Genomic DNA, 45078 nt, shown 5'->3' with positions numbered 1-45078 from the left:
CCCGGTGTTGCATCGACCGGTTGAACTCACCCAGGAAACGACGACGCCGGCTTACATGGAGGCATGGACTCCTCGCCCCGCATCGCCGTCATCGTCGGAAGTACTCGCCCCGGTCGCATCAGCCTCGACGCGGCGACGTGGGTGCAAGCGACTCTCAACCGGCAGAGCGAACTGAGCTACGAGATCGTGGATCTCGCCGCGATCGACCTGCCGTTCCTGGACGAGCCCACGCCAGCTGCATACGGGCAGTATCGGCACGAGCACACGATACGCTGGAGCGAGCTCGTATCAAGCTACGAGGGGTTCGTCTTTGTCTTTCCGCAGTACAACTGGGGTTACCCCGGCGTTCTGAAGAACGCCCTGGACTTCCTCTACCGCGAGTGGCACGGGAAGCCCGCCACCCTGTTCACGTGGGGCATCCGCGGTGGAGCCCGCGGGGCAGCCCAGTTCCACCAGATCATGCTCGGGCTGCACATGGACCCACTGAGCGCGCACGTGGAAGCGGTCTTTACTGACAGCGACACTGATCACGCGGGGCGTCTAGCCAGTGCGGAGCGCACATTCGCGACCACCAGGCCGACTCTGCACGCGATCGACCGCGAGTTCCGCGCCCAACTCGTTCGCTAACCGCATTCACTACTGCCTAAAGGCGTCGGGAGTAGACACAGTCTGCAACTCACCGTCTGGCGCTTTTCTCCGCGTATAGACCGCAACCAAGCGCTGCGGTCCGCTCGACTCTGGCGATGCATGCCTTCCCTACGGGCCGGGCAGCGCCCTCAGGGTGCTTCTCTCCGACGGCGCTGTCTCGACGGAGAGCGCATTCGTCGACGCCGCAGGCCTCGCCGCGACATCGCTAGAAGCCCCTACCCGCCTTCTCGGACGATAGCCGAGGAGAAACAACGCGCTCGTTTTGTGGTCTCGCTCGAACGCGTCGAGATGCCGGCGAACGGTTTGACGAAGGCGGTCAAGACTGTTGCGCCGGTCAACAACTTACTTGCCGATCGCGTCCGCGCTCGGCGAGTGAGCGACCGTCGCCGCCACGTCCGCTCAGCTGGCGCGCTCCCTCCCGGCGCGCCAGTAGGCACGGATCTCATGCTGCTCCGGTGCGAGTCCCCAGTCGTGGAGCGCGTGGCGTTTGACCGACTGGCAGGCCGCAGCCTCGGCGGCCAGCCAGAGGTAGCCGGGCTTCGGATGCTGAGTCGTGCGCTCGGCGAGTGCGGACGGCGACCGCTGGATCGGGCCGATGCGCACCTCGTAGTGCACGTTCGGCACAGCGGGGAGGTCGGCGGCGTCGTCGGCGTGCGGCAGATCCAGCAGCACGTCCACCCGCTCCAGCGACGGCGGGGGAGCGGCCACGATCCGCTGGACGGCGGGCAGTCCGGTGATGTCGGAGACGATCAGCGCGGTCCGGGCGGTCTCCGGCGGCGCATACCAGCCCGTCGCTTCAGTGACGCCGACCCAGTCGCCTGGCTGTGCCCGGCGCAGCCAGGCGATCGCAGGGCCGGAGTCGTGCACGGCGAAGTCCACGTCGATCAGCCCGGAGGCGGCATCCCAGTTGCGGATCGTGTAGCTCCGGCGGGTGAGCGGAAGCTCCCGCTCCGGGCGCGCCAGGTCCGCAGCGGTGGCGGCGTGCACAACGGCCGCCGAGTCGCTTCCCGGCTCCGGGAAGTACATGCGCAGGCGCTCGTCGGGGTGCCCGGACGCCCGGTACCCGGCCAGGCCCGGACCGCCGAGCACGACGCGGAGGAGGGTAGGGGAGACGGTCCGGACGCGAACGACCCGCGCGGCGAAGACGGTCACGACGCATCCTCGGCCACGCCGTAGGCCCTGGCGATGTCATCGAGGATCGAAGTCGCGGCGCGGTAACCCTGTCCGCGCATCCAGGACTCGTAGTCCACGGAGAAGACCCTGCCGGCCTGCACGGCGGGGATCTCCTGCCAGATCGGCAGGCTCTGCACCTCTTCGAGCACACCCGCTCCGTCGGTGCTGTAGACGAAGACGACGTCCCCGGCGGCCTCCGGCAGGAGCTCGAGGCTCAGCTCGTAGTAGAACTTCCCGGATGCGGCGTTGCCGCCGGTGAGCTCGGCGCCCTCGATCGGCGGCTCGAACGTCAGGCCGACGTCGGTCATCACCCGCCCGGCGTTCGTCTTCTCCATCATCATCCGGGCCTGGCCGGGGTACAGCCGCAACTGGGAGACCGGCAGCTTCGCGTCCGGGATCGCCGCCAGTGCAGTCCCCAGGCGCTTGGCGCGGGCATCGTACTCGGCAGCGACGGCGGACATCTGCTCTTCGCGGTTCAGGGCGATCCCGATCTGCTCGGCGACACGGCGGAAGTTCTGCTCGGCGGTGACGATCGGCACTGCCGGGGCGATGGCGGACAGCGCCTCGTACTGCGCGGGGTCCGGCGCGCTTCCGGCCGGCGAGGCGAACAGGATCAGATCGGGGTCGAAGTTGCTGATCGCCTCCAGATCGAGGCGCTCGTCGTAGGCGCCCAGGTCGGCGATCTCGCTCTTGCTCACATCGAAGTACTCCGGGAACGTGCCGAACGACGACACCGGGGCGGCGACGGGGACGACCCCGACGGCGACGGCTGAGTCGATGAACGCCGGGAAGGTGACGACGACACGTTGATAGTCCACCGGGACATCGGTGCTCCCCATGACGTGCTCGACGCGGTAGGTCTCGCTGGACGAACCGGCGGTGGGCACGGCGTCGCGGGCACACCCGGACAGTAGGCCGGCGGCGAGGACGAGCGCGAGGACGGCGGTCGGAATGCGGCGGATCGATGTGCGGGTCAACGGGGCTCCCTCGGTGCGGGCGGTCGCAACGGTACTCGCAACACTATAGGGTAGCCATACCTAAGTTTGTCGGCGGGGAGTCGGCATCGTCCGTTCCGAGGGGGTCCGCCGTGCTCGACGTCGCCCCGTCCCCGCTGGCCGAGCCACGGCATCCGGTTCGCCGGACCGGGTGGCGACGCCCGGCGATCCTCGCCGCGCTGGTCGCAGGCATCCTCTTCGTGGCGATGCTCAGCCTGATGATCGGCGCGCGCACGGTCTCACCCGGAACGATCACGGATGCGGTCCTGGGCGGCATGACCGGCACGGATGCCGTCGTTGTACGGACCCTGCGCCTGCCTCGCACCCTGCTCGCGATCTCCGTCGGCGTCGCTCTCGGCGTCGGCGGGGCACTCATCCAGGCGATCACCCGCAACCCGCTCGCCGATCCCGGCCTGATCGGCGTGAACGCCGGAGCCTCCTTGATGGTCGTGCTCTCGATCACTGCGCTGGGGTGGAGCGGAGTGCTCGCGACGACGGGCGCCGCCGTCCTCGGCGCAGCGCTCGCCCTCGTCGTGGTGCTGCTGATGACGATGCGCCGGGCGTTCTCGCCGCTGGTGGTGGTGCTCGTCGGCACCGCCTTCTCGGCGACGGTCGGCGGAGTGACCTCCGGATTGCTCATCCTGGACTCGGGGGCGCTGGACCAGGTCCGGTTCTGGTCGATCGGATCGCTGACCGGTCGCGATCCGGAGCTGGTGTGGCCGTCGGCCGCGATCGTCGCGGTCGCCGTCGTCATCGCGCTGTCCACCGCCGTGCCGCTGGCGACGCTCGCAATGGGGGAGCAGATGGCGGCCACCCTCGGCACCTCTGTGGTGCGCACTCGGGTGGTGGTGCTGTGCGCGGTCGCGCTGCTGTGCGGCGCGGCGACCGCGGCGGCGGGGCCCATCGGGTTCGTGGGGCTTGCCGTCCCGTACCTGGCGCGACGCCTGTCTCGCGGAGATGTGAGGTGGACGCTGGCGTATGCGGCTGCGATCGGTGCGCTCGTGCTGCTCGTCGCAGACATCGCCGGCCGTGTCGTGATCCGGCCCGCTGAACTCGAGGTCGGTGTGGTCGCCGCGCTCGTCGGCGCCCCGCTGCTCATCGTGATCGCGCGCACCAGCCGGGGAGCGCGCCTGTGACCACCACACACCTGCTCCGCTCCCGGAGGGAGACGCTCGCGATCCAGTGGACCACCCGCGGCGCCGCGACGCTCGCGATCGCTTCTTTCGTGGCGCTGGCTGCCGCCGCGGCGGCTGTCTACACCGGCAGCCGCGACATCGCGCCCTGGCTGGTGACTCAGATTCTCGTCGGCGACTACGGACAGGTGACCGGCTTCGACGTCTACACCGTGCTCGACAACCGGCTCCCGCGGGCGCTGTCGGCGTTGATGGCCGGTGCGGCGTTCGGCGTCAGCGGGGCGATCTTCCAACGACTCACCGAGAACCCGCTCGGCAGTCCGGACCTGATCGGCTTCTCGCAGGGCGCGTCAGCCGGTGCGATGGTGGCCATCGCGTTCGGCGGCGGCATCGGGGTCGGCGTCGTCGCCGGTGCGCTCACCGGTGGCCTCGTCGCCGTCGTCGCCGTCGCCGCGCTGGCATGGCGCCGCGGTCTCGAGGGGTATCGGCTGCTGGTGGTGGGCATCGCGGTGGGCGCCGTGCTCTCAGCGGTGTCCTCCTTTCTGCTCAGCCGCATCGAGATCGAGGATGCCGCCGCCGGTTATCGCTGGCTCGTCGGAGGGCTGGCAGGACGCTCCTGGGATGCCGCAGCGCTCGGCGCGGCGGGCCTGGCCGTGCTGATGCCGATGATCGTCGCGGTGCATCGGGGCCTGGATCGCCTCTCCGTCGGGGAGGCGCTGGCCAGGAGCCAGGGGCTGAACGTGCAGCGGGTCCGCATCATGTCGGCGCTCACCGGCACCGGCGCCGTCGCGGTGGCCGTGTGCGTGGCAGGGCCCGTCGGGTTCATCGCGCTCGCCGCGCCGCATCTCGCCCGGCTGGTCGGCCGCAGGCCGGGGCCGGTGCTGGCGACCTCGGCGGCCTTCGGTGCGGCGCTGCTGGCGTCCGCCGACGTCATCGCCGGCCGGCTGTTCGCGCCGAACCAGTTGCCGACCGGAGTGGTCACCGCCGTGCTGGGCGGTGGCTACGTCGTCTGGCTTCTGCAACGCCGAGCCCGAGGAGGCCGCACCGCATGACGTCCATCTTGACTTCCGAGGTCGCCTCGCAAGTCGCCGCGCTGGAGGTGCGGGGCGCAAGCTTCGGCTATGGCGCGCACCCGGTGGTCCGCGACGTGGATGTCGACATCCGGCCCGGGGCGTTCACCGTGTTCATCGGTCCGAACGCCTCGGGGAAGTCCACGACCCTGAAGGGGCTGGCGCGATTGCTGCCGCCGTTGAGCGGTTCCGTGCGGCTCGAGGGCCGGGATGCCGCGGACTATCGCCCTCGGCAGTATGCGCGCCGACTCGCGATGCTGCCGCAGGCCCCGATCACGCCGCCGGACGTGCGCGTGTGTGACCTCGTGCTCCGCGGACGGGCGCCGTATCAGAGCCTGCTGCGCCAGTTCTCTCGCCGCGACGAGCAGGTCGTGGCCGAGGCGATGCGGCTGACCGGCGTCGAGGAGCTCGCCGATCGACGCGTCGACGAGCTCTCCGGGGGTCAGCGACAGCGGGTCTGGATCGCCGTCTCGCTCGCCCAGGAGACACCGATCCTGCTGCTGGACGAGCCCACCACCTACCTCGATCTTGCGCATCAGATCGAGGTGCTGGATCTGTGCGCCCGCCTGCACGCGGAGGGTCGCACATTGGTTGTCGTGCTGCACGATCTCAACCTCGCAGCCCGATACGCCACCGACATGGTCCTGTTCCGCGACGGCATGGTCGCTGCGCACGGCAGCCCGGGCGAGGTGCTGACCGCGCCTCGCGTGAGCGAGGTCTTCGGGCTGGGCTGCGATGTCGTACCGGATCCCCGCACAGGAACCCCGATGATCGTTCCTGAGATCCCGCCCCACCTGCGCTGAGGGCGCGCGACAGGCGGGTCAAGTCCCGTGGAGTGGTGTAACCGTATTGCGGTCCGCACGACACTAGCAGGCCAGCCACCTCTGAAGTGCGCACATACTGAACTTCCCGCCGCAGGCAGGCACTCTTGCGGTATCAGAGCTGGTCACCGAGAGCGATGAGCCAGTTCATCCACGCGACGCCGCCGCCGGCGAGGGCTGCGGTGCCGAGAGCGACGAGGAGGCCGGTGCGGGCTTTGGGATGCGGTGGCGTGGTTGCCGTGCGCTGAGGCGATGGCCCGGATGATCGCGGAGACGATGAGCATGAGGACGGCGATGATGAGCACGAACGTCAACAGCGCACCGATAACGGTCTTGAGTTCGCCGATGCCGCCGAGCCCGTCGAAGTCAGGAAACACCTTCATGACAGGCCTGTGGGCTGCGAGCGGTGATGGTCTCCGAGGGTCATGTCGCTCAGGTGCACGACAGCGACCACCGGGGCGCTCGCTCAGTGAGGCGGCGGTGCCGGCGGCCTGTTTCTCGACTTGGTGAACCAGTGCCAGAGCGTTGAGGCGGTGATGATGAGGAGCGCAGCGAACAGGGTCTGGTTGATGACGCCGAACAGGGGATTGCCGCCGATCGTTGCGTAGACCGTCCAGTTCACGGTGATGTCCGTGACGATCACGACGAGGGCAAGTACGATCCCGGAACGTCGGCGCAGCGCGAGAAGGATCGCGGTGATCGGGTCAAGGATCGTGAGAGAGATTCAGAACACTCGCAACGCGATCGGGAACTGCGCGTACGTCTGCGTGCCGCCCGCTGCGAGGTCGAGAATGTGCGTGGTCGTACCGACGAGGAACCCCGCAATCCAGACAACCAAAATCGCCACACGCAGGCGAGAGAGACGAGTCTGGGACGCCCTCTCATGCTAAACCTCGATCCACCGATGAGGGGCGGTTGTCGAGCACGTCGTGAAGTGAGAATGCCCTTTCGCGGCGGGAGAATCTGAGCTCTTCGGGCAAAGATTCGGCCGACGCGGAAGGGCATCTCGTAGGTGCGGCTCTCTGTCCGCGATGACCTTGTCGATCCAGCCACAGCATCGATGCTCGAGAAGCGATTCGGGGGATGACGGCTCCGCAAGCCACACGGTGGCCGTCCAGCACCAGTCTCCGCAGGACCCAAGTTCCCGTCGCGCTCGAAGGCGGAGCCATGCCTCTAACAGCTGCTCTGAAGGACCCCAGTTGTCAGGGATTACGACCATCCCATGCCCTGCGGTATAGTTGTGTCATGAAGGTCACGGAAGCTGCCGACCAGCTGGGCGTCTCGCCGCGCAGGGTGCGTGCGATGGCTGCCGACGGCCGTATCCCCGCGCACAGAGAAGGCTCGGCATGGGTGATCGAAGGTCTCGCCCCTCCGAAGGGGCGCAGATCGCTTTCTGCGCGTTCTTGGCAGCATCTTGCGAAGGCACTGAAACAGCGCAGTCTCGAAGGACTTTCTGGTCAGGAGAGAGCGCGTACAGCAGCCCGCATCCGACAACTGCGCAATGCCGAGCACCCTTCGCGGCTGCTGATTGATTGGCGGCCTCCAGACGCGCCTCGTGACGTGTTTTTGGACAGTCTCGTGGCACATGCAGAGCGCAACGATGATTCGTACCTGAAACGCGCATTGGGAAGACCCGCCGAGTATTTGCGCAGCAGTCAGGAGTTGGCGTATGTTGTGTCGTCCGAACGCGCCATCCGCGGTGGGAGCCGCCACTGGCTAGCAGTAGCAGCAGGGGTATCTGAGGATCTGGTGCGTGACATCGAGTTGGGTCGGCCACTCGCTTCGCCTGGGCAAGTGCGGCGCGTCCTGCGCACCCTTGAGGTCGAACCGACAGCGCTTCCCAGTATGGCACTGAAATGAGCGAGCGCATCGAAGCCTGGCTAGAAGGGTGCCACGTCGGGCAGTTTGTATTCGATGAGGGAGATGTGGTCTTCATATATGACGAGGACGCACCTCCTGCTCCGATATCTCTCTCCTTGCCGCGGGACCGGCCGGCAGTTCGGAATGTGGCGAGGAACTTTCTCGAGAACCTGCTGCCCGAACACGAGCAGACCAGGGTTCGAATGGCGAGCATATATGGAGCGAAGAGCGCCGGAGCGTTCGACCTCTTGAACGCCGCCGGTGGTGATCTTGCCGGAGGGCTGGTACTTCTCCCGGAAGGGCAAACGCTGCCGGATCGATTAGCCGAGTTGAGCCCAGTGCTCAAACGTGACATTGCGGACCGGATCTCGGCCATCAAACGCGACTCCTCGGACACGACGCCGAGGGACGTAGCGGCTCGCTTTTCGCTTGCCGGCGCCCAAGGCAAGTTCGCGCTCGCGTGGGTGGACAGTGATTGGTACTGGTCGAACGAGACCGTGCCATCCACTCATATCGTGAAGCCAGGCAACCCGAAGTACCGCGGTATCGAGGCAGCTGAAGTAGCTGCGATCGATCTCGCCTACAATGCCGGCATACTGGCGCCAGAATCCGAGGTGATGAGCTTTGGCGACCAGACGGCCTATGTCGTGACACGATTCGACCGCGCAGAGGAGCAAGGCCAACTCGCGCAGCGGCTTCACGCGGAAGATCTAGCGCAGAGTCTCGGGCTGCCGCCAGAGAAGAAGTATGACGTGTCGGCAGGCAAGATCATCTCCCTCCTGAAGTTGATAGATCCTTTGGGAAAGCTCCGACGCGTGTTTCTGAGTCAATTGATCCTCAACGTGCTCGTCGGCAATGCCGACGCGCATGCCAAGAACTACTCATTGCTCCTGCGACCCGACGGCATCTCGTTTGCGCCGATCTACGACGTCGTGCCGTTGTTCCTCTACCCGGAAGTCGAGCAAGAACTCGCGATGAAGATCGGAGGTGCACGGCACTCTCAGGAGGTGACTCCAGATCACTGGAGAAGATTTGCTCAGAGAATCGGCTTTGATGTCGACGAACTACTTACGCGGGTTCGCGAAATCGCTGAGTACGTCGGTAAGAAGAATGACCGCGTCTGGGACGCACTAGACGCGGACCAACAGGTTCAAGCCAGAGAGTTCGTTGCTAGAAATGTAGAGCGAGCGGCCCGGATCAACTGACGAACCACACAGAGGCCAGTGAGGGGCAGGGCCGCGAGAGGCCCTGGCTAGTATCTAAAGGGGTTACTTGTGAATCAACTTGCTATGACTCGAAATCACCTGTTCCGCAGTGAGGCGATAGCGGGAGAGCCCCGAGGTCACGGCATCCTCGTCTCTCCACNCCTGTTCCGCAGTGAGGCGATAGCGGGAGAGCCCCGAGGTCACGGCATCCTCGTCTCTCCACGAAGCAGTATCGCTGAGCTCCCGTATGAAAGCCTTCACGTTGTTGCATAGAGAGGCGAGATGAGGTGGAAGCCCGCGCTGAACGCGTTCGCGATCGCCCACGCCAGACGGCTCGAACGAACCACCCACCAGCGCAAACCACCGGACCCCACGCACCGCTTACCGGACAGATCCCCGAGACGGAGGCTAAGGCCTGTAGGGCTGCAGCATCTGGGTGAATCGTGTTCTGAGCGCATCCGTGAGCCGGCCGGTGCGGTGGATGGCCCAGCTGATCATCGTACCGTGATAGACGATCTCGATCAGCTCTGCGAGGGCTTCGATCTCGGTAGCCGGTAGGAGCTCGCCGTTCGCGGTGGCTTCCGTGAGCCGTTCGACGATCTTGGCCTGAAGGCGGCGAGCGCCGTCGCGAGTCGAGGCGTGGAAGTCGCCATCGGCCAATGCGATCTGCAGCAGAGAGACGGAGTTCGCCAGCTCTTCGGGGGTGGTGTCGACGTCTACCGCGTGCACGAGCCCGGCGATCAGCCTGTCGAGCGCCGAATCACCCGGAGGGACCTCGTCCATTCCGCCGACCCAGCGCTCCACCGCCCACCGATCCGCGGCGAGGAGAAGCGCACGCTTCGATCCGAATCGTTGCACCAGCGTCGAGGCCGAAAGCCCCACCTCGGCCCCAGCCGCGGCAAGCGTGAACTGTGCGGGCCCGATGCGCTGCACGAGTCGGAGCACCCCGGCGAGAACCGCCTCGTCGTCGATGCTCTTCGCCCGCGGCATCAGAACGCCCGATCCGGAAGGCGGTCCCCGCCGGGCGGGGACGACTCCTGTGCGACTCCGCGAGCGGGAGCCCGCCGGTGGCGGGTCATCGGACCCCCGTGGGGAAGCGATAGAGGCTTTGGACGGCGCCCTGATCTGTCGCGTGCGACGTGACCAGGCGCGCGGTAACCGGTTCGGGTACCGGCCCGAACAGCGGGATTCCCCCGCCCAGCACCACCGGCACGCGTGTCACGGTGAGGTCGGAGAGCAGGCCGCCCGCCAGGAACGCTTGGACGGTTCGGCCGCCATCGACGTACACGCGTTCCACGCCGTCCGCGGAAAGCGCCGCGTGCAGCGAGGGGATGTCGCGGTGAACCGTCACGGGCGAGGCCCCCATGGTCGGCTGCGCACCGACGGGCCGCGTGGCGGACAGCACATGAATCGGCATGCCCCGGTAGTAGTCCGGAGAGGACTCCCGCATGACGTCGCACGTCGCGCGCCCCATGGCCATCGCTCCGACGGACTCGAAGAAGGCGTCGTATCCCGTGTTGTCGAAGACCGTCAGCCAGTCCAACTCGCCGTTCGGTCCGGCGATGTACCCGTCGAGACTGCAGCCGAGGAAGGCGTGGAATGTCGTCATGCCCCCAATGATAAGTGAACATGTATTTATAATCAATAAGCGGGGATCGGCGCCGCCGTGCATGGAGGCGGTTGTTCGGCGGGATTCCTGGAGCGAGAATCCGCCCGCCCGGTGGAGTCGCTGGCTCACGATCCTCTGAGGAGTGACGGACTACGTCTCACCGTTCTCGGTGCAGCGGCGGTGCTCATCGCGCAGTTCGCGGTATCGCGGGTGCGCCGCAGCGCGATCCCGAGCGATCTTGAAGATGCGCGCGCTCTCGGCTTTCACCGGATCCTCCCGGCGTTCGTGCTCGGCCCTCCCGTGCGCGCCGCTCTGCCCCTTGCGATCCTCGGGCACCGGCCCTCGGTATTTCTTGCCACCGGGGTAGTTCGCATAGCGTCGCGAACGGGTGTAGCCCATCTGCAGAAACTTGCGCGCCATGTCCGCGCCGACGAAGTCGTCGTCGGCGAGATAGCGCTCGAACATCTCGGTGATCTTCTCGCTCGACGCGAGAGCTTGCTCGGGAGTCGCGAATCTCCAGTGAGGCAGGATCTCGGATTTGTAGGGCTCCACTTTGAGCACGCCCTGCTCGCCTCTGCCGACGCGGTAGAGCTCGGGATGCTCTCGGAAATCGAGCGAGGCGTAATCGAGCGAGTAGTCGAACTCCTGCACGCTGGTCTCCTCACGATCGGACGCTGTGCATTCGGAGGGCCTCCACTGCGGTCGGAGCACGGGTGAGCATGTCCTCGCGATGATGTGCAACCCCTTCGGCGCGCCGCCCCTTGGAGCAAGATACCAGTAGTCTGGCGGGGTGGCCGCAGCAGTTTCTGGTGTCGGCATCAGCCTGGTGCCGTTCACATTGGTCGCAGAGAGGCGCTGTATGAGCACCACTGTTCCACCGGCAGACGGGGTCACCTGGGCGATGGTCGAGGACGGCTTCTACGTCGGAAGCCGAGACGGCGAGTTCCTCGGTTACATCGATCGTGAAGCTGAGAGCCGCTATGTGGCCTGCAACATGTATTCCCGCCCGGCGGGGGCGTTCAGGGACCTCGGAGAAGCGATGGAAGCACTTCGCCGTTCGTCTGCACTCCAGGACGGAACCGGGGAGGATGAGTAGATGAACTTCATGCCAGGCGCGGCGAAGCGGATCGATGGCGCCCTGAGATCCCTCGTGTATTCCAGCCTCGCTGTCACACGCTTCTACGAAGAGGACCTGCAGCAGCTTCTGGCGCGCGCCCGCGCCCACAACGGGTCGGTCGGAATCACCGGAATCCTTCTGTATCGCAGAGACCAGTTCATTCAGTTTCTCGAGGGGCCGCCCGAGGAAGTCGACGCGCTGATGCGCAGCATCGAGCACGACCCCCGCCATACGAACGTGCGAATCCTCATCGACGAGCTGGTCGTGGAACGGCAATTCGACGATTGGACCATGGGGTATCGGCCTCTCACGCAGGAGACGGCGGTTCCGTTGCCGGGGTTGCGCGATTCGTTCGCGGATATTGCAGCCGCTCCCGATGCGTTCGTCACCGGCCGCGCCGCGAAAGAACTCGCCCTGTGGTTCAAGGTACGCGCCCGCCCGCGCACAGATGTGAATGCCCCGACAGCGTGAGCGCAGAGCCATGATCCTTCGAGAGACGTGTAGCGGAGCGACTCGCCGCATCTTCGAGATGACGGGCCGCACCTCGGCGGCGAACCGCCGCGCGGGCACCGGTTCGGAGGGCGACTGAAACCATGCAACTCGGCTTCGACAACTTCCAGTACCTGCTGCTCATGGGGGCGTGCCTCGCCATCACGCTGCCGCTCGAGTGGCTTTTCAAGGCTCGGGTGTACCGCAGGCCGCTGCGGCTGCTGCAGGCGGTGCTCATCACCGCACTCGTCTTCTCGATCTGGGACATCGTCGCGATCCAGTTCGACCTCTGGACCTACAGCGAACGCTTCACGACCGGAGCGATACTCCCGTTCGGCTATCCGCTCGAGGAGCTCGTATTCTTCATCGCGATCCCGATCTGCGCGCTGCTCACCTATGAGGCCGTGGGTACGGTGCTCGGGTGGGCCCGCGCTGCCCGACGGAAGAGGCGAGGCGATGCCTGAGTACACCCTTGCGACGCTCATCACGATGCTCGTCGTCGTGCTGGTCGAGCTCCTCTGGCTGCGCACGGGCGTTTTCCGCACGCTGCAGTACTGGGTCATGCTCGCGATCGTGCTCGGCTTCCAGGTGCTCATCGACGGGTGGCTCACGAAGCTCTCGGATCCGATCGTGATCTACAACCCCGACCGCATGCTGGGGGTGCGCTGGCCGTTCGACATTCCCGTCGAGGACTTCGGCTTCGGGTTCGCCATGGTGACCCTCGTCGTCGTGATCTGGAAGCGCAGCGGGAAGAGACGACGAAAGGCCGACGAGCCCCCGCACGGAGCGCGGGTTTCGGGCGGGCCGGCGCATCGAGAGAGTCGGAACGGTGCCGACTGAGCTGCCGGGACGCGATCGGAGAGCGCGCCGCATCCCGGCGCCCGCGGGCGAGACGCGGTCGTCGGTTGCGCGATCCGCTACCGTGATCGGCGGGGGCATCGCGGGCCTCGCCGCCGCTTTCGGTCTCGCCGAGCGGGGTGTACGCGTGCAACTCGTCGAACCGTCTGCCGAGCTCGGGGGGCGGGTGCGTTCCTGGCGCGTCGATTCTCCCGCCGGCGAGGTGACGATGAGCCGGGGTTTCCACGCTTTCTTCCGCCAGTACTACAACCTCCGCGCACTGCTGTCGCGCGCGGGCGACCTGAGCGGGATGCTCGCTCCGGTCGAGGATTACCCGGTGCTGAGCGCGAGCGGGGACCGGGACTCGTTCGCGAAGATTCCCCGCACTCCGCCGTGGAACTTCATCTCGTTCGTCGCGCGCAGCGAGACCTTCTCGCTGGCGGATCTCAGGCGCGTGGACATCGGATCGGCGCTCGGCCTGCTCGACGTCGATTTCCCCCGGACCTATCGGGACTACGACGGCGTCAGCGCCGCGACGTTCCTCGACCGGCTGCGGTTCCCCGATCGCGCGCGGCACCTCGCGCTCGAGGTCTTCGCGCGGAGCTTCTTCGCGGATCCGCGGGAGTTCTCGGCCGGGGAGCTCGTGGCGATGTTCCACAGCTACTTCCTGGGCTCCGCCGAGGGCCTGCTCTTCGACGTGCCGGCCGACGACTTCGATCAGACGCTGTGGGCCCCGCTCGGCGATGCGCTCCAGAGGCTCGGGGCGCGGCGGATCGTGGGGGAGGCCGTGCGCGTCGAACGTGTTGCGGAGGCGCCCGACGGGCAGGGGCGGGGGTGGAGGACGTCGCTCGCCGACGGCTCGCGCTTCGAAGCCGATGCGATCGTGCTCGCGGCGGGGCCGGGTGCGACTCGCGATCTCGTCGCGGCCTCGTCGGCCCTCGGCGATGCCGCGTGGCGCGAGCGGATCGCGCGGGGGCGAACCGCGCCGCCGTTCGCCGTCTGGCGCGTCTGGACCGATGCGCCCGTCGCCCCCGAGCGCCCGGCGTTTCTCGGCACCTCCGGGTTCGGCCCGCTCGATAACGTCACCGTGCTCGAACGCTACGAGGACGGCGCCCGCCGCTGGGCCGATGGGCACGGCGGCAGCGTGATCGAGCTGCACGCCTACGCGCTCGAGGATGCCGACGCGGCCTCGTGCGACACCGACGCCCTGCGTCGCACCCTGCGCGACGAGCTCGCGCGCGTCTACCCCGAGACTCGCGACCTCTCCATCCTTCACGAGGAACTGCTCGTGGAGGAGGACTGCGCCCTCGTCGGCACGGATCCCTGGGATGAACGGCCGGGCGTCGCCACTCCTGAGCGCGAGGTCAAACTCGCCGGCGACTGGGTGCGCAGCGAGCTGCCGATCGCGCTCATGGAGCGCGCCGCCACCACCGGGTGGATCGCGGCCAATGAGCTGCTGGAGCAGTGGGGGCTCGCCGGGCATGAGCTGTGGACAGTGCCCACCGAGCGACGGCACTCCTGGCCGCACGTGCTCAGGAAGCTGGTGGACGGCCGTCGGGAGCGGTGAGATCGATCTCGAGGCCGCGGATCTGATACCCCTCGATGAGGGTCTCCCAGTGAACGGAGGGTGCGGATCGCATGACCGGGTCTGCCCGCAACAACGCCGTGAGGAGCGCGTCGGCCTCGAGCATCGCGAGCGGCGCGCCCGGGCAACGGTGCGCTCCGTCGCCGAAACTGAGTCCGGTCTGCTCGGAGGCGGGGAGCTTGCGGCCGGGGCAGAGCCGACCGGCGTGATCTCCGAAGACCTCGGGGTCGCGGTTCGCGGCGCCCACGTCGATGTCGACGAGGGTGCCCGCCGGATAGGGGCACTGCCCGTCGGCACGCACTCGGCGGTAGAGGTGCGACACGGGCGGCTCGAGCCTGATGATCTCGGCCAGGATCGCGTGGCGTTCGAGTCGGCCCGCGGCGAGGTAGCGTTCGCGCAGCTGATCGTTCTCGAGCAGCCGCCAGCAGGCGGCTGAGATGAACTCGCGCGTGGTCACCATGCCTGCCGTGCCGTAGGTGAGGCACTCGACGAGGATCTCGCGCGGGCGATACCCCAGGTCGATGAGGTGGCTGATGATGTCGGTGCGACGCCGCTCGCGGCGGGCGCGGATCGCCGGCCGCACATCGTGCAGGTAGAGGCCGATGAGCGGTCCGATCGCGTTGCGGGCTGCGCGCATCCAGTCGCGGCGTGTGCGCCCGTAATCGGAAGCAGTGTGATCGACCGGGGGCTGCCGGAAGAAGCGGGTGAGGCGCTCGGCCAGTCTCTCGACGGGAGCGTGGGTGAGGCCGACGATGCGCGACGCGATCGTCACCGAGTAGTGCAGGGCGAGTTCGTCGACGACGCAACCGCCCGTCGCTCTGGCTTTCTCGACGGCCTCTCGGGCCGCCTGCTCGATGAAGTCGCCGTGCTGCTGCGCGAGCTTCGCCGGCGCGAAGAACCGCGCGAGCGTCCTGCGGTGCTCATCGTGCTGCGCCCCGTCGTCGATCAGGATCGGTCGGTGCTCGAAGAGCCGGCGAGGGATGCGCTCGGCGGTGAACCCGGCCTGCGTCGTTACGCCCCGGGCGCGAAGCAGTTGCCGTGCCGCAGCCAGAGTGTCGAGCGTCACGACCGGTGGCGTCGGGGAGATTCGACTCCCGCGGCTGTTCGGGCTCATGGCGCCTGCGTCGCCCACTCCGCGTCGGTGATGGAGATCTCCTGCGCCATGTCGAGCAGGAAGCGGATCACGGTCTCACGCTCGTCAGAGGTGAGCCGCGCGGCCGCGTGCACTCGCCTGGCGTGCTGTCTGCCGACGGTTTCCTTCGCGGCGACGGCGGTCTCGGGGGTGATCGCGATCGCGAACGCGCGGCGGTCGGTGGGGTGCATGTTGCGGACGATATGGCCGCCCCGCTCGAGCCGGTTCAGCAGCTTCGTCGTCGACGCGGGGGAGATCTTGAGGTGCGCCGCGATCATGCTCGGAGTAACCGTCGCGTCCCGATTTCTGGCGACGATCAGATAGTGGAGCGCGCGCATGTCCTGTGCGCTGAGCTTCATGTACTTCTCAGAAGCATCGAGAATCGCCTGCTCGGTCTCGCGCAGAGTCACCAGAGCCTGCATCAGGCGTCCGATCTGGTCGAGGTCTGCTTGCGAGACCCGGACACCGTCGGTCATCTCGCTCAGAGGAAACCCGGAGTTCGGACTATAGAGGTGCTCGGCAATCGAGTCCTTCGCAGATCCGGTATCGGAGGACACCATGCTCCAATAGTAAGCCACGGATCACGATCAGGGAATAAAATAAACCAGAAGATAATTTATCTTATTCAACATAGTATGCTTCCCTTAAATTGTTGTTTTCGAGGGGAGCAACCTTGGTGAAGGAGCTTGTGATCCTGCTGGACCAGCAGGAGGAGCCGACGAGAACAGCGACCCGCGCAGCCGCGCGCGAACCCGGAGCCGCAGTCGCGTTCGCGCACTGCGCGCCGCCCGACTCCCACTGCGACGCCGTTAACGCCAACGGTACGGGGGAGAATGAGATCTGCACGGTGTTCGCGGCTCAGATCGCCGGACCCCTCACCCCCGGTGGGACAGCAGCCGCTGAGCTGGCGCGGACAGACCCTCTGCACCGCTTGGAGGCTTCGAATCGCAGACCATTCGCGTGCAGCCCCTGGACGGTGGAACGATTCCCACGGCTCCTCGAGACAGGGGCCCTCGAGGGGCGCATATGACCGAACTGCTGGCTGTTGCTCACAACCCCGACCGGCTCGACGAGCAGGACGTGAAAGATGAGATCCGAAAGCTGTTCGACTCACGATCTCTGCGCGCCGGCAAGTACGGGCCTCTGTTCGTGTCTCTGTGGAAGACGGCCTCCCAACGGGTGACCGGCGGAAAACTGCTGCGACCTCGCCTGCTCCTCGGCGCTTTCGAGGCGCTCAGCGCAACAGGCGAACACGGCCGGGCCTTTCGTGCGGCGGCTGTGCGGATCGCGGCCGCAGTAGAGGTGCTGCACTACTCCTTTCTGCTTCATGATGACGTCATCGATGGCGACCTGCTCAGGCGAGGACGCTCGAACCTGATCGGCGCCGTTCTCGAGGAGCGCAGGGCTCAGCGACAAGTCGTGCGGGCGTCGGCCGACGCTTCCGCCGACGGCCGAGATCTGCACTGGGCGCGGACCAGCGGCATCTTGATGGGCGACATGCTGCTTTCCGACGCGCATCAGGTGTTCGCCCGCGAATCGCTCCCGGGACCGACGAGGATCCGGTTGCTCGACCTCCTCGAGCACACGATCACGGAGTCGATCGCCGGGGAGCATCTCGATGTCGCGCTCTGCGACGGAGTGACAACACCCGACTTGGAAACAGTGCTCGCCATGACACGGCTCAAGACCGCGACCTACACCTTCGAGATGACATTGAAAGCCGCAGCGATGCTCGCGGGAGCCGCGCGCCACGTCGAGGACGTCGTCGGAGACGTGGGCACTCGGCTCGGATCGGCATTCCAACTGCAGGACGACCTGCTCTCGACCTTCGGAAACGCCTCCGAGCACGGCAAGGACGCGTTCTCTGATCTGAGGGAGGGCAAGGAGACCGCGATCATCGCCTTCGCCCGAACAACCGACCGGTGGCAGAAGATAGCGCCGCTGTTCGGCGATCGGGAGCTGAGCGCCACCGACGCGATGCAGATGCGAACGCACCTCAGCGAGTGCGGAGCTGAAGCCTTCACTCGCGCTCTCGTCTCGGATCAACTTCACGCGACGAGGAGTATGCTCGACTCGCCGGAGACCGGTATTCCCGGTCAGCTCTCCCGGTTTCTCGACCAGGTAGTGCAGAAGATCGAGGAGCGCCAGTCATGACGCGTACGATCGACACGTCGAGTCCGCTGGCGCGCTATACCCGCGCGTCCGAGATCGCGGCCGGAGAGATCATCGAGGTCTACTCCACATCCTTCGGCACGGCGACACGCCTGCTCGGCGCACGGCACCGCACGCACGTTCGCAACATCTACGCCCTGGTGCGCGTCGCCGACGAGCTCGTCGACGGCGCCACCGCCGAAGCGGGCATGACGCCGGATGAACAGCGGCTCACCCTCGATCGGTTCGAGGAGGAGATCGAGCGCGCCGTACGATCGGGCTACAGCAGCAACCCGATCGTGCACGCCTTCGCTCGCACGGCCGGCGCGGCCGGAATCGACGGCGAGCTGACCCGGCCGTTCTTCTCGTCCATGCGTACGGACCTCGGGGCTACCGACGCTGCCGGCCCCTCATCCTCGACCGATCCGCAGTTGCGTTTCGGCGGCGCCGAGCACGCGAGTTACGTGTACGGCTCCGCGGAAGTGGTCGGTCTGATGTGCCTGCGGGTGTTCATCAGAGACGAGTCTCCCAGCGCCGAGGAGAGGAGAGCCCTGGAGCACGGGGCACGTCGGCTCGGCGCTGCCTTCCAGAACGTGAACTTCCTTCGCGACCTCGCCGACGATACCGAGCGCCTGGGGCGAAGCTATCTGAGCGAGCGCGGACGGATCGACGACGAGACCAAGGACGGCTGGGTCTCGGAGATCCGCGCGCAGCTTTCCGATGCCCGAGCGGCACTGCCCCTTCTGCCGAAGGACGCCCGTATCGCCGTCGGTGCAGCGCTGCGCCTGTTCAGCAGGCTCGCCGACCGCATCGCACGAACCCCTGCGGACGACCTCTACCGGCGGCGCGTGCGGGTTCCGACCGCGGAGAAGTCGTGGCTGATCGCCCGGGCGCTCCTCGACATGCGGAAGGAGCGGGCAAGGTGACGCGGACGACCGTGATCGGCGGCGGGATCGCCGGCCTTGCGAGCGCCGCGCTGCTCGCCCGTGAAGGGCACACCGTCAGACTGCTCGAACGCGGTCCGCGTCTCGGCGGTCGAGCCGGGATACTGGAGCGCGACGGATTCCGGTTCGACACCGGTCCCTCGTGGTATCTGATGCCGGGCGCATTCGAGCACTTCTTCAACCTGCTCGGCACGACCACCGACGAGCAGCTCGACCTGCGCACCCTCGACCCCGGCTATCGGGTGTTCGCCGAGCCGCACGGCTCGGCGCCTGCGCGCGTGATCGACGTGCCGAATGGCAGGGAGCAGGTGATGCGCCGCTTCGAGACGATCGAGACGAACAGCGCGGACGAGCTGGAGAGGTACCTTGCCTCGGCGGAACACGCCTCACAGATGGCAGAGCGCTACTTCCTCTACAACCCGTTCACCAAGCTCCGCAGCCTCGCTACGGCGGATGTGCTGCGGATGCTCCCGAAGCTGGCGTCGCTGTTCGGCTCGAACCTGGAGCGCTTCGTCGCCAAACGTTTCTCAGATCCTGCCCTTCGTCAGGTGCTCGGATATCCGGCCGTCTTCCTGGGCGCCGATCCCAGCCGCGCGCCTGCGATGTATCACCTGATGAGCGCATTCGACCTCGGCGACGGCGTCAAGTACCCGATGGGAGGGTTCTGGGGCGTCGTCCAGCGCCTGGAGGAACTCGCCGTCCGGGCAGGGGTGCAGATCGTCGAGAACTCCGAAGTCACCCGGATCCTGACCAGACACGAGCGCGGAAACCTCACCGTCGCCGGTCTCCGTGTCCGAGACCGCGGCGGTGCCGAACGCGTCGAGCACGCCAACCTCGTCGTGTCGGCCGCCGACCTGCATCACACCGAGACGCAGCTGCTCGCCCCCGAAGCGCAGAGCTATCCGGAGTCGTGGTGGCGGAAGGCCCAGAGCGGGCCCGGAGCGGTGATCCTCATGCTCGGGGTGGCAGGATCACTCCCCGAGCTCGAACACCACTCGCTCTTCTTCACGAGCGACTGGAGGGCGAACTTCGAGTCCATCTTCGGCACGGCCCCGGGCATCCCCGAACCCGCATCGCTGTACGTGTGCAGGCCGAGCGCGACCGATCCCTCCGTCGCGCCAGCGGAACACGAGAATCTCTTCGTGCTCATCCCCGTCCCGGCCGACGCGAACCTCGGAGCGGGAGGAGCGGATGGCGGCGGTGATCCATCGATCGAGCGCGCGGCAGATGCCGCTATCGACCAGATCTCCCGATGGGCGGGCATCCCTGATCTGCGCGACAGGATCGTCGTTCGCGAGACCCTCGGGCCAGCGGACTTCGCGCGCGACTACCACTCGTGGCGCGGGGGCGTGCTCGGCCCGGCGCACACGCTGCGTCAGAGCGCCTTCTTCAGACCCCAGAACCGCTCCAAGCGCGTCGACAACCTCTACTACGCGGGAGGGACGACGCGCCCCGGTATCGGGGTGCCGATGTGCCTGATCAGCGCTGAAATCGTCCTCAAGCTCATCCGAGGCGATCATTCAGCGGGAGCAACGCGGAGTCGAACATGAGACTGTGGTCGCTGCACCCCGGTCACCTCGACCGGATCGGTCTGGTCGCCTGCTGGCGTGAAGCGCTCCTCGCGCAAGCCGTGCTCGACGGCAGAACGATCGGATATCGCAACCACCCGCAGCTCGTCAGGTTCGGAGCGGCGCCTCACCCCCTCGGGTCCATCGGCGCGTATCTCGCCGGCCTGCACGACGAGGCGACTTCGCGAGGATATCGCTTCGACGGCGACAAGATCCTCGTGCGAGTCGACACTCCGCCTCGCCTGGCCGTGACGCAGGGCCAGCTCGAGTTCGAGTGGCGTCATCTCGGGCGCAAGCTCGCGGAGCGGAGCGAGGGAGATGCCGCGAGATGGCGGAGATCGGCGCCTGCCGCACACCCCTTGTTCGCAGTGGAGCCGGGAGACGTCGAGGGATGGGAGAGGGTATGAAGCACACTGCGCCCGTGGGCGACGAGGAGGCGCTGCGCGCGATCCGGTCGCCCGAGGGAGAGATGCCCATCGTGCTGGTGCTCGGAGCGTCGGGGTACCTCGGGGGAAGGCTCGTGCCCCGTCTGCTGACGGGCGGTTACCGGGTGCGCACCCTCTCGCGATCCCGAGGCCGCATCGAAGCGCTGCCGTGGGCGGACGAGGTGGAGACCAGGACTGGGGACGCGTCTGATCCGGACGCGATGCGCGACGCGGTTCGGGGAGCCGATATCGTCTACTACCTGCTGCACTCGATGTCGAGCGGTTCGCGCTTCGCGCAGCTCGACCGCGAGATCGCGTGCAACGTCGCCGCGCGCGCCGCGGAGGAGGGCGTGAAGCGCATCGTCTACCTGGGCGGGCTGCATCCCGAAGGCGTCGACCTCTCGCCCCATCTGGCCTCGCGCAAGGAGGTCGGCGAGGTGCTCCTCGCTTCAGGCGTGCCGACGGCGGTGCTGCAGGCGGGCGTGGTGATCGGCTCGGGCTCGGCCTCCTTCGAGATGGTGCGCCACCTCACCGACGTGCTGCCCTACATGCCCGCCCCGAAGTGGGTGCGCAACTTCATCCAGCCGATCGCGGTGCGAGACGTGCTCTACTACCTGCTCGCCGCCGCACGGGTGCCCGCCGACCTCAATCGCACGATCGACATCGGCGGGCCCGACGTGCTGCGCTACGGGCAGATGATGAACGGCTACGCCGTCGAGGCCGGCCTGCGGCAGCGCGCCATCGCCTCGCTGCCGGTGTTCACGCCGAAGCTCGCCTCGCACTGGGTGGGTCTCGTCACCCCGGTGCCGAGACAGATCGCAAAACCGCTGGTCGAGTCGCTGCAGCATGACTGCGTGATGCGCGACCGCACGGTGGACGAGATCATCCCCCCGCCCTCGGAGGGGCTGACCGGCTATCGCGAGGCGGTGCGACTGGCGCTGGGACGCATCGAGATCGACGCGGTCGAGACGAGCTGGGTCGACTCGAGCGTCGACCGGGCTCCGAGCGAGCCGATGCCGAGCGATCCCGACTGGGCGGGTCGCACGGTGTTCACGGACACGCGCACCCGTCGCACCTCGGCCGATGCGGATGCGGTGTGGTCGGTCATCACGCAGATCGGGGGCGCCAACGGCTGGTACTCGGCCTCGGTTCTGTGGATGCTGCGAGGCTGGTACGACCGCATCACCGGGGGCGTGGGGTTGCAGCGGGGACGACGATCCGGCTCCCGGCTCATCGTCGGTGACGCGGTCGACGTGTGGCGGGTCGAGCGGGCGGACCCTCGTGAGCTGCTGCGACTGCGGGCCGAGATGCGCGTGCCGGGCAGCGCGTGGCTCGAACTCGGGATCGACGAGACAGATGAAGGAACCGTCTACCGGCAGCGGGCCGTGTTCTTCCCTCGAGGGCTGATGGGTCGGCTGTACTGGCTGTCGATGCTGCCGTTTCACGGACTGATCTTCAGCGGCATGGTGAACCGCATCATCCGCCTTGCCGAAGAGAAGCGAGTCGATGGCGAGGCGTATCGCCAACGGGGCGAGTAAGGCGCGCGGCGCGGTCGGCCTGACGCAGGAGCAGCTGCGTCGACGTCGCTGTGCGTCGAGGCAGACCATCGTCGCGGTGGAGCGGCACCTGCATGAACCCGCGCCCTCCCTCGCGATTCGCCTGAGCGGCCCGGTCTGGAACACCGAACCGGCCTCGGGGTCGTCGCGCGTCGGTGCGGTCACGCTCCGGCGGCGCGGCCGCGAGCAGCCGACTCGACGAGATTGTCCGCCGCGAGCCCGGCCCCGGTGTGGACGGCTTCAGTCCAGGCGCCGGTCTCCGCGACGGCGGCCCAGTTGGAGTTGAGCAGCGCCATGAGCGTTTCGTGCACCTGCTTCGCGGACACGGATCCCGCCGCGTTCGTGATGTCGATGGCGCCCGTCGCGTCTGCAAGCACCTCGACGGCGAACCCGAGAGGTTCGGCCGCTGCGGCCGAACCCAGGACGCAGTTGTTGGTCATGTAGCCGACCAGGGTGATCGTGTCGACCTCGCGCTCGCGCAGCCACTCCTCGAGACCGGTGCCGGCGAAGACGCTGGAGAAGCTCTTCGCGAGGCGGAGCGAGGCGCTCTCCGCTCGACTCTCGATCTCGGGATGCAGCGCGTACGTCGGGGAGTCCGCCGCGAACACCGGGGCTCCGGCGGGGAGCCGGTGCTGCACGACGATCACGGGGATGCCGGCGCGGGTGGCGGTGTCCATCGCCTCGGCGATCCGGGCAACCGACTCGTCGCGTGACGGGTGCTGAATGGGCAGCAGGCCATCGAAGTACTCCTGCTGGGCGTCGATGACGATGAGGGCTCGGCCGGGTGCGGGCATGATGTCTCCTTCGGGTTGGGTTCAGGCGGGTGCGTGGACGGGGCTTATCGCTCGGGCGTGCCGCAGGGTGCGGCGGATCACGCAGCACCTCATGAATCACGAGAAACAAATACTATTACCGTGAGAAGAGCGTAGCAGAAGCTCACGGGAAAACGGTACTGATACCATGAGAAGGGTGAGCGAGATGCCCTTTCCCCGGAGCCCCGGAGCTCGGGAGCACATCAGCATCGACCTGGTGAACAGCGTGCTCGAGTTCCCCGGGGGGAAGACCTCCGACGCCCTGGAAACCCCGGAGGCGGCCACGGCGTGGCTGATCGAGCGAGGCCTTCTCGGCGAAGGCGCCGTGCTCCGCTCCTACTGCCGGAACCGGCTCGTGGGCCTGCGGCGCGATCTGAGGGACGCGTTCACCGCGGTGGTGAGCGGCACGATCGTCGACCCCCGGGTGCTGGACGGCATCAACGCCGCGCTGACGGCGGCTCCGCACATCTCGACGCTGCACTTCGGTCGGGAGGAGGGGTTCTTCCGCTCTCTCGAGCATCCGACGACACGGCTGGTCGAACACGCCATGTCCGTGATCGCCGAGGACGCCGCGGCGCTGCTGTCCGGCGGCGAGATCGGACTGCTGGCGCGGTGCGAGGCCGAGCCGTGCACGCGGTTCCTGCTCAGAACCCACGGGCGCAGGCAGTGGTGCTCGACGCGCTGCGGCGACCGCGTTCGCGCCGCACGCGCCTACGCGCGCAAGCGCAAGGCCGCCGACGGGTGATCCGCCGGGGTGTCCGAGGCCTCGATCGGTGAGGAACGAGTGCCGCGCCGGCCGATCCCGTGAACGCGGCATCGCTTTGTGACGTTTCGATCGTCGCCGTCGTCCTATGTGCAGAGCGTTCTTCTTCGCTCGTTGGATGGCGCGCCGTTCGGGGCGCGCCGCTGATTGTGGAGGTAGTTCTGATGGCTACGGATGTGACGAACACGACTGCTGCTTCTGAAGCTGAAGCGCCGGCCGCGCGTGCCGCGAGTGCTTCCGCCGGTTCCTCACGCGTGGATCGCGCGCCCTCTGCGTCTCAGGCGACCGGGGGCGGTACGGCGGCAGGGCGCACGACCATCGCCGAGGGCGTCGTGGCGAAGGTCGCGGGCATCGCAGCACGTGAGGTCCCGGGTGTGCACGCCCTCGGCGGCGGCGGCGCTCGGGCGCTGGGCGCGATCCGCGATGTCGTGAACGCGACGGACCTGACGCAGGGAGTCAAAGTGGAGGTCGGGGAGACCCAGGCCGCTGCCGACATCACGATCGTGGTGGACTACCCGGCGGCGATTCAGGAGGTCGCGGAGAACGTCCGCAACGCCGTGACCGGCGCGATCACCCGCCTCGTCGGCCTGCAGGTCGTTGAGGTGAACGTCGAGGTGAACGACGTGCACCTGCCGAGCGACGACGGCGGCGACGACACCGAGTCCCGCGTCTCATGAGCGCCACGCTTTCCGGCGCACTGATCGGCGCGGTGCTGGCGTTCGCAGCACTGATCTTCGGGTTCTGGGGGTTCCTGCTGGTCGCACTGCTGATGGGCGTCGGTGCTCTTGCGGGGCGAGCGGTGTCCGGCCGACTGGATCTCCGGGCCCTCGCCGGGGCGTTCACGGGTAGGCGCACCTCGCTATGAGCGCGACGACCGTTGCATCCCCTGCGGTCGCCGCGCTCGACGCTCCTTCCACGGCGCCCGGCGGGGTGCGGGTGCGTGAGCGGGTCATCGAGAAGGTGGTGCGAGAGACATCAGCGGTCACGATCGGCGTCCCGCGCGACGAGGTGCATGTCGAGGTGGCGGAGTGGGGCGGCGGACTGGCCGTGCGCATCGCGGCGCGCCTGCCGATTCCCGACCTGGCGGACACCGAGGCGATCCGCGCGGAGGCTCCGGTGCTCGATCGCGCACGGCGGATCCAGACGGCACTCGCCGACGAGCTCGCCCGGCTGACCGGCCGGGAGATCCGCCGGATCTCCTTCGTCGTCACGGGCGCGATCATCCCGCAGCGGAAGAGGGTGAGATAGGTGACGAATGCGGTGCTGAACAGGGTGGTGCGTCGAGAGACGCATTCTCCGCGGACGGTCGCAGCGGTGCTCGTGCTCGTTCTCGTCGCCGCGGCCGCGACGTATGCGGGGGCGGAGATCGTCCTGCATCTGCTGGGGGCCGCCCCGCTGTTGGCCGCGCCCGGCTCGGTCCTCGCGTGGCTGGGAGAGGTGCCCGATGCCCGGCCGAGGAGCGCGCTCGGCGCCGCCGGCGCGGCCCTGGGAGTCGTGGGCGCGGCCCTCGTCTGGCTGGCGGTCAGCCCGGGGCGGCTCTCGAAGCATCGACTCGCGGCCTCTTCCCACGTCGTCGTCGTCGACAACGGCGTGATCGCCTCCGCGGTCGCCGAACGCGTGCGGCAAGAGCTGGATCTCTCCAGGGGCGGTGTCGTCGTGGGCGTGAGCCATCGGAGCGCGGATGTGACCGTTCGCCCGGAGCCCGGCCAGGAGGTCGACAAGTCGCGGGTCCGCTCCATCGCCGAGGCGGAGCTCGCCGAGTACGGGGCATCGCCCGGGCTGAGAGTGCGAGCGCGTGTGCAGCGTCGCGCAGACGGGGGAGGTTCGGCATGAACGCCACGAATCGCGGTGTGAACCGGATCGTCCTCATGCTCGTGGGCCTCGTGCTCCTCGTCGCGGGCGGCGCGGTCGTCGCGGTCGCCGTGCGGCCTGCCGCGGGGGACATCTGGCGGTCGGGAGCATCCTCCGCGACCCGGTGGATGCGCGAGGTCGATGGGCAGTCCCGCATCTCGGATGCGGCGACGGTGAGCTGGTTCATGCTGGGCATGATTGCGGTGCTATCGCTGGTCGTGGTGGTCGCGGTGATCGTCATCGCGAGGCTTGGCGGCGGCCGAAGCGACGCGGTGATACGAGTCGAGTCAGGCGAAGGCCCTCAGGGGCCGGTGACGATCCGCCACGGATTCGCGTCCGAGGCGATCACCCGCTCGCTCGCAGCGCACGACGAGATCCTCTCGTGCCGCGTGAGCGCTCGGCGAGTGCGCGGCGCGGACGTGCTGCACGTGAGCGTCACACCGAGACAGAACACGTCACCGGTCGACGTCGCCGCCGCGGTGACGCGGCTGGTGGACAACCTCGCGACGGTGACGGGCGAGGAGACGCCGACGCTCGTGTCGATCCGCTCCGGAGTCCGTGCGCGGCTGGCTGCGGACCGGTCGAGAGTGAGTTAGTCCCGGCATCGCGGGCGACAGGACGATCGTCGACGCCGCGTATGCGGCGGAGCCGAATCGACGGTTCTCGAAGCGCGAGGGCCGATGAAGAGAAGGGAAGCAACACGATGAACGCCGAGGACAGGATCAAGGCGGCAGCCGACAAGGTCACCGGCCAGGTGAAGGAAACCGTCGGCAAGGCGACCGACAACGACGAACTGGTCGCCGAGGGCAAGGCGGACCAGGCGAAGGGGCACGTCAAGGACAAGGCCGCGGACGTGAAGGACTTCTTCAAGAAGTAGGCCGGCGGGGGCGGGCGGGAACGCCCGCCCCTTCAGCCTCCCGGTTCGCCCCTCCGATCGAAAGGACAGCTCTCATGGGCTGCTTCACCCCCTCCGCCCGGCTGCTCGCCAACGGAGGATCGGCTCCCGGTGTCGGTGGTCCACGGACCGCCCAGCGGTCGTCGAGCGAAGAACTGATGGTTTCCACAATGCGCGACCCCGTCCCTGCGACTCCGGGGAGAAGATGGGGAACGCGGGCGGCAGGGTCGCCGCCCGCCGGCCCTCATGGGGGAGGGCGCCTTCGAGTCGGGGGGACGAGGGATGAGCAGTGAAGGTTATCGCGACCCGCTGTCGGCCGCGGATGATCGGATCGTCGCGAGCCGAGCAGCCGATGGCGACACGGCCGCGTTCGCGGTGCTGGTGCGCAGGTACACGCCCATGATGCGCGCCTATGCTCGCCGACTCCTGCGCGGCACCGCGGAGCTCGACGACGTCGTACAGGATGCCTTCATCACCGCCTGGGAGCAGCTTCCGAAGCTCGACGACCCCGGCAAGGTGAAGAGCTGGTTGATGCGAATCACCAGCCGCAAGGCCATCGACCGGATCCGGGCCGCACGCACGCACGCGGACCTCACCGCCGTCGATCCGCCCGCGCCGGATCGGACGGCGCCCTCGCGCCAGGCGGAGGCCCGCGCGGGAATAGCGGCGCTGGGCGACGCGCTCCAGCAGCTCCCCGCGACGCAGCGGGAATGCTGGGTGCTCCGGGAGATCGGCGGGTACACATACGAGGAGATCGCCGACGAGTTCGGCGTTCCCCTCTCCACGGTGCGCGGGCTGCTCGCTCGCGCGCGAAAGGACATCATTGTTCGGATGGAGCAGTGGCGATGAACGAGCATGACACCCCCGAACCGTCCGGCCCGAGCATGGAACCGGAGGATCTCGACGGCCACACGGTCGAAGAGCTCTCCGACTATCTCGACGCCGACCGGGTTCCCGCGAACCCGTCGATCGACCGGTCGCCGGGATGCCGGATCGCGCTTGACGCGATGGAACGCCTCAGGGCGCTCTCTCCCGAGCTTCTCATCGCCGACACCGCCGACGAGCCCGAGCCCGACGAGGGATGGGTGCAGAGCATTCTCGCAGGCATCACGCTCGACGCGCGAGCGGGTCGCCGCGTGCCGGTTCCCGCCCCGGGATCGAACGCCGACCTGGGGATCACCGAAGGCGCGATCCGGGGCGTGATCCGCGCCGCGGAGAACGACGTGCCCGGTGTGATCGTCGGAAGGTGCAGGCTCGACGGAGAGGTCACCGAGCCGGGCGAACCCGTCCGCGTGTTCGTGGAGGTCAGCATCGCGCACGGCGAGCGGATCCCGACGCTCCTCGATCGTTTGCGCACGGAGATCGCTTCGCGCCTCGCCGCGCACACCCCCCTGAACGTCACCGGGATCGACATCGCCGTTCACGATCTGCACCAGTTGCCGAACCCGCAGGGAGGGGACCGATGAGCACGACACCCGATCAGGCTCTCGCCGCGGACATCGAGAGCGCGATCCTCGCGGTCCCGGGCGTGGCCGCGGTCCTCCGCACCGGCACCGCTGGGGCGAAGATCATCGACGCGGGAGCACGGCTCCTCGGGATCCGAGACGTCGACGCGCCCCTGGTGAGCATCGATCGGACGACCGAGCACCTGTGCGTGGAGGTCGCGATCGGTGCGCTCGCCTCGGAGGGCGTCGTGGGGACCATTCATCGGGTGCACGCCGTCATCGACGCGCTGATCCTGCGAGAGATCGGCACCCCCGCCGACATCCGCGTCACCGTCGCCCACATCGACGAGTCCGCATCGGCCGAGCAGATGCGGCGGCGAACGACGCCGGCGTAGCGGTTTCCGGTGCACAGTGCACATCCACGCCCCTGATCCGTGTCGACGCATCACACGAATGGCGATCCCGTTCCGGTCAGACCCGTCGAGGGCGCTAGCGTCGGAAATCCGAGATGTGCTTCGAATCGGCAGCGTTGAGGCTGTCGCGTCGTCAGAGAAGAGGACAGCAATGACATCGATAGCGGACGCGCCGGCCTCGGCGCTGACGGGCATCAGCGCGGGGCGGCGATGGTTCACCCTGATGCTGCAGGTGGTGATCGCCTCGGTGATGGCGATGCTCAACATTCTCAACGTGCTGATCGGCCCGCTCGCCGAGGCGAACGGCTGGGGGATCACCGAGGTGCTGTTCACCTTCACCCTGGCCTTCTGGATCGGTTCCCCCGCCACGATCGTCGGCGGACGGATCCGCGACGCGTTCGGCAACCGCCCGGTCATCCTCGTCGGCGCGATCCTCTACGGCGTGGGCGTCGTCGCGAGCGGCCTGGTGACGAACGTGATCGCGTTCATCCTCCTGCAGGGGATCGTCGTCACGGCGATCACCTTCTCCGTCACCGTCGCCCAGCTGCACAACGTGGGGGCGCTATTCCCGGACCGCCGCGGCTTCGTGATCGGACTGTTCCTCGGACTCGGCTCGCTCGGGACGGCGCTCCTCACCCCCTTCGCCGCGTGGCTCACCGAGCAGGTGACGCCCGGCATGTCGATGGTGCTGCAGGGGATCATCTACGGCGGCGTGGCCGCCGTGCTCGCCACGCTCATCGCCTCGGCGCCGAAGAACACCCCCGATGTCCCGGTCGAATCCGACCTCGCCGAGGGACGGCTCGTCGGCAGCCTCGGACTCGAGGTGCCGTGGCGACGGCTCGTCCGGCTGCCATCCCTGTACCTGCTGCTCGTCACGTTCTTCCTGGCCACGCTCACGCCGGGCCTCCTGATCACCAACGTGTCGCTCATGGCGCAGGCCGCCACAGGCATCGACGCGATCTCCGCCTCGTGGATGTCGTCGGCCTTCCTCATCGCCACGGGCCTCGGCGGCCTCGTGATGGGCTACCTCTCGGACAAGGTGGGCGAGTTCCGCATGCTCGGGATCATGGCGGCGCTCGTTGGCCTCTCGCTCGTGATCGTCGTCCTGTTCCTGTCGAGCATCCCCGTCTTCGTCGGCATGGTGGTGATCTCGGGGCTCGCCTTCGGGTGCTACACGACGCTGCTGCCCGCCATCGTCATGAACGTCTACGGTCAGCGCCACTTCGGGGTGAACTACGGGATCCTGGGGCTGCAGGTGCTCGTCCAGTCGCTCCTGCTCCCGTGGCTCGGAGCGGCGATCCCGATCCAGACCGCGTTCATCATCTGCGCGACCGCTTCGTTCCTCGGGATCGGCGCCGTCCTGCTCGCGCAGCGCTCCATCCAGAAGCTTCTCGAATCGCGGCAGCGACCCGTTCTGGGCCCGGAGGTCTGAGACGTGGCAGCGCTGCAGTTCGCGTGGACCGAATCCGGGCCCGTCGCGGGGCGCCGCTCGGCGCTCCGCCTCGACCACGACGGCGTCGTCCGCGGCACCGCGGAGGCGGGAGTGTTTCTGGGGATCCCCTACGCCGCGCCGCCGATCGGCGAGCTGCGCTGGGCGCCGCCCGCGCCCCCGGAGACCTGGCGTGAACCGCTGCGCTGCGACGGCCACGCGGCCGCCATGCAGACCGACTTCTACGACGACTGGAGCTTCGACGCCAGCGCGGCGGGCGTGTCCGAGGACTGCCTCGTGCTCGACGTGCACACGCCGGCCTCCGCGCCGGGCGAGCGGCTGCCGGTGATGCTGTGGATCCACGGCGGCGCCTATCAGGCGGGCGGCTCGCTCCTCGCCAAGTACCATCCGGCCGTGCTCGTCGAGCGCGGCATCGTGGTGGTGAGCGTCGAGTACCGGGTGGGGGTGTTCGGCTTCCTCGCGCACCCCTGGCTGAGCGCCGCCGACGAACGCTCCGTCTCCGGCAACTACGGAATGCTCGACGTCTTCGCCGCGGCGCGCTGGGTGCGCCGCAACATCGCGCAGTTCGGCGGGGATCCTGAGAACGTCACCGTGTTCGGCCAGTCGGCGGGCGGCAACATCTCGGGCTCCTTCCTCTACGCCCCGGACGCCGAGGGCGGTGCGGACCGGGTGATCATCCAGTCGGGCACGGGCGACCCCGAGCTTCCCGTGCCACTCGCCACCGCCGAGTCCTGGGGGGCACAGCTGACTGCCGATCTCGGGGTGTCGTCCCTCGCCGAGTTCCGCGCACTGCCCGCGCGGTTCGTACTCGACGGGGCGATGGAGATGCACCGCCGCCACGGACGGATGTGGGCGCCGAACATCGACGGCGTCGTGTTCCCGGATCCCGTGCTCCGGCTGTTCCGGGAGGGCCGCTTCCGGCCGCTCCCCACGCTCATCAGCTCGACGAGCGAGGATGCGCCGCTCGGCCCGGCCGGCGCGCTCGACTCCGACGCGGCGCTCGCCGACGAGATCCGCACCCGCTTCGGCGACGCGGCTGCGGAGGTGATCGCGGCGCTCCCAGAGGCGCGCCCCGACACCCCCGATGCGCGCCGTGCGATGCTCTGGCACCTCGTGAACCGCCACCAGGTCGATGCGCGGGCGCGGTTCATCGCGGACGCGCTCACCGCGGCCGGGGCTCCCGCCTGGATCGCGGGCTGGTCGCGCGTGCCGCCCGGGTGGGAGCGGCTCGGGGACGGCGCGTTCCACGAGATCGAGCTGGCCTATCTCTTCGACGCGCCCTGGCTCGGCTATCCGCGGCCGAGGTGGGAGGGCGTGGACGGCCGTCTCGCGGAGGCCATCCAGTCGTCCTGGACGGGATTCGCGCGTGGCGGCGATCCGAGCCCCGCCCCGGGGATCCCCTGGCGGCCGTTCCTGTTCGGCGAGCCCGAGACGCTGGCCTTCGGCGGCGACGGCGCCCGCCCCGCGCGCGTGGATCCGGAGCTCGACCGGGTGTTCCTGCGGATGTGGAACGCGGGAGAGAGCTCATGAGCGCGGGATCGAGCGCGCCCGGCGCGGGAGCGGACACCGTCGACGTGCCCGTCGCAGCTCCGAACGGCACCTACGTCGGGAGGCGATCCCACGGCGTCTCCGAGTTCCTGGGCATCCGCTACGCGGGGCCCGCGCTCAGGTGGCGCAGTCCGCGCGCGCCGGCGACGACGCGCGACGACGTGATCACGGCCTTCTCCTGGGGCGACTCCTGCGTGCAGCCCCGCGACCCGGTGGAGCTCGCGTCCCTCGCGCCGCAGAGCGAGGACTGCCTCACGCTCAACGTGTGGACGCGTCGCGTCGCACACGGCGGGAAGCCCGTCATGGTGTTCATCCACGGCGGCGGCGGGATCTCGGGCGGGAGCATCGATCCGCTCTACCGCGGGCGAAACCTGGTCTCGGCAGTCGACGACGCGGAGGACGTCGTCGTCGTCACGATCAACTACCGGCTCGGCGTCTTCGGCACGCTCAACCTGGAGGGTCTGCCGGACTTCCGCGACGAGTACCGCGACGGCTTGAACCTCTGGCTGCGCGATCACCAGGCGGCGCTCGGGTGGGTGCAGCGGAACATCGCCGCCTTCGGCGGGGACCCGGCCAATGTCACGGTCCTCGGGCAGTCGGCCGGCGCGGGTTTCATCTCCACGCATCTCGGGATCCCGGAGTCGCGCTCGCTCTTCGCCCGCGCGATCGTGCAGAGCGGTCCGCTCGTGAACCGACAGGTGACCCTCGAGCAGTCCCGCGGCACCGCCGAGTCCGTGCTCGGCAGCCTCGGGCTGCGCACCCTCGACGAGCTGCTGCGCGCCCCGGCCGAGACCATCGTGAGCCGTGCGATCCAGGGTGACGGGCCCGCATTCGGCGGCGCCGTGTTCTTCCCCGTGACCGACGGCGACTTCGTGCCGCTGGACGGCTTCGGCGCGATCCTCGCGGGTCACGCGAAGGAGATCGACCTCCTCGTCGGGACGACGGACGGCGAGCGCGACGCCATCGTCTCACCCGTCCGGGGCGAGACGGGCAACCGAGCCGCGCCCGAGCGCGTTCTGCAGGCCATCTCCCGCTATGAGAGCACCGTCGCGGGCGCCGCCTCGGCGCTCACCGTGACGGACCACCCCGAGGTTCTCGCGAGCTATCTGCAGCAGTACGAGGACGAGACGCTCGGCCTTGTCGACCTCTGCAACGACATCAACTACCGCACGGGGGCAGAGCTCATGGCCGAGGCGCAGTCCCTCTGGAACGCGCGCACGTACGGCTACCTCTGGTCCTGGGCGCCGAGCCCCGAGCGGGTGCTGGCGGCCGATCCCGAGCGGGGCGAGGTCTCGCCCTTCGGCAGGGCGCTGCACTGCACCGAGCTTCCCTTCGTGCTCCGCAACGCGGACGGCATGCCGAGCGTGACCGGCCCCGCCGAGAGCCTGCCCGCCGGGCTCGCCGACCAGGCGAGCGGCGCCTGGCTCGCCTTCGCGAGGACCGGGATCCCGTCGGCCTCCGGCACCCCGCCCTGGGAGCCCTACCGGCGCGGATCCCGGGCGATCATGCGCATCGACTCCGAGTGGACGCTCGAGTGCGACCCGCGGGCGGCGACTCGGCGCATCCTCGCGGCGCTCCCGCTCGCCGCGCGCATCGCCGCCGCCGCGGGCCCGAGCGGATCGCGCGGATCCCGGGCCTCCGCCGAATCCCGGGCCTCCGCCGGATCCCGGGCCTCCGCCGACTCCCCAGCAGCCAGAAACACAGAGAACGGGTGATCCCATGACCACGCACTCCGAGCAGCACTTCGATCCCGACACGATGCCCCCCGATGTGAGGCCCGTGATCGTCATCTCCGGCAGCATGCGCGAGATGGGCGTGCAGTACGGCCGGCAGGCCCGCGAGATCATCGCTCGCAACGCGACGGTCGTGCGGGCCACGATCCTCCCGATGTGGAACGACGACTGGGCGGCCATGGTCGATGAGATGCGCCGCTACGAGCGCATGGTCGGCGAGCAGAATCCCGGCATGCTGGAGCTGTGGCAGGGCATGGCAGAGGGATCCGGGCTCGACTACCTCGACGTGCTGATCGTGAACCTCTCCCTGCCGCTGCTCATCATGGCGCCGCCGGAAAGGCTGGAGACGGGGCGCCACTCCATGTGCTCCACGTTCTCGGCCTGGGGGTCGGCGACCGTCGACGGCAAGCTCTACGCCTCCGCTAACCTCGACCAGGGGTGGAACGCGGGCACGTACACCGTGGTCGTCGTCGCGTTTCCCGACGACGGGGAGCCCTTCATCTCCACGCCCCCGTGGGGCGGGGAGATCGTCGGCAGCCTCAACATGAACGCCGCGGGGCTCGTGGTGATGGGCAGCGGCGGCCAGAGCGCGAGACCCGAGGACTACGCGGTCGCCGTGCCGAACATGACCTCGAAGCTGACGGCGCTCATGCACGCCCGGACCGCCGACGAGGCCGTGGCCTCCTACCTGAGCGTGCAGTCCTCGAACGCCGAGAACGCCCACTTCGCCGACCCGAGCACCGCGAAGCTCGTCGAGTACACCCCCGCCCACCACGCCGTCCGAGGCGCCGGCGACCACGGCGAGCGCGACTACCTCGTGGCCACCAACCACTTCCTCGACGAGGAGATGCAGTCCTCCCTGGAGCCGGAGGACGGCGACGGCTACCGCGACGGCTGGTACGACGCCTGGCCGCGCTACTCGAGCTACGACCGGCTGCTCTCCGAGCAGCACGGCGAGCTGACGCTGGACCGGATCGCGGCCGTGCTGGGCTCGCACGACTACTGGGACGGCGAGGCCTGGCAGCGCGACGTCTACTCGCTCGAGCCGGAGGCCGACCCGCGCTCCTGCTGGAGCCCCGAGATGCGCGGACCCCAGTGGAAGACGCTGATGAAGACCATCGCGATCCCGGAGGACCGGACGGTGTACCTCATGAACGGGGAGAGCGACCGCCGGATGAGCACGCTCCCCGACGCGCCGGGCGAGTACTGCCGGCTGGTGCTGGGATCCAGCCTCGAAGCGATCGCGGCGTCGGCCGTCGAGGACGCGAAGACCGACATCTGGGAGACGGGCCGCGACCTGAACCGCGCGGACAGCGTCTCGCCGGAGCAGGACGAGCTGCTGAACCGGGCCAAGCGCGAGCTCTGGCGCGGTTTCAACCTGCAGGCCGTCGGCAAGGTCTCCGAGGATCGCGACGAGGCGCTCCGGCTGATGGGCGAGGCGCTCACCGGCTATCTCCGGGCCCAGACCTACGCCAGACGTGCGCGCGCCTAGCCTCGTACGCGAGGGGGAGGGGACATGGACGGAGCACGGCCGGTGGTGAGGCCCCCGACTCGGGCCGAGGGATCCGGAGCGCCCAGGGAGCCGCTCTGGTCCGGGCTCTTCGTCCTGCTCACCTTCGCCTCCTTCCTCACCTCGACCTCCAACCAGGCGGCCACCAACCTCATCCCGCTCTCCGTCGACCGCCTCGGCGGGCCGCCGGCGTTCAGCGGGATACTGGTGCTCGTCTTCTCGCTCGCGGCGATCCTCGGCCGCATCGTCGCCGGCCAGCTCGTCGATCGCCGGGGGCGCCGGTGGACGCTCATCGCCGGCAGCCTCGCGTTCTTCGCAGGCGTGGCGGGGCCGGTGCTCCTCCCGTCGGTCGAACTGCTGCTGCTCTGGCGCGTCTGGCAGGGGCTCGGCTTCGCGGCCGTCACGACCGCGGCCGCCACGATGGTGGCGGACACCCTGCCGCGCTCGCGGATGTCCGAGGGGATCAGCTACTTCGGGCTCGGGCAGTCGCTGTCCTCCGCCGTCGGGCCGAGCATCGGGATCCTGCTGCTCGGGCTCGGCAGCATCAGCCAGGCCTTCGCGGTCGTCGCCGTCGCGGTCGTCGTCGTGGTGCTCATCGCGCTGAGCGCGAAGAGCCCGTGGGACGAGCGGCGTCGCGGGGAGCGGGCAGAGGGGGGCGCCGCCCCCACCGGCGACCGGCCGGCGCGGGCGTTCTGGCGGGTCTTCGAGCGGACCGCGCTCCCGGTCTTCCTCGTCCAGTTCGTCGCATCGCTCGGCTTCTCGCAGTACCTCAACTTCCTCACCCTGTACGGCCTGCGGTCGGGGTTCGAACGTCCGGGCCTGTTCTTCACGGTCGCGGCGATCGCGATGATCGTCAGCAGGCTCGGAGCGGCCCGTCACCTGCGGCGCTTCTCGACCGCGGTCCTGTTCCCCGTGATCTTCGGCCTGGGAGCGGCATCGTTCGCGGTGGTCGCGACGGCCTCCGACGAGGTCGTCTTCATCTCGGCCGGCCTCCTGTTCGGTTTCGCCTTCGGCACGTTCATGCCGGTGATGAGCGTGATCACGGTCTCCCTCGCACCGCAGTCGCGGTGGGGCGCGGCGAACGCGATGAACTACCTCGGCGGAGACATCGGCATCGGCCTCGGCGGAGTGCTCGCCGGAGCCCTCATCATGGCGATCCCGTTCTCCTCGCTCTTCTGGATCGGCGCCGCGCTGATGGTGTGCGCGTGCGCGCTCGCGCTCGCGCTGATCCCCCGGCATGCGCTTCGGGGGGATCAGCCCTCCGCGGGTTGAGAGCGGATGGGAGCCGCGCACCGGTCATGCCGAGAGCCGGCCGCGCTCACCACTCGGCCGGCACCCGCTCGCCCAGGTACGTGATGAGCAGGTGCGAGAACTGCAGGCTGAAGCGCAGCTTCGGGTCCTCGAGGTCCTCGTCCAGGATCTGCCGGATCCGGCGCAGCTTGTTGTAGACGGTGTTGCGGTGCGAGAACATGCGCTCCGCCGTCATCTTGAGGTTGCGGTCGTAGGCCAGGTACATGAACAGCGTCTCGCGCAGATCGGTTCGGTGCTCCCGGTCGTACCGGATCAGCGCGACCATGCCCGGGTGGATGAGCGAGAGCGGGTCGTCGCGGCCGAAGCGCTGCCGGAACTGCTCCTGGATGAGGCCGAGGACGTAGTAGATGCCGTACTCGTCCTGCGTGTAGACCCGGCGGGGCCGGAGCCGCGGGATCCGTGCCGAGACGTAGAGGATGTGCGAGGCGATGGCGAACGGGATGTCGAGGACCTCCCGTTCTCGCGCGTTTCCGCCGACGGCGGCCCGGCCGTCGATCTCGTCGAGCAGCCTCGTGAGCCCCTCCTTCTGCGTTCGCTCCAGCCGCGCGTAGCGGGTGCGCTCGGGCTGCAGCACCACGAGCCGGTCGCCGATGCGCAGGATCGCGGCCTCCGGGAACACCGCGCGCAGCCCGGGCTCGGCCGTCGAGCGCGCGCCTCGGGATCCCGCCTCGATGACGACGACGTTGGTGTATGCGGCCTCGGGATCGGACGGCGCGGGCAGCTGGGACAGGGCGCGCCGCCGCGCCTCGGGCCCGCCGGTGAGCAGCGCGACGAGCAGCCGCTGCGTGTCCTGCGCGGCTCGGAGCTCATCGCGTTCGGCGCGGAGCACCTCGGCGACGCGGTTGCAGAGGGTGACGGGAGCGAGGTCCGTCGCGATGACGGCGGCGCCGGCCGGAGCGTCATCCGGGCTGCTCCGCGCGGCATCCGCCACGAAGACGAGTCGGACGCGGGCGGACGGCGGGACGAGGCCGGCGGCGAGCTGATCGGCGGTGACGATCTGCGCGCTCAGCGGATCGATCGGGACGTCGGGCTCCACGAACATCGTCGTTCGCGGCAGCGGAGGCCCCGGCCTCGGCGGGGCGTACCAGAGCGCGTGCGCCCCGAGTGCGCGCAGGAGGGCGTCGAAGAGCTCGTCCACCATCGTTCCCGCCTCCCTCGCGTTCCTGAATTCTAATTGGACTGCGGGGCGCGCGCGATGCCGGCGAGCGTGCGACGGCTGCCGCGCCGGCGGGGTGGGGCCGGGAGGGAGGCGTTTTCTGCGGGGCTCTCGCTCGTGATCCGAGCGCGAGGAGCACGCCTCGGGCCCGTGCGAGAGCCGCTTCGGGGCTCACTCGGGGTCGCCAGAGGATTCTGTGCCGCGGAGGGGCGCCCGTACACTGAACGGATGACTGCGAAGAACGAGGCGGGATTCAGGCGCGAGCACATCGGCAAGCGCATCGGCAGGGCGGCCGGGACCTGGTTCCCGCTCATCGTGCTCGCGGCGGGCGCGGTCGCCGTGCTCTTCCCCGCCCCGTTCCTGGCGATCGGCCCGTGGGTGAACCCGCTGCTCATGATCATCATGCTCGGCATGGGGATGACGCTGCGCGGCTCCGATTTCGCGCTCGTCGCACGCCGTCCCTTCCCGCTGGTCATCGGGATCCTGGCGCAGTTCATCATCATGCCCCTCACGGCATGGGCGCTCGTCTCGGTGCTGCGGCTCGAGCCGGCGATAGCGGTCGGGGTGATCCTCGTCGCCGCGGCGCCGGGGGGCACCGCCTCGAACGTGATGGTGTACCTCGCGAAGGGTGATGTCGCACTCTCCGTCGCGATGACCTCGGTGTCGACGCTCGTCGCCCCGCTGGTCACCCCGCTGCTCGTGCTGTGGCTCGCGGGCTCCTATCTGCCGGTCGACGCCGTCGGCATGTTCGTCTCCATCGTGCAGATCGTGCTCGTGCCGATCGCCGTTGGCCTCCTGCTGCGCCGCTTCCTGCCGCGCCTCGTCGAGCGTCTCGTGGAATGGATGCCGCTCGTCTCGGTCGTCGGCATCACGCTCGTGCTCCTCGCGGTCGTCGCGGGCAGCGCGGCGACGATCATCGCCTCGGGGCTCATGGTGGCCGCCATCGTGGTGGTCCTCAACGGGGTCGGCCTGCTGCTCGGCTACTTCGCGGCCCGGGCGGTCGGCCTGGACGAGGCCGCGCGCCGCTCGGTGAGCATCGAGGTCGGGATGCAGAACTCCGGACTCGCCGCCGGACTCGCCCGCACGCACTTCACCCCCGAGGCGGCGCTGCCCGCCGCGATCTTCTCCGTGTGGCACAACGTCTCGGGTGCGATCCTCGCGAGCTTCTGGTCGCGCAGGCCGGTGGAGCGATCCTCGTGAACCGGGATCCGGCCGCGGAGCCCGGGCACTGACCCGAACGACCATCGCCGCCCGGGTCACCCGTCGTGCTCGAGCACCCGGATCGCGAGCTGCACCCGGTTCGTGACGTGGAGCTTCGCGAACAGGCTCGCGAGGTGGGTCTTCACGGTGGCCTGCCCGAGGTGGAGCGCATCTGCGACCTCGGCGTTCGTGAGCCCGCGCGCCACGAGGCGGCCGATCTCCCACTCGCGAGGGGTGATCGTCTCCGGCGGCGCGGCGGCCCGCTCGGCGGGGGAGCGGGCGCTGCTCTCGGCGGGGCGAGCGGCGAGGGCGATCAGTCGCGAGAGCGCCGCGGGCGAGACCCGCGCGCGCCCCGCGGCGGCGTCGCGGATCGAACCGAGCACGACCTCCGGGTCCGCGTCCTTGAGCAGGAACGACAGGGCTCCGCCGCGCAGGGCGCCGAGGAGGAAATCGTCGGTGTCGAACGCGGTGAGCGCCACGATCCGGGCGCGGGCGCCGGCCGCGTTGAGCGCCAGAGTGGCCTCGATCCCGTTCATGCGCGGCATGCGGATGTCCATGAGGATGACGTCGGGATCGAGCTCGCGCGCGGCCTCGATCGCCTCGACGCCGTCCGCGGCCTCGCCCACCACCGCGATGCCGTCGACCCCGTCGACCATGAGACGGAGCCCGGCGCGCATGAGCGCCTCGTCGTCGACGAGGAGCACCCGGATCGGCGCGCCCGGATCCGCTCGGCCCCGCCGCCCGGTCACGTCCACGGGAGCCTCACCTCCACCTCGAAGCCGCCGTCGCCGGTGGGGCCGTGGGCGGCGTGCCCGCCCAGGAGGCTCGCGCGCTCGGAGACGCCGATGAGCCCGTGACCCGTGCCGAGCGGAGATCCGGAGCGGCGCTCCGCGAGCCGGTTCCGGGCCCGCAGGGCGACCGCGCCCGCCTGTCGGGCGATCTCGATCTCGAGCGGCTCGCCCGGCGCGTGCTTGGCGGCGTTCATGAGCACCTCCTCGGTCACGCGAGCGAGCGTCACCGCCTGCGCGGCGGCGCCCGCGAGCTCCTCCGGCGTGAGGTCTTGCCAGTGCAGCGAGACCCGTGCCCCGCGCGCCCTCGCCTCCGCCACGAGCGTCTCGATCGAAGCCGCCGTCGGCAGTGGCGCCCCCGACGGCCTCTCGGCGGGGTCGCGAAGCGCCGTGAGCGCCTCGCGGAGCAACTCGCCCGCCTCAGCGGCGGCGTCCCGGATCGTGCGCGTCGCCCCCTGGATCTGCTCGGGGCTGAGATCCTCCCGGGAGGCGAGCGCCCCGGCGTGCATCGCGACGACGGAGAGCCGGTGCGAGATGCCGTCGTGCAGATCCCGGGCGAGCGCCCCGCGCTCCTCGGCCCGCGCCCTGGCGAGCTCGGCCCCGCGGCTCCGCTCGACGGCCGCGCGGGCCAGCTCGGCCGACACCGCCCGCTCGCGCGACGCCTCGAGCAGTGCGTCTCGCGTGCCCCGCACCCGCCCCCAGAGCAGCGCCGCGGCTGTCGGCCCCGCGGCGACCCCGGCGGCGAGCAGCGGGTTCCCGGCCTCCGCGCCGAGCGCGGCGTCCTGCCACATCGCCACCCCGGTCGCCCCGATCACCATGACCGCGACGATCGCGGCGTCGAGCGGGAGAGACCGGCGCTCTCCGAAGCGGATCACGGCGACGATCCAGGCGGGCAGGGCGAACGCGCTGAAGATCCCGGTCACGATGAGGATCGCGTTCCCCGCGGTCGACCTGCGCACCGGCCCGACCGCGATGCACGCGGCGACGCCGACGAGAAGATCGAGCAGCAGGAATCCGCTGAGCGCGTCGATCCCCGCCTGGCCGTAGAGGCCGAAGGTCACGCCGAACGACACCAGGAAGGCGACGCATCCGGCCACGAAGCACAGCAGCGAGACGAGGAGCGCGCGAAGCGCCGGACGGCCGCCCAGCACTCGGTTCGCGCGCTTCGCAGGCTCAGTCATGCCCTCATCCTACGAGGGGCGGCGAGGGCAGCGGATCCCCCGAAAGTACGAGGTCGGGAGCGGCCGACTCCGGCCGAACGGGCGATCCGCGCGGGACGGATCGCGGGGATCCTGGAGCCATGAGCAACCGCACCGACCCCCAGGCCTTCTCCGTCCACCCGAGTGCCGAAGCGCCGCCGATCCCCGCGGCACGAGCCGTCTCGGCCGCCGAGCCGGCTCCCCGCCCGCTCCCGTACCATCGGCTGCTGCGGCGATCGCCGCGGAGCGCCAGGTGGTGGCGGCCCCTCTGCGCGCTGCTCGTCGCGGTCGGCATGTGGGTCGCGGGGTTCATCCCGCTGCTGATCCTCGGGATCGTCGCGGCGACCGGCATCTTCGGAACCGCGTGGATCCCCACCGAGGAGCTCACCGACCCGTCGAACCCCATGGATCTCCTCTTGCTCCTCGGATCCATCGCGGTCATGCTGCCCGCCGCGCTGCTCGGCATGCGCTGGGGCGGCGGGGCGGGTGGCGCGCTCCACTCGGTGCAGTCGCGCGTGCGCTGGGGGCTCATGCTCCGGGCCGCGGCGATCGCGCTGCCCGTCTTCGCGGTGGTCAACGCGGGGTCGTTCGTGCTCGACCCGCCCGCCGACTTCGCCTGGCCGGCGGCGAGCCCGATCACGCTCGCCCTGTACGCGATCATCATCCTGCTCGTTCCGCTGCAGTGCGCCGCCGAGGAGTACGCCTTCAGGGGGCTGCCGATGCAGATGTTCGGCGTCTGGCTGCGCTCGCCGCTGTGGGGGATCCTGATCCCGGTCCCGTTCTTCATGCTCGGGCACGGCTACGACTGGGCGGGGCAGATCGACATCGCGGTCTTCGCGATCTGCATGGGGCTGCTGACGTGGAAGAGCGGCGGCCTCGAGCTCGCGGTCGTCGTGCACACCGCGAACAACCTCGTCCTGTTCCTGCTCGCGCCGCTCAGCCGGACGTCGCTCGAGCAGGGAGCCGTAGACCCCCGGGTGCTGCTCGTCACGCTTCCCACGACGATCGGCATCACGGCGGTGCTCTGGGTGTGGGTGTCGCGCAGGTACGGACTCCGGCTGCTCGAGCCGGTGCGGGGCGCGGCCGCGCTGCGCGGATCGTAGGGCTCGCGCCGCCCGCGCGGGGCCGGCGGCGCGCCGTCACCCGAGTTCCGCGGTGAGCAGCGGGCAGAGGGACAGCAGGAGCAGCGCGGCCATCGCGAGGTTGAAGGCGCGGAGGCGCCTCGCGTCCGCGAGCCAGGTGCGCAGCGTCGAGCCGAATGCCGCCCACACGGCCACGCTCGGGCCGCCCACGAGCACGTAGACGCCGGCGACGATCACGACCGCTCCGACCGTGGCCTCGACGGGCGCGTAGTTGGCGATCGCCCCGACCGCCATCACCCAGGCCTTCGGGTTCACCCACTGGAACGCCGCCGCGGCGAGAAACGTCATCGGGCGGCGCGAGGGGGCGCCCGACCCCGGAGCGCCGGAGGTGGCGATCCTCCAGGCCAGCCAGGCCAGGTACCCCGCTCCCACGATCCGCAGCGCGGCGTACGTCGCGGGATACGCGAGGAAGAGCCGCGTCAGCCCCAGGCCGACGGCGAGCACCATCACGCCGAACCCGATGCTGATGCCCAGCATGTGCGGGATCGAACGCCGGAACCCGTAGTTGATGCCGGAGGAGAGCAGCATCAGGTTGTTGGGTCCCGGGGTGATCGAGGTGACCAGCGCGTACAGCGCCAGCGCGAGGAGCGTCTCGGCGCTGTACGCAGGGATCTCTGCAACCCGGGCAATCATGAGGCATAGTGTGACACTATGGAGGAATCGACACAGAGTGTCGTGTGACACTTCGGAGGTGCGCGTGCGGGATCCGTCGCCGTGGAGCCCACGACTGTCCGATCTGCCCGGGCCGCTGCACGAGCGGCTCGCACGTGGGCTGAGCGAGGACATCGACGCGGGCGTCGTCGACGCCGGCGCACGGCTCCCCGCTCACCGCGACCTCGCGGCACGGCTGGGCCTCGCGACGGGCACGGTGACGAAGGCGTACGCGCGCCTCGAGCATCGCGGACTCGTGCACGCGGTGCGCGGCCGCGGCACGTTCGTCTCGGGCGCCGAACGGCGGGCGCCGATCCCGGAGATCATCGACCTCTCCGTCAACGCGCCGCCTCCGCAGGTCGGCGCGAGGCTCCTCGCCGACACGCTCGCGGACCTGTCGCGAACGCTCGATCCGGTCGCGTTCGCGAGCTACCCCGATCCGGCGGGGGTCCCGCATCACCGGTCCGCGATCTCGTCGTGGCTGCGCGAGCAGGGGCTCGACGCGCCGGCCGAGCGGGTGCTGCTCACCCACGGCGCCCAGCACGCCCTCGCGGTCGCGTTCGCCGCCGTCGCCGGGCCGGGCGGCGCGGTGTTCACCGAGAGCTGCACCTACCCGGGCGCGCTGACCGCCGCCCGGCAGGCCGGCCACGCGCTGGTCCCTGTGGCTACGGACTCGCGCGGGATGATCCCGGCGGCGCTCGAAGTCTCCCTGCGGCGGCGGGGCGGCGGGCCGCGGATCGTGTACGTCACGCCGACGCTCCACAACCCGACGGGCGCCACCATGGATGCCCGCCGCCGACGGGAGATCGTGGGCGTGTGCCGCAAGCACGACGCGGCGATCGTCGAGGACGACGTCTACTCGCTGTTCCGCCAGCCGAGCACGGCCCCGCTGGCGCAACTCGCGCCCGAGCGCACCTTCTACGTCAACGGGTTCTCCAAGAGTCTGACCCCCGCCCTCCGCGTCGGCCTTCTCGTCGCTCCGGAGCGGGAGGACGCGGGCGCCCGCAGCGTGCTGCAGGTCACGTCGCTCGCCGTGAGCCCGCTGATGACCGAGATCGCGGCCCGCTGGATCCGGGACGGCACGGCGCGGAGCATCGGCGTCGCGCTGCGAGCCGAGGCGGAGGAGCGCCGTGCGCTCTTCGCCGCCGTCCTCGGCGGCCCTCCCGCCCACCGCCGGGCCGCGGGGTTTCACACCTGGCTGCCGCTGCCGCGCGCCGACGCCGACCGCGTCGTGCTCCGCTGCGCCCGCGAGGGGGTCCTCGTCACCCCTCCGGCGGTGCTCATGGCCGACCCCGACGCCCCGGAGTCGGGGATCCGGGTGTGCCTCGGCGCCCCCTCGCCGGCGCAGCTCGACAGGGGGCTCCGGCTGCTGAAGCGCGCCCTCGAGCATCGGGATCCGGCGGCGCCCGTCGTATAGGGCTCGCCCTCCGTCCGCGTCAAGGGCTTCCGGCTCTGGAAGAACCTCCGTACCGTGAACGTCATGAGGTTCGGCGGCGCGAGTGGCTGAGGCGGTGACGGGGCGACGGGTCGGCTTCGCGCGCTGGCGCAGCGAGGTCGCGAGCGGCGGCAACCGCTACGACGACGAGCTCTCCGCGGCGTTCGAGGCGCTGGGGGCGGGTCTTCGCGAGCGCTTCGTCACCGGACCCTGGCCGGTTCCGGAAGAGGGGGATCGCCGGAGGTTCGCGGAGCTGCTCCGCTCCGAGCGGCACTGGCTGGTCGACAACATCCTGGCCTCGGCGGCCCCCGATGCGGTGAGCGCCGCGGTGGCGGAGGGGCGCCGGGTCACGATCCTCGTCCACTACTTCCCCTCCGACGACCCGGCGCTCCCGGCCGCCGACCGCGAGCGCCTCGCGGCGAGCGAGGCGGAGGCCGTCGAGGCCGCGAGCGGCGTCGTGACCACGAGCGCCTGGACCGCGGGTGAGGTGGCGGAGCGGTACGGGCGCGCCGACGCGGTGGTCGCGGTGCCCGGCATCGCGCGGGCGGATCCGGCCCCCGGTTCCGCGCGGAGCGGGCGCGCGCCGATGCTGCTGTGGCTGGCCAGGCTCACGGAGACCAAGGATCCGCTCACGCTCGTCGCGGCCCTGGCCCGCGTGCGCGATCTCGACTGGGTCGCTCGGGTGGTGGGGCCGGACACGCCGGATCCGGATCTCACCGCCGCAGTGCGGCAGCGCATCGCCGAGGCCGCTCTCGCCGAGCGCGTCGAGGTGCTCGGCCCGCGGGAGGACGAGGCGCTGGAGCCGGTCTGGGCGGGCGCCGATCTGCTCGTGCACACGGCGAGGAGCGAGCCCTACGGCATGGTGGTCGGCGAGGCGCTGGCGCACGGCGTCCCGTCGATCGTGCCGCGCGGCACGGGCGCCGTCGAGGCGCAGCGCGGAGCGGGCGCCTCGTTCCCGCCGGGGAACGCAGCCGCGCTCGCGCGCGAGCTGCGGGCCTGGCTGTCGGACGCCGGGCTGCGGGAGCGCTGGCGGGCCGAGGCGGCCGAGCAGCGGACGCTCCTGCCGAGCTGGCTCGACACCGCCCGCGTCGTCGCGTCGGCGCTGCACGCCCCGGCGCTCGCCGCCGACGTCACCAGCGGGCCTGCTCCGGAGCCAGCCGCCGCAGCGCCCGCGCCTCCGCGAACTCGACGAGCGCGTACGCGGCCAGGGAGACGAGGGTGACCGCGACCACGGTGGACCAGAGCGACGCGTACCGGCTCGTCGCGGCGTCGACCGCCATCATGTTGCCGAGGCCGGTGCCCGTCGCGAGCCACTCGGCGACGGTCGCGGCGAGCACCGCGGTCGGCGCTGCGATACGGGCCGAGGCGAAGAAGGCGGGCGCCATCGCGGGCACCCGGCCGAGCAGCAGCACTCGCGCCGGCGGGGTCGCGTAGCTCGCGAAGACGTCGGCCACCTGC

General features: G+C 69.5%; 50 protein-coding genes and 1 pseudogene (1 of these 51 cut by a window edge). 35 read left to right on the top strand and 16 right to left on the bottom strand.

What is annotated here, in order from left to right; all coding sequences use genetic code 11:
- The first annotated feature begins 63 nt into the window (after positions 1 to 63).
- On the top strand, positions 64 to 627 hold the full coding sequence (locus D1J51_RS09610; RefSeq protein ID WP_119074965.1) for an NADPH-dependent FMN reductase: 564 nt from the start codon (positions 64 to 66) through the stop codon (positions 625 to 627).
- A gap of 420 nt (positions 628 to 1047) precedes the next feature.
- Here D1J51_RS09610 and D1J51_RS09605 read toward each other — a convergent pair whose 3' ends face one another.
- A complete protein-coding gene (locus tag D1J51_RS09605; RefSeq protein WP_119074964.1) occupies positions 1048 to 1800 on the bottom strand; it encodes a siderophore-interacting protein in 753 nt (250 codons plus the stop codon).
- A complete protein-coding gene (locus tag D1J51_RS09600; protein ID WP_119074963.1) occupies positions 1797 to 2798 on the bottom strand; it encodes an ABC transporter substrate-binding protein in 1002 nt (333 codons plus the stop codon). The genes D1J51_RS09605 and D1J51_RS09600 overlap by 4 nt, the downstream gene beginning before the upstream one ends.
- Before the next feature lie 110 nt (positions 2799 to 2908).
- Here D1J51_RS09600 and D1J51_RS09595 point away from each other — a divergent pair, with 110 nt between their 5' ends.
- The 3 genes from D1J51_RS09595 to D1J51_RS09585 are packed head-to-tail and all read left to right on the top strand — an operon-like array spanning position 2909 to position 5822.
- Positions 2909 to 3952, top strand: a complete 1044-nt coding sequence (locus tag D1J51_RS09595; protein ID WP_162903749.1) for a FecCD family ABC transporter permease — start codon at positions 2909 to 2911, stop codon at positions 3950 to 3952.
- On the top strand, positions 3949 to 5001 hold the full coding sequence (locus D1J51_RS09590) for a FecCD family ABC transporter permease (RefSeq protein ID WP_119074961.1): 1053 nt from the start codon (positions 3949 to 3951) through the stop codon (positions 4999 to 5001). Before D1J51_RS09595 ends, D1J51_RS09590 begins: the two co-directional genes overlap by 4 nt.
- Positions 4998 to 5822, top strand: coding sequence for an ABC transporter ATP-binding protein (locus tag D1J51_RS09585; RefSeq protein WP_119074960.1), 825 nt, complete (start codon positions 4998 to 5000; stop codon positions 5820 to 5822). The genes D1J51_RS09590 and D1J51_RS09585 overlap by 4 nt, the downstream gene beginning before the upstream one ends.
- A gap of 133 nt (positions 5823 to 5955) precedes the next feature.
- Here D1J51_RS09585 and D1J51_RS09580 read toward each other — a convergent pair.
- The 3 genes and pseudogenes from D1J51_RS09580 to D1J51_RS18555 form a co-directional block, all read right to left on the bottom strand.
- Positions 5956 to 6223, bottom strand: a pseudogene (locus tag D1J51_RS09580) (DUF6112 family protein).
- A gap of 83 nt (positions 6224 to 6306) precedes the next feature.
- A complete protein-coding gene (locus tag D1J51_RS17915) occupies positions 6307 to 6483 on the bottom strand; it encodes a hypothetical protein (RefSeq protein WP_162903748.1) in 177 nt (58 codons plus the stop codon).
- An 81-nt stretch (positions 6484 to 6564) separates the two neighbouring features.
- Positions 6565 to 6687 carry a hypothetical protein gene (locus D1J51_RS18555; RefSeq protein ID WP_256386005.1) on the bottom strand — a complete coding sequence of 41 codons (123 nt, stop codon included), beginning with the start codon at positions 6685 to 6687 and terminating at the stop codon, positions 6565 to 6567.
- A 398-nt stretch (positions 6688 to 7085) separates the two neighbouring features.
- Between D1J51_RS18555 and D1J51_RS09575 the strand changes: the two genes are divergently transcribed.
- Both D1J51_RS09575 and D1J51_RS09570 read left to right on the top strand, forming a co-directional pair.
- Positions 7086 to 7700 (top strand): helix-turn-helix domain-containing protein, encoded by a 615-nt coding sequence (locus D1J51_RS09575; protein ID WP_162903747.1) that lies wholly within the window; start codon positions 7086 to 7088, stop codon positions 7698 to 7700.
- Entirely contained in the window at positions 7697 to 8905 is a 1209-nt protein-coding gene (locus D1J51_RS09570; RefSeq protein ID WP_119074958.1) for a HipA domain-containing protein, read from the top strand. The genes D1J51_RS09575 and D1J51_RS09570 overlap by 4 nt, the downstream gene beginning before the upstream one ends.
- Before the next feature lie 408 nt (positions 8906 to 9313).
- Here D1J51_RS09570 and D1J51_RS09560 read toward each other — a convergent pair whose 3' ends face one another.
- The 3 genes from D1J51_RS09560 to D1J51_RS09550 all read right to left on the bottom strand — a co-directional run bounded on the left by D1J51_RS09560 (position 9314) and on the right by D1J51_RS09550 (position 11165).
- Positions 9314 to 9895, bottom strand: coding sequence for a TetR/AcrR family transcriptional regulator (locus tag D1J51_RS09560; protein ID WP_119074957.1), 582 nt, complete (start codon positions 9893 to 9895; stop codon positions 9314 to 9316).
- 85 nt (positions 9896 to 9980) lie between these two features.
- Entirely contained in the window at positions 9981 to 10514 is a 534-nt protein-coding gene (locus D1J51_RS09555) for a dihydrofolate reductase family protein (RefSeq protein WP_162903746.1), read from the bottom strand.
- Positions 10515 to 10664: 150 nt separating this feature from the next.
- Entirely contained in the window at positions 10665 to 11165 is a 501-nt protein-coding gene (locus D1J51_RS09550) for a DUF4385 domain-containing protein (protein ID WP_119074955.1), read from the bottom strand.
- Between the two features lie 139 nt (positions 11166 to 11304).
- On the opposite strand from D1J51_RS09550, the gene D1J51_RS09545 reads away from it, so the two are divergent.
- The 5 genes from D1J51_RS09545 (at position 11305) to D1J51_RS09525 (ending at position 14524) form a co-directional block, all read left to right on the top strand.
- Positions 11305 to 11610, top strand: a complete 306-nt coding sequence (locus tag D1J51_RS09545; protein WP_119074954.1) for a hypothetical protein — start codon at positions 11305 to 11307, stop codon at positions 11608 to 11610.
- Positions 11611 to 12102, top strand: a complete 492-nt coding sequence (locus D1J51_RS09540; RefSeq protein ID WP_119074953.1) for a BLUF domain-containing protein — start codon at positions 11611 to 11613, stop codon at positions 12100 to 12102. It begins immediately after the preceding gene.
- Positions 12103 to 12224: 122 nt separating this feature from the next.
- A complete protein-coding gene (locus D1J51_RS09535; RefSeq protein WP_119074952.1) occupies positions 12225 to 12584 on the top strand; it encodes a lycopene cyclase domain-containing protein in 360 nt (119 codons plus the stop codon).
- Entirely contained in the window at positions 12577 to 12960 is a 384-nt protein-coding gene (locus D1J51_RS09530) for a lycopene cyclase domain-containing protein (protein ID WP_119074951.1), read from the top strand. Before D1J51_RS09535 ends, D1J51_RS09530 begins: the two co-directional genes overlap by 8 nt.
- Complete coding sequence (locus tag D1J51_RS09525) at positions 12950 to 14524, top strand: FAD-dependent oxidoreductase (protein WP_240423116.1); 1575 nt, start codon at positions 12950 to 12952, stop codon at positions 14522 to 14524. The genes D1J51_RS09530 and D1J51_RS09525 overlap by 11 nt, the downstream gene beginning before the upstream one ends.
- Here D1J51_RS09525 and D1J51_RS09520 read toward each other — a convergent pair.
- Both D1J51_RS09520 and D1J51_RS09515 read right to left on the bottom strand, forming a co-directional pair.
- Entirely contained in the window at positions 14490 to 15608 is a 1119-nt protein-coding gene (locus D1J51_RS09520) for a cytochrome P450 (RefSeq protein ID WP_240423114.1), read from the bottom strand. The two genes, D1J51_RS09525 and D1J51_RS09520, sit on opposite strands and share 35 nt — an antisense overlap.
- A 44-nt stretch (positions 15609 to 15652) precedes the next feature.
- A complete protein-coding gene (locus D1J51_RS09515; RefSeq protein WP_240423112.1) occupies positions 15653 to 16150 on the bottom strand; it encodes a MarR family winged helix-turn-helix transcriptional regulator in 498 nt (165 codons plus the stop codon).
- Positions 16151 to 16700: 550 nt separating this feature from the next.
- Between D1J51_RS09515 and D1J51_RS09510 the strand changes: the two genes are divergently transcribed.
- The 5 genes from D1J51_RS09510 to D1J51_RS09490 are packed head-to-tail and all read left to right on the top strand — an operon-like array spanning position 16701 to position 22300.
- Positions 16701 to 17828: a polyprenyl synthetase family protein gene (locus D1J51_RS09510; RefSeq protein ID WP_119074948.1), complete on the top strand. Its 1128-nt coding sequence runs from the start codon at positions 16701 to 16703 to the stop codon at positions 17826 to 17828.
- Positions 17825 to 18751 (top strand): phytoene/squalene synthase family protein, encoded by a 927-nt coding sequence (locus D1J51_RS09505; RefSeq protein WP_119074947.1) that lies wholly within the window; start codon positions 17825 to 17827, stop codon positions 18749 to 18751. Before D1J51_RS09510 ends, D1J51_RS09505 begins: the two co-directional genes overlap by 4 nt.
- Positions 18748 to 20319, top strand: coding sequence for a phytoene desaturase family protein (gene crtI / locus D1J51_RS09500; RefSeq protein ID WP_119074946.1), 1572 nt, complete (start codon positions 18748 to 18750; stop codon positions 20317 to 20319). The genes D1J51_RS09505 and crtI overlap by 4 nt, the downstream gene beginning before the upstream one ends.
- Positions 20316 to 20744, top strand: coding sequence for a pyrimidine dimer DNA glycosylase/endonuclease V (locus D1J51_RS09495; RefSeq protein WP_119074945.1), 429 nt, complete (start codon positions 20316 to 20318; stop codon positions 20742 to 20744). The genes crtI and D1J51_RS09495 overlap by 4 nt, the downstream gene beginning before the upstream one ends.
- Entirely contained in the window at positions 20741 to 22300 is a 1560-nt protein-coding gene (locus tag D1J51_RS09490; protein ID WP_119074944.1) for an SDR family oxidoreductase, read from the top strand. The genes D1J51_RS09495 and D1J51_RS09490 overlap by 4 nt, the downstream gene beginning before the upstream one ends.
- Before the next feature lie 179 nt (positions 22301 to 22479).
- Here the strand turns inward: D1J51_RS09490 and D1J51_RS09480 are convergent, their stop codons facing one another.
- Positions 22480 to 23112: a cysteine hydrolase family protein gene (locus tag D1J51_RS09480; protein ID WP_119074943.1), complete on the bottom strand. Its 633-nt coding sequence runs from the start codon at positions 23110 to 23112 to the stop codon at positions 22480 to 22482.
- A gap of 184 nt (positions 23113 to 23296) precedes the next feature.
- On the opposite strand from D1J51_RS09480, the gene D1J51_RS09475 reads away from it, so the two are divergent.
- The 15 genes from D1J51_RS09475 to D1J51_RS09405 all read left to right on the top strand — a co-directional run bounded on the left by D1J51_RS09475 (position 23297) and on the right by D1J51_RS09405 (position 36010).
- Positions 23297 to 23875: a CGNR zinc finger domain-containing protein gene (locus tag D1J51_RS09475; protein ID WP_371414083.1), complete on the top strand. Its 579-nt coding sequence runs from the start codon at positions 23297 to 23299 to the stop codon at positions 23873 to 23875.
- A 182-nt stretch (positions 23876 to 24057) separates the two neighbouring features.
- A complete protein-coding gene (locus D1J51_RS09470; protein WP_119074941.1) occupies positions 24058 to 24570 on the top strand; it encodes an Asp23/Gls24 family envelope stress response protein in 513 nt (170 codons plus the stop codon).
- Positions 24567 to 24758 (top strand): DUF2273 domain-containing protein, encoded by a 192-nt coding sequence (locus tag D1J51_RS09465; protein ID WP_119074940.1) that lies wholly within the window; start codon positions 24567 to 24569, stop codon positions 24756 to 24758. The genes D1J51_RS09470 and D1J51_RS09465 overlap by 4 nt, the downstream gene beginning before the upstream one ends.
- Entirely contained in the window at positions 24755 to 25141 is a 387-nt protein-coding gene (locus D1J51_RS09460; protein WP_119074939.1) for an NTP pyrophosphohydrolase, read from the top strand. Before D1J51_RS09465 ends, D1J51_RS09460 begins: the two co-directional genes overlap by 4 nt.
- Complete coding sequence (locus D1J51_RS09455; RefSeq protein WP_119074938.1) at positions 25142 to 25726, top strand: DNA/RNA endonuclease G; 585 nt, start codon at positions 25142 to 25144, stop codon at positions 25724 to 25726.
- Complete coding sequence (locus tag D1J51_RS09450; protein ID WP_119074937.1) at positions 25723 to 26340, top strand: hypothetical protein; 618 nt, start codon at positions 25723 to 25725, stop codon at positions 26338 to 26340. The genes D1J51_RS09455 and D1J51_RS09450 overlap by 4 nt, the downstream gene beginning before the upstream one ends.
- Before the next feature lie 107 nt (positions 26341 to 26447).
- Positions 26448 to 26621: a CsbD family protein gene (locus D1J51_RS09445; RefSeq protein ID WP_119074936.1), complete on the top strand. Its 174-nt coding sequence runs from the start codon at positions 26448 to 26450 to the stop codon at positions 26619 to 26621.
- A gap of 300 nt (positions 26622 to 26921) precedes the next feature.
- Positions 26922 to 27488: an RNA polymerase sigma factor gene (locus tag D1J51_RS09440; RefSeq protein WP_119074935.1), complete on the top strand. Its 567-nt coding sequence runs from the start codon at positions 26922 to 26924 to the stop codon at positions 27486 to 27488.
- Positions 27485 to 28105, top strand: coding sequence for an Asp23/Gls24 family envelope stress response protein (locus tag D1J51_RS09435; protein WP_119074979.1), 621 nt, complete (start codon positions 27485 to 27487; stop codon positions 28103 to 28105). The genes D1J51_RS09440 and D1J51_RS09435 overlap by 4 nt, the downstream gene beginning before the upstream one ends.
- Entirely contained in the window at positions 28102 to 28479 is a 378-nt protein-coding gene (locus D1J51_RS09430; RefSeq protein WP_119074934.1) for a hypothetical protein, read from the top strand. The genes D1J51_RS09435 and D1J51_RS09430 overlap by 4 nt, the downstream gene beginning before the upstream one ends.
- A 169-nt stretch (positions 28480 to 28648) precedes the next feature.
- A complete protein-coding gene (locus tag D1J51_RS09425; protein ID WP_162903745.1) occupies positions 28649 to 29929 on the top strand; it encodes an MFS transporter in 1281 nt (426 codons plus the stop codon).
- A gap of 3 nt (positions 29930 to 29932) precedes the next feature.
- Entirely contained in the window at positions 29933 to 31477 is a 1545-nt protein-coding gene (locus D1J51_RS09420; protein ID WP_119074932.1) for a carboxylesterase/lipase family protein, read from the top strand.
- Positions 31474 to 33210, top strand: coding sequence for a carboxylesterase/lipase family protein (locus tag D1J51_RS09415; RefSeq protein ID WP_119074931.1), 1737 nt, complete (start codon positions 31474 to 31476; stop codon positions 33208 to 33210). The genes D1J51_RS09420 and D1J51_RS09415 overlap by 4 nt, the downstream gene beginning before the upstream one ends.
- Positions 33211 to 33214: 4 nt before the next feature.
- Entirely contained in the window at positions 33215 to 34720 is a 1506-nt protein-coding gene (locus D1J51_RS09410) for a C45 family autoproteolytic acyltransferase/hydolase (RefSeq protein WP_119074930.1), read from the top strand.
- A 24-nt stretch (positions 34721 to 34744) separates the two neighbouring features.
- Positions 34745 to 36010 (top strand): MFS transporter, encoded by a 1266-nt coding sequence (locus D1J51_RS09405; protein WP_119074929.1) that lies wholly within the window; start codon positions 34745 to 34747, stop codon positions 36008 to 36010.
- A gap of 46 nt (positions 36011 to 36056) precedes the next feature.
- Here D1J51_RS09405 and D1J51_RS09400 read toward each other — a convergent pair whose 3' ends face one another.
- Positions 36057 to 37190, bottom strand: a complete 1134-nt coding sequence (locus D1J51_RS09400) for a PucR family transcriptional regulator (RefSeq protein WP_119074928.1) — start codon at positions 37188 to 37190, stop codon at positions 36057 to 36059.
- 243 nt (positions 37191 to 37433) lie between these two features.
- On the opposite strand from D1J51_RS09400, the gene D1J51_RS09395 reads away from it, so the two are divergent.
- Positions 37434 to 38405, top strand: coding sequence for a bile acid:sodium symporter family protein (locus tag D1J51_RS09395; RefSeq protein ID WP_119074927.1), 972 nt, complete (start codon positions 37434 to 37436; stop codon positions 38403 to 38405).
- A gap of 56 nt (positions 38406 to 38461) precedes the next feature.
- Here D1J51_RS09395 and D1J51_RS09390 read toward each other — a convergent pair whose 3' ends face one another.
- Both D1J51_RS09390 and D1J51_RS09385 read right to left on the bottom strand, forming a co-directional pair.
- Positions 38462 to 39160, bottom strand: coding sequence for a response regulator (locus D1J51_RS09390; protein ID WP_240423110.1), 699 nt, complete (start codon positions 39158 to 39160; stop codon positions 38462 to 38464).
- Complete coding sequence (locus D1J51_RS09385) at positions 39151 to 40374, bottom strand: sensor histidine kinase (protein WP_119074926.1); 1224 nt, start codon at positions 40372 to 40374, stop codon at positions 39151 to 39153. Before D1J51_RS09385 ends, D1J51_RS09390 begins: the two co-directional genes overlap by 10 nt.
- A gap of 119 nt (positions 40375 to 40493) precedes the next feature.
- Between D1J51_RS09385 and D1J51_RS09380 the strand changes: the two genes are divergently transcribed.
- Positions 40494 to 41495, top strand: a complete 1002-nt coding sequence (locus tag D1J51_RS09380; protein ID WP_119074925.1) for a CPBP family intramembrane glutamic endopeptidase — start codon at positions 40494 to 40496, stop codon at positions 41493 to 41495.
- Positions 41496 to 41531: 36 nt separating this feature from the next.
- Here the strand turns inward: D1J51_RS09380 and D1J51_RS09375 are convergent, their stop codons facing one another.
- A complete protein-coding gene (locus D1J51_RS09375; protein WP_119074924.1) occupies positions 41532 to 42167 on the bottom strand; it encodes a LysE family translocator in 636 nt (211 codons plus the stop codon).
- Positions 42168 to 42204: 37 nt separating this feature from the next.
- Between D1J51_RS09375 and D1J51_RS09370 the strand changes: the two genes are divergently transcribed.
- Entirely contained in the window at positions 42205 to 43602 is a 1398-nt protein-coding gene (locus D1J51_RS09370) for an aminotransferase-like domain-containing protein (protein WP_162903744.1), read from the top strand.
- Between the two features lie 82 nt (positions 43603 to 43684).
- On the top strand, positions 43685 to 44842 hold the full coding sequence (locus D1J51_RS09365; RefSeq protein WP_240423108.1) for a glycosyltransferase family 4 protein: 1158 nt from the start codon (positions 43685 to 43687) through the stop codon (positions 44840 to 44842).
- Here D1J51_RS09365 and D1J51_RS09360 read toward each other — a convergent pair.
- On the bottom strand, positions 44751 to 45078 hold the end of the coding sequence (locus tag D1J51_RS09360) for an ABC transporter permease (protein ID WP_119074922.1). 1310 nt of this gene lie beyond the right edge of the window; 328 of the gene's 1638 nt are visible here — the last part of the coding sequence; the start codon falls outside the window, past its right edge — the gene reads right to left on this strand; its stop codon occupies positions 44751 to 44753. The genes D1J51_RS09365 and D1J51_RS09360 overlap by 92 nt on opposite strands.

The sequence above is a fragment of the Leucobacter sp. wl10 genome, assembly GCF_003569785.1.
GTDB lineage: Bacteria > Actinomycetota > Actinomycetes > Actinomycetales > Microbacteriaceae > Leucobacter.
This window is presented reverse-complemented; position numbering and strand designations above follow the sequence as displayed.

Coding starts and splice junctions, on each gene's coding strand:
- D1J51_RS09610 (WP_119074965.1), top strand. CDS start 64: ATGGACTCCTCGCCCCGCATCGCCGTCATCGTCGGAAGTACTCGCCCC.
- D1J51_RS09585 (WP_119074960.1), top strand. CDS start 4,998: ATGACGTCCATCTTGACTTCCGAGGTCGCCTCGCAAGTCGCCGCGCTG.
- D1J51_RS09575 (WP_162903747.1), top strand. CDS start 7,086: ATGAAGGTCACGGAAGCTGCCGACCAGCTGGGCGTCTCGCCGCGCAGG.
- D1J51_RS09570 (WP_119074958.1), top strand. CDS start 7,697: ATGAGCGAGCGCATCGAAGCCTGGCTAGAAGGGTGCCACGTCGGGCAG.
- D1J51_RS09560 (WP_119074957.1), bottom strand. CDS start 9,895: ATGCCGCGGGCGAAGAGCATCGACGACGAGGCGGTTCTCGCCGGGGTG.
- D1J51_RS09555 (WP_162903746.1), bottom strand. CDS start 10,514: ATGACGACATTCCACGCCTTCCTCGGCTGCAGTCTCGACGGGTACATC.
- D1J51_RS09540 (WP_119074953.1), top strand. CDS start 11,611: ATGAACTTCATGCCAGGCGCGGCGAAGCGGATCGATGGCGCCCTGAGA.
- D1J51_RS09535 (WP_119074952.1), top strand. CDS start 12,225: ATGCAACTCGGCTTCGACAACTTCCAGTACCTGCTGCTCATGGGGGCG.
- D1J51_RS09530 (WP_119074951.1), top strand. CDS start 12,577: ATGCCTGAGTACACCCTTGCGACGCTCATCACGATGCTCGTCGTCGTG.
- D1J51_RS09515 (WP_240423112.1), bottom strand. CDS start 16,150: ATGACCGACGGTGTCCGGGTCTCGCAAGCAGACCTCGACCAGATCGGA.
- D1J51_RS09510 (WP_119074948.1), top strand. CDS start 16,701: ATGACCGAACTGCTGGCTGTTGCTCACAACCCCGACCGGCTCGACGAG.
- D1J51_RS09505 (WP_119074947.1), top strand. CDS start 17,825: ATGACGCGTACGATCGACACGTCGAGTCCGCTGGCGCGCTATACCCGC.
- D1J51_RS09495 (WP_119074945.1), top strand. CDS start 20,316: ATGAGACTGTGGTCGCTGCACCCCGGTCACCTCGACCGGATCGGTCTG.
- D1J51_RS09490 (WP_119074944.1), top strand. CDS start 20,741: ATGAAGCACACTGCGCCCGTGGGCGACGAGGAGGCGCTGCGCGCGATC.
- D1J51_RS09480 (WP_119074943.1), bottom strand. CDS start 23,112: ATGCCCGCACCCGGCCGAGCCCTCATCGTCATCGACGCCCAGCAGGAG.
- D1J51_RS09475 (WP_371414083.1), top strand. CDS start 23,297: ATGCCCTTTCCCCGGAGCCCCGGAGCTCGGGAGCACATCAGCATCGAC.
- D1J51_RS09470 (WP_119074941.1), top strand. CDS start 24,058: ATGGCTACGGATGTGACGAACACGACTGCTGCTTCTGAAGCTGAAGCG.
- D1J51_RS09465 (WP_119074940.1), top strand. CDS start 24,567: ATGAGCGCCACGCTTTCCGGCGCACTGATCGGCGCGGTGCTGGCGTTC.
- D1J51_RS09460 (WP_119074939.1), top strand. CDS start 24,755: ATGAGCGCGACGACCGTTGCATCCCCTGCGGTCGCCGCGCTCGACGCT.
- D1J51_RS09450 (WP_119074937.1), top strand. CDS start 25,723: ATGAACGCCACGAATCGCGGTGTGAACCGGATCGTCCTCATGCTCGTG.
- D1J51_RS09445 (WP_119074936.1), top strand. CDS start 26,448: ATGAACGCCGAGGACAGGATCAAGGCGGCAGCCGACAAGGTCACCGGC.
- D1J51_RS09440 (WP_119074935.1), top strand. CDS start 26,922: ATGAGCAGTGAAGGTTATCGCGACCCGCTGTCGGCCGCGGATGATCGG.
- D1J51_RS09435 (WP_119074979.1), top strand. CDS start 27,485: ATGAACGAGCATGACACCCCCGAACCGTCCGGCCCGAGCATGGAACCG.
- D1J51_RS09430 (WP_119074934.1), top strand. CDS start 28,102: ATGAGCACGACACCCGATCAGGCTCTCGCCGCGGACATCGAGAGCGCG.
- D1J51_RS09425 (WP_162903745.1), top strand. CDS start 28,649: ATGACATCGATAGCGGACGCGCCGGCCTCGGCGCTGACGGGCATCAGC.
- D1J51_RS09415 (WP_119074931.1), top strand. CDS start 31,474: ATGAGCGCGGGATCGAGCGCGCCCGGCGCGGGAGCGGACACCGTCGAC.
- D1J51_RS09410 (WP_119074930.1), top strand. CDS start 33,215: ATGACCACGCACTCCGAGCAGCACTTCGATCCCGACACGATGCCCCCC.
- D1J51_RS09405 (WP_119074929.1), top strand. CDS start 34,745: ATGGACGGAGCACGGCCGGTGGTGAGGCCCCCGACTCGGGCCGAGGGA.
- D1J51_RS09400 (WP_119074928.1), bottom strand. CDS start 37,190: ATGGTGGACGAGCTCTTCGACGCCCTCCTGCGCGCACTCGGGGCGCAC.
- D1J51_RS09395 (WP_119074927.1), top strand. CDS start 37,434: ATGACTGCGAAGAACGAGGCGGGATTCAGGCGCGAGCACATCGGCAAG.
- D1J51_RS09385 (WP_119074926.1), bottom strand. CDS start 40,374: ATGACTGAGCCTGCGAAGCGCGCGAACCGAGTGCTGGGCGGCCGTCCG.
- D1J51_RS09380 (WP_119074925.1), top strand. CDS start 40,494: ATGAGCAACCGCACCGACCCCCAGGCCTTCTCCGTCCACCCGAGTGCC.
- D1J51_RS09375 (WP_119074924.1), bottom strand. CDS start 42,167: ATGATTGCCCGGGTTGCAGAGATCCCTGCGTACAGCGCCGAGACGCTC.